The 55,204-nt window shown below is 70.6% G+C and carries 54 protein-coding genes and 2 pseudogenes; 23 read left to right on the top strand and 33 right to left on the bottom strand.

Annotated features, from left to right (window positions below):
• Positions 1-55 precede the first annotated feature (55 nt).
• The 3 genes from ACZ3I4_RS21330 (at position 56) to ACZ3I4_RS21320 (ending at position 4,179) form a co-directional block, all read left to right on the top strand.
• A complete protein-coding gene (locus tag ACZ3I4_RS21330) occupies positions 56-2,098 on the top strand; it encodes a M91 family zinc metallopeptidase (protein ID WP_465383711.1) in 2,043 nt (680 codons plus the stop codon).
• Positions 2,099-2,101: 3 nt separating this feature from the next.
• Positions 2,102-2,656, top strand: a complete 555-nt coding sequence (locus ACZ3I4_RS21325) for a putative periplasmic lipoprotein (protein WP_465383710.1) — start codon at positions 2,102-2,104, stop codon at positions 2,654-2,656.
• Positions 2,657-2,763: 107 nt separating this feature from the next.
• Positions 2,764-4,179 carry a M1 family metallopeptidase gene (locus tag ACZ3I4_RS21320; RefSeq protein ID WP_465383709.1) on the top strand — a complete coding sequence of 472 codons (1,416 nt, stop codon included), beginning with the start codon at positions 2,764-2,766 and terminating at the stop codon, positions 4,177-4,179.
• A 5-nt stretch (positions 4,180-4,184) separates the two neighbouring features.
• Here ACZ3I4_RS21320 and ACZ3I4_RS21315 read toward each other — a convergent pair whose 3' ends face one another.
• A complete protein-coding gene (locus ACZ3I4_RS21315) occupies positions 4,185-4,559 on the bottom strand; it encodes a GNAT family N-acetyltransferase (RefSeq protein WP_465383708.1) in 375 nt (124 codons plus the stop codon).
• A 5-nt stretch (positions 4,560-4,564) separates the two neighbouring features.
• On the opposite strand from ACZ3I4_RS21315, the pseudogene tnpA reads away from it, so the two are divergent.
• Positions 4,565-4,795: pseudogene (gene tnpA, locus ACZ3I4_RS21310) on the top strand (IS200/IS605 family transposase); the annotation flags it as partial.
• Between the two features lie 51 nt (positions 4,796-4,846).
• Here tnpA and ACZ3I4_RS21305 read toward each other — a convergent pair.
• The 4 genes from ACZ3I4_RS21305 to wrbA form a co-directional block, all read right to left on the bottom strand.
• On the bottom strand, positions 4,847-4,984 hold the full coding sequence (locus tag ACZ3I4_RS21305; protein WP_465383707.1) for a hypothetical protein: 138 nt from the start codon (positions 4,982-4,984) through the stop codon (positions 4,847-4,849).
• 34 nt (positions 4,985-5,018) lie between these two features.
• Positions 5,019-5,408 carry a hypothetical protein gene (locus tag ACZ3I4_RS21300; protein WP_465383706.1) on the bottom strand — a complete coding sequence of 130 codons (390 nt, stop codon included), beginning with the start codon at positions 5,406-5,408 and terminating at the stop codon, positions 5,019-5,021.
• A gap of 143 nt (positions 5,409-5,551) precedes the next feature.
• Positions 5,552-6,934 (bottom strand): MFS transporter, encoded by a 1,383-nt coding sequence (locus ACZ3I4_RS21295; RefSeq protein ID WP_465383705.1) that lies wholly within the window; start codon positions 6,932-6,934, stop codon positions 5,552-5,554.
• 24 nt (positions 6,935-6,958) lie between these two features.
• A complete protein-coding gene (gene wrbA, locus ACZ3I4_RS21290; protein WP_465383704.1) occupies positions 6,959-7,576 on the bottom strand; it encodes an NAD(P)H:quinone oxidoreductase in 618 nt (205 codons plus the stop codon).
• Positions 7,577-7,655: 79 nt separating this feature from the next.
• On the opposite strand from wrbA, the gene ACZ3I4_RS21285 reads away from it, so the two are divergent.
• Complete coding sequence (locus ACZ3I4_RS21285) at positions 7,656-8,096, top strand: MarR family winged helix-turn-helix transcriptional regulator (protein WP_465383703.1); 441 nt, start codon at positions 7,656-7,658, stop codon at positions 8,094-8,096.
• Between the two features lie 14 nt (positions 8,097-8,110).
• Here the strand turns inward: ACZ3I4_RS21285 and ACZ3I4_RS21280 are convergent, their stop codons facing one another.
• The 3 genes from ACZ3I4_RS21280 to ACZ3I4_RS21270 all read right to left on the bottom strand — a co-directional run bounded on the left by ACZ3I4_RS21280 (position 8,111) and on the right by ACZ3I4_RS21270 (position 10,785).
• Positions 8,111-8,770, bottom strand: a complete 660-nt coding sequence (locus tag ACZ3I4_RS21280) for a hypothetical protein (RefSeq protein WP_465383702.1) — start codon at positions 8,768-8,770, stop codon at positions 8,111-8,113.
• Between the two features lie 87 nt (positions 8,771-8,857).
• Entirely contained in the window at positions 8,858-9,511 is a 654-nt protein-coding gene (locus ACZ3I4_RS21275) for a response regulator (RefSeq protein ID WP_465383701.1), read from the bottom strand.
• Positions 9,499-10,785 (bottom strand): sensor histidine kinase, encoded by a 1,287-nt coding sequence (locus tag ACZ3I4_RS21270; RefSeq protein ID WP_465383700.1) that lies wholly within the window; start codon positions 10,783-10,785, stop codon positions 9,499-9,501. The genes ACZ3I4_RS21275 and ACZ3I4_RS21270 overlap by 13 nt, the downstream gene beginning before the upstream one ends.
• 205 nt (positions 10,786-10,990) lie before the next feature.
• Between ACZ3I4_RS21270 and ACZ3I4_RS21265 the strand changes: the two genes are divergently transcribed.
• Complete coding sequence (locus tag ACZ3I4_RS21265) at positions 10,991-11,848, top strand: CPBP family glutamic-type intramembrane protease (RefSeq protein WP_465383699.1); 858 nt, start codon at positions 10,991-10,993, stop codon at positions 11,846-11,848.
• 10 nt (positions 11,849-11,858) lie between these two features.
• Here ACZ3I4_RS21265 and ACZ3I4_RS21260 read toward each other — a convergent pair whose 3' ends face one another.
• Positions 11,859-12,851: a radical SAM protein gene (locus ACZ3I4_RS21260; RefSeq protein WP_465383698.1), complete on the bottom strand. Its 993-nt coding sequence runs from the start codon at positions 12,849-12,851 to the stop codon at positions 11,859-11,861.
• A gap of 110 nt (positions 12,852-12,961) precedes the next feature.
• On the bottom strand, positions 12,962-14,134 hold the full coding sequence (locus ACZ3I4_RS21255) for an erythromycin esterase family protein (protein ID WP_465383697.1): 1,173 nt from the start codon (positions 14,132-14,134) through the stop codon (positions 12,962-12,964).
• A gap of 90 nt (positions 14,135-14,224) precedes the next feature.
• On the opposite strand from ACZ3I4_RS21255, the gene ACZ3I4_RS21250 reads away from it, so the two are divergent.
• A complete protein-coding gene (locus tag ACZ3I4_RS21250) occupies positions 14,225-14,914 on the top strand; it encodes a TioE family transcriptional regulator (protein WP_465383696.1) in 690 nt (229 codons plus the stop codon).
• Here ACZ3I4_RS21250 and ACZ3I4_RS21245 read toward each other — a convergent pair.
• The 3 genes from ACZ3I4_RS21245 to ACZ3I4_RS21235 form a co-directional block, all read right to left on the bottom strand.
• Positions 14,911-16,074: a hypothetical protein gene (locus tag ACZ3I4_RS21245; RefSeq protein WP_465383695.1), complete on the bottom strand. Its 1,164-nt coding sequence runs from the start codon at positions 16,072-16,074 to the stop codon at positions 14,911-14,913. The two genes, ACZ3I4_RS21250 and ACZ3I4_RS21245, sit on opposite strands and share 4 nt — an antisense overlap.
• 42 nt (positions 16,075-16,116) lie before the next feature.
• Positions 16,117-17,709 carry a methyl-accepting chemotaxis protein gene (locus tag ACZ3I4_RS21240; protein WP_465383694.1) on the bottom strand — a complete coding sequence of 531 codons (1,593 nt, stop codon included), beginning with the start codon at positions 17,707-17,709 and terminating at the stop codon, positions 16,117-16,119.
• 81 nt (positions 17,710-17,790) lie between these two features.
• Positions 17,791-18,324, bottom strand: coding sequence for a GNAT family N-acetyltransferase (locus tag ACZ3I4_RS21235; protein WP_465383693.1), 534 nt, complete (start codon positions 18,322-18,324; stop codon positions 17,791-17,793).
• 134 nt (positions 18,325-18,458) lie between these two features.
• On the opposite strand from ACZ3I4_RS21235, the gene ACZ3I4_RS21230 reads away from it, so the two are divergent.
• Positions 18,459-23,153 carry an AAA domain-containing protein gene (locus ACZ3I4_RS21230; protein WP_465383692.1) on the top strand — a complete coding sequence of 1,565 codons (4,695 nt, stop codon included), beginning with the start codon at positions 18,459-18,461 and terminating at the stop codon, positions 23,151-23,153.
• On the opposite strand, the gene ACZ3I4_RS21225 is transcribed toward ACZ3I4_RS21230, so the two are convergent.
• Positions 23,147-25,033, bottom strand: a complete 1,887-nt coding sequence (locus ACZ3I4_RS21225; RefSeq protein WP_465383691.1) for a polysaccharide biosynthesis protein — start codon at positions 25,031-25,033, stop codon at positions 23,147-23,149. The genes ACZ3I4_RS21230 and ACZ3I4_RS21225 overlap by 7 nt on opposite strands.
• A gap of 213 nt (positions 25,034-25,246) precedes the next feature.
• Between ACZ3I4_RS21225 and ACZ3I4_RS21220 the strand changes: the two genes are divergently transcribed.
• Genes ACZ3I4_RS21220 through ACZ3I4_RS21175 form a run of 10 tightly spaced genes read left to right on the top strand, consistent with a single transcriptional unit; the run spans position 25,247 to position 35,190 of the window.
• Positions 25,247-26,674 carry a tyrosine-protein kinase domain-containing protein gene (locus ACZ3I4_RS21220; RefSeq protein WP_465383690.1) on the top strand — a complete coding sequence of 476 codons (1,428 nt, stop codon included), beginning with the start codon at positions 25,247-25,249 and terminating at the stop codon, positions 26,672-26,674.
• A gap of 41 nt (positions 26,675-26,715) precedes the next feature.
• The gene (locus tag ACZ3I4_RS21215) at positions 26,716-27,471 is read left to right on the top strand and encodes a TylF/MycF/NovP-related O-methyltransferase (RefSeq protein WP_465383689.1); all 756 of its coding nucleotides are present in this window, start codon (positions 26,716-26,718) and stop codon (positions 27,469-27,471) included.
• Position 27,472: 1 nt separating this feature from the next.
• Positions 27,473-28,300, top strand: coding sequence for a transketolase (locus ACZ3I4_RS21210; protein WP_465383688.1), 828 nt, complete (start codon positions 27,473-27,475; stop codon positions 28,298-28,300).
• Positions 28,297-29,280, top strand: a complete 984-nt coding sequence (locus ACZ3I4_RS21205; protein WP_465383687.1) for a transketolase family protein — start codon at positions 28,297-28,299, stop codon at positions 29,278-29,280. The genes ACZ3I4_RS21210 and ACZ3I4_RS21205 overlap by 4 nt, the downstream gene beginning before the upstream one ends.
• The gene (locus ACZ3I4_RS21200; RefSeq protein ID WP_465383686.1) at positions 29,222-30,337 is read left to right on the top strand and encodes a DegT/DnrJ/EryC1/StrS family aminotransferase; all 1,116 of its coding nucleotides are present in this window, start codon (positions 29,222-29,224) and stop codon (positions 30,335-30,337) included. Before ACZ3I4_RS21205 ends, ACZ3I4_RS21200 begins: the two co-directional genes overlap by 59 nt.
• On the top strand, positions 30,334-31,404 hold the full coding sequence (locus ACZ3I4_RS21195; RefSeq protein WP_465383685.1) for a glycosyltransferase family 2 protein: 1,071 nt from the start codon (positions 30,334-30,336) through the stop codon (positions 31,402-31,404). The genes ACZ3I4_RS21200 and ACZ3I4_RS21195 overlap by 4 nt, the downstream gene beginning before the upstream one ends.
• Entirely contained in the window at positions 31,397-32,044 is a 648-nt protein-coding gene (locus tag ACZ3I4_RS21190) for a GNAT family N-acetyltransferase (protein WP_465383684.1), read from the top strand. Before ACZ3I4_RS21195 ends, ACZ3I4_RS21190 begins: the two co-directional genes overlap by 8 nt.
• Positions 32,041-32,712 carry a sugar transferase gene (locus tag ACZ3I4_RS21185; RefSeq protein ID WP_465383683.1) on the top strand — a complete coding sequence of 224 codons (672 nt, stop codon included), beginning with the start codon at positions 32,041-32,043 and terminating at the stop codon, positions 32,710-32,712. Before ACZ3I4_RS21190 ends, ACZ3I4_RS21185 begins: the two co-directional genes overlap by 4 nt.
• Positions 32,705-33,988: a lipopolysaccharide biosynthesis protein gene (locus ACZ3I4_RS21180; RefSeq protein WP_465383682.1), complete on the top strand. Its 1,284-nt coding sequence runs from the start codon at positions 32,705-32,707 to the stop codon at positions 33,986-33,988. The genes ACZ3I4_RS21185 and ACZ3I4_RS21180 overlap by 8 nt, the downstream gene beginning before the upstream one ends.
• Entirely contained in the window at positions 33,985-35,190 is a 1,206-nt protein-coding gene (locus ACZ3I4_RS21175) for an O-antigen ligase family protein (RefSeq protein ID WP_465383681.1), read from the top strand. Before ACZ3I4_RS21180 ends, ACZ3I4_RS21175 begins: the two co-directional genes overlap by 4 nt.
• Positions 35,191-35,211: 21 nt before the next feature.
• On the opposite strand, the gene ACZ3I4_RS21170 is transcribed toward ACZ3I4_RS21175, so the two are convergent.
• The 3 genes from ACZ3I4_RS21170 to ACZ3I4_RS21160 are packed head-to-tail and all read right to left on the bottom strand — an operon-like array spanning position 35,212 to position 37,168.
• Positions 35,212-35,943 carry a hypothetical protein gene (locus tag ACZ3I4_RS21170; RefSeq protein ID WP_465383680.1) on the bottom strand — a complete coding sequence of 244 codons (732 nt, stop codon included), beginning with the start codon at positions 35,941-35,943 and terminating at the stop codon, positions 35,212-35,214.
• A gap of 8 nt (positions 35,944-35,951) precedes the next feature.
• Positions 35,952-36,317 carry a hypothetical protein gene (locus ACZ3I4_RS21165; protein WP_465383679.1) on the bottom strand — a complete coding sequence of 122 codons (366 nt, stop codon included), beginning with the start codon at positions 36,315-36,317 and terminating at the stop codon, positions 35,952-35,954.
• A gap of 32 nt (positions 36,318-36,349) precedes the next feature.
• Positions 36,350-37,168 (bottom strand): LacI family DNA-binding transcriptional regulator, encoded by an 819-nt coding sequence (locus ACZ3I4_RS21160; protein WP_465383813.1) that lies wholly within the window; start codon positions 37,166-37,168, stop codon positions 36,350-36,352.
• A gap of 50 nt (positions 37,169-37,218) precedes the next feature.
• Here ACZ3I4_RS21160 and ACZ3I4_RS21155 point away from each other — a divergent pair, with 50 nt between their 5' ends.
• Positions 37,219-38,394, top strand: a complete 1,176-nt coding sequence (locus ACZ3I4_RS21155; RefSeq protein ID WP_465383678.1) for an ROK family transcriptional regulator — start codon at positions 37,219-37,221, stop codon at positions 38,392-38,394.
• A gap of 571 nt (positions 38,395-38,965) precedes the next feature.
• Here the strand turns inward: ACZ3I4_RS21155 and ACZ3I4_RS21150 are convergent.
• The 4 genes from ACZ3I4_RS21150 to ACZ3I4_RS21135 are packed head-to-tail and all read right to left on the bottom strand — an operon-like array spanning position 38,966 to position 44,434.
• Entirely contained in the window at positions 38,966-41,368 is a 2,403-nt protein-coding gene (locus ACZ3I4_RS21150; RefSeq protein WP_465383677.1) for a glycoside hydrolase family 2 protein, read from the bottom strand.
• A 14-nt stretch (positions 41,369-41,382) separates the two neighbouring features.
• Positions 41,383-42,204: a carbohydrate ABC transporter permease gene (locus tag ACZ3I4_RS21145; RefSeq protein ID WP_465383676.1), complete on the bottom strand. Its 822-nt coding sequence runs from the start codon at positions 42,202-42,204 to the stop codon at positions 41,383-41,385.
• Positions 42,201-43,121 carry a carbohydrate ABC transporter permease gene (locus ACZ3I4_RS21140; RefSeq protein WP_465383675.1) on the bottom strand — a complete coding sequence of 307 codons (921 nt, stop codon included), beginning with the start codon at positions 43,119-43,121 and terminating at the stop codon, positions 42,201-42,203. Before ACZ3I4_RS21140 ends, ACZ3I4_RS21145 begins: the two co-directional genes overlap by 4 nt.
• On the bottom strand, positions 43,118-44,434 hold the full coding sequence (locus ACZ3I4_RS21135; protein WP_465383674.1) for an ABC transporter substrate-binding protein: 1,317 nt from the start codon (positions 44,432-44,434) through the stop codon (positions 43,118-43,120). The genes ACZ3I4_RS21140 and ACZ3I4_RS21135 overlap by 4 nt, the downstream gene beginning before the upstream one ends.
• A gap of 220 nt (positions 44,435-44,654) precedes the next feature.
• On the opposite strand from ACZ3I4_RS21135, the gene ACZ3I4_RS21130 reads away from it, so the two are divergent.
• Entirely contained in the window at positions 44,655-45,659 is a 1,005-nt protein-coding gene (locus tag ACZ3I4_RS21130; protein WP_465383673.1) for a glycosyl hydrolase, read from the top strand.
• A gap of 1 nt (position 45,660) precedes the next feature.
• On the opposite strand, the gene ACZ3I4_RS21125 is transcribed toward ACZ3I4_RS21130, so the two are convergent.
• Genes ACZ3I4_RS21125 through ACZ3I4_RS21115 form a run of 3 tightly spaced genes read right to left on the bottom strand, consistent with a single transcriptional unit; the run spans position 45,661 to position 47,446 of the window.
• Positions 45,661-46,569, bottom strand: coding sequence for a serine hydrolase (locus tag ACZ3I4_RS21125; protein ID WP_465383672.1), 909 nt, complete (start codon positions 46,567-46,569; stop codon positions 45,661-45,663).
• Positions 46,566-47,039 (bottom strand): hypothetical protein, encoded by a 474-nt coding sequence (locus ACZ3I4_RS21120; RefSeq protein WP_465383671.1) that lies wholly within the window; start codon positions 47,037-47,039, stop codon positions 46,566-46,568. Before ACZ3I4_RS21120 ends, ACZ3I4_RS21125 begins: the two co-directional genes overlap by 4 nt.
• Before the next feature lie 11 nt (positions 47,040-47,050).
• Positions 47,051-47,446 carry a LysR family transcriptional regulator gene (locus ACZ3I4_RS21115; RefSeq protein ID WP_465383670.1) on the bottom strand — a complete coding sequence of 132 codons (396 nt, stop codon included), beginning with the start codon at positions 47,444-47,446 and terminating at the stop codon, positions 47,051-47,053.
• Positions 47,447-47,528: 82 nt separating this feature from the next.
• On the opposite strand from ACZ3I4_RS21115, the gene bla reads away from it, so the two are divergent.
• Positions 47,529-48,452: a class A beta-lactamase gene (bla, locus tag ACZ3I4_RS21110; protein ID WP_465383669.1), complete on the top strand. Its 924-nt coding sequence runs from the start codon at positions 47,529-47,531 to the stop codon at positions 48,450-48,452.
• Positions 48,453-48,510: 58 nt separating this feature from the next.
• Here the strand turns inward: bla and ACZ3I4_RS21105 are convergent, their stop codons facing one another.
• The 4 genes from ACZ3I4_RS21105 to ACZ3I4_RS21090 all read right to left on the bottom strand — a co-directional run bounded on the left by ACZ3I4_RS21105 (position 48,511) and on the right by ACZ3I4_RS21090 (position 50,756).
• A complete protein-coding gene (locus ACZ3I4_RS21105; protein ID WP_465383668.1) occupies positions 48,511-48,912 on the bottom strand; it encodes a hypothetical protein in 402 nt (133 codons plus the stop codon).
• 115 nt (positions 48,913-49,027) lie between these two features.
• Positions 49,028-49,294: a hypothetical protein gene (locus ACZ3I4_RS21100; RefSeq protein WP_465383667.1), complete on the bottom strand. Its 267-nt coding sequence runs from the start codon at positions 49,292-49,294 to the stop codon at positions 49,028-49,030.
• Positions 49,295-49,461: 167 nt separating this feature from the next.
• Entirely contained in the window at positions 49,462-49,950 is a 489-nt protein-coding gene (locus ACZ3I4_RS21095) for a GNAT family N-acetyltransferase (RefSeq protein WP_465383666.1), read from the bottom strand.
• Positions 49,951-50,171: 221 nt separating this feature from the next.
• On the bottom strand, positions 50,172-50,756 hold the full coding sequence (locus ACZ3I4_RS21090; RefSeq protein WP_465383665.1) for a TetR/AcrR family transcriptional regulator: 585 nt from the start codon (positions 50,754-50,756) through the stop codon (positions 50,172-50,174).
• A gap of 145 nt (positions 50,757-50,901) precedes the next feature.
• On the opposite strand from ACZ3I4_RS21090, the gene ACZ3I4_RS21085 reads away from it, so the two are divergent.
• Positions 50,902-51,735 (top strand): NAD(P)H-binding protein, encoded by an 834-nt coding sequence (locus ACZ3I4_RS21085; RefSeq protein ID WP_465383664.1) that lies wholly within the window; start codon positions 50,902-50,904, stop codon positions 51,733-51,735.
• A 28-nt stretch (positions 51,736-51,763) separates the two neighbouring features.
• On the opposite strand, the gene ACZ3I4_RS21080 is transcribed toward ACZ3I4_RS21085, so the two are convergent.
• Positions 51,764-52,246 (bottom strand): TetR/AcrR family transcriptional regulator C-terminal domain-containing protein, encoded by a 483-nt coding sequence (locus tag ACZ3I4_RS21080; RefSeq protein ID WP_465383663.1) that lies wholly within the window; start codon positions 52,244-52,246, stop codon positions 51,764-51,766.
• On the opposite strand from ACZ3I4_RS21080, the gene ACZ3I4_RS21075 reads away from it, so the two are divergent.
• Positions 52,142-52,420, top strand: coding sequence for a nuclear transport factor 2 family protein (locus ACZ3I4_RS21075; RefSeq protein ID WP_465383662.1), 279 nt, complete (start codon positions 52,142-52,144; stop codon positions 52,418-52,420). The genes ACZ3I4_RS21080 and ACZ3I4_RS21075 overlap by 105 nt on opposite strands.
• 101 nt (positions 52,421-52,521) lie before the next feature.
• Here the strand turns inward: ACZ3I4_RS21075 and ACZ3I4_RS21070 are convergent, their stop codons facing one another.
• From ACZ3I4_RS21070 to ACZ3I4_RS21055, 4 genes and pseudogenes are all read right to left on the bottom strand, one after another.
• Complete coding sequence (locus tag ACZ3I4_RS21070; protein ID WP_465383661.1) at positions 52,522-53,505, bottom strand: zinc-binding dehydrogenase; 984 nt, start codon at positions 53,503-53,505, stop codon at positions 52,522-52,524.
• Between the two features lie 33 nt (positions 53,506-53,538).
• Complete coding sequence (locus tag ACZ3I4_RS21065; protein ID WP_465383660.1) at positions 53,539-53,964, bottom strand: MarR family winged helix-turn-helix transcriptional regulator; 426 nt, start codon at positions 53,962-53,964, stop codon at positions 53,539-53,541.
• A gap of 57 nt (positions 53,965-54,021) precedes the next feature.
• A pseudogene (gene lgt / locus ACZ3I4_RS21060) lies at positions 54,022-54,807 on the bottom strand (prolipoprotein diacylglyceryl transferase); the annotation flags it as partial.
• Positions 54,804-55,202 carry a carboxymuconolactone decarboxylase family protein gene (locus tag ACZ3I4_RS21055; protein WP_465383659.1) on the bottom strand — a complete coding sequence of 133 codons (399 nt, stop codon included), beginning with the start codon at positions 55,200-55,202 and terminating at the stop codon, positions 54,804-54,806. The gene ACZ3I4_RS21055 and the pseudogene lgt, both read right to left, overlap by 4 nt.
• Positions 55,203-55,204: the final 2 nt, after the last annotated feature.

Genomic DNA, 55,204 nt, shown 5'->3' with positions numbered 1-55,204 from the left:
CCGACCGTGAGGCCGCCGAGCGTCAGCGCCGGGCGTCCGGCGGGCCGAGGGCGATATGACGCAGCCCGACCCGTTCACGATGGACAACATCTGGGACCTCGACGCCGAGCCCCAGGCGCTGCATCAGGCCGCCCGGCAGTGGTCAACCTTCGTCACCGCGGCCGGTGGGCATCGCGACGCGGTCGACAAGGCCGCGGCCCCGCTGGTCGGCGACGCCTGGAGCGGGGACGCCGCCGACACCTACCACGATCATCTGAACAAGCTCAGCGGGACCGTCACCGACCTGGTGGACAACGCGACCACGTGCGCGACGAACCTGGCCGCGGCCGGTGACGCGCTGATCGAGGCTCAGCACGCGCTCAACGACAGTCTGGGCCGGGTCGGGGTGCCGACCGGGCAGAGCGGGTCCAGCATCACCTTTCAGTACCGCACCGCCGACGACGTCGCCCGGGTCAACACCGCGATCGCCGAGGCCGGTGACATCCGCGCCGGCCTGGACGCGGAACTGCGCCGCTACACGACCGCCATCGACAGCGCGGGCACCGACGTACGTTCCCTGGTCTCGGCGTGGCGGGACGTGGCCGAAGGCAACACCGACGGCTGGAGTCTGCCGGCCGAGGCCCGGTCCACCTCGTGGATCTACGACGGCGAGTCGGTCGTGCTCAACACCGGCCCGGGCAACGATGCCGTCACCGTGTCGGTCGACCCGCGCACCGGCGAGCAGATCGTCACGGTCAACGGCGAAACCGTGACGTTCCCGCCCGGCTACACCGTGACCATCCGGGCCGGCGAGGGCAACGACACCGTCGATGTGGCCCCGGGCACCCGGGTGAACCTGACCCTGCTCGGCGGCGAGGGCGACGACACGCTGCGCGGTGGCGACGGCACCGACCGGATCCTCGGCCTCGACGGCCGCGACACCCTCGAGGGCCGCGGCGGCGAGGATCTGATCACCGCGGGCGCGTCCCGCGGGCAACTGCCCGGCGAGGACCAGAGGCAGCCGATCGTCGAGCAGGTCGACGGCGGCGCGGGCAACGACCGCCTGTACGGGGGCCTCGGCAACAACCGGATCATCGGAGGCACCGGCAACGACCTCGTCGAAGGCGGCGCGGGCCAGGACACCCTCGACGGCGGTGAGGGCAACGACACCGTCCGCGGCGGGTCCGGCACCGACAACATCTTCGGCCGGGGCGGCGCCGACACCCTCGACGGTGGGGAAGGCCGCGACTACGTCGACGGGGGCGCGGGCGACGACAAGCTCACCGGCGGGCTCGGCGACGACACCCTGTACGGGCTGTCCGGCCGCGACTCCCTCGAGGGGGGCTCGGGCCGCGACTACCTGGAGGGCGGCACCGGCGACGACCCTCTGCAGGGCGGGGCCGGCAACGACATGCTCTCCGGTGGCCGCGACAACGACGTCCTCGGCGGCGGCACCGGCGACGACGTCATCTACACCGGCGCCGGCCGCGACGCGGTCGACGGCGGTAACGGCAACGACACCGCCTATCTGCAGACCGGCGAGGACCACAGCAGCGGCGCCGAGAAGGCGATCAACATCCAGATCTCCGACCAGGCGCAGTACATCAAGATCACTGGGTCGCCGGAGTTCGTCGAACGCGTCCAGGCGGACCTCGACATGCTGCGCTCCTCCCCCAACGGCCAGCAGATGCTCGGCTCGCTGCAACAGGCCCACGACGACAGCGGCAACTGGTTCTACGACGGCAACGGCCTGACCATCAAGGAACTGGCCGACGAGAACGGCAAGGCGACCTCGGAGTCCGGCTGGTTCGGCAAGGAGTCCTACGAGTTCGCCTACAACCCGTCGTTCGACACCCTGCACGACGGGCCGCCGGTCACGATTCTCTACCACGAGCTGGCCCACGTGTACGACTACTCCCACGACACCCTCGCCGACGGCGACTACACCGGATCGGACAATCCCGGAGTGCCCAACCGCGAACGCGCCGCCGCCGGCCTGCCCATCGACCACGACGACAACCCCGGCACCCCGGACCGGATCGACCCCGAGCACCCGTACGAGCTGACCGAAAACGGCCTGCGCGAAGAACTCGGCGCACCGCACCGGCCGAGGTACTGACCCATGCGCCGAACTATCGCCGGCCTGACCGCCCTCGCTCTCGTGCTGGCCGGGTGCAGCAGCAACGACGAGCCGTCCACGCCGAAAGCGAACCTGAAGGCCACGCTGACCCGCACCGGCACTCAACTGTCGTGGCAATGGACCCTGACCAACGACGACAGCAACCCGATCGTCATCCTCGACGGCCCGGTCACCGGCACCACCGACCTGCCGCAGCTGTGGATCACCCCCGGCGACGACGACACGGTGCAGGTGGCCTACCGCTTCCTCGCCCCACCCGACGGCGTCGATGTCGCCCAGCCGGTCACGCAGACCGGCCACACCATCGCCGCCGGCTCCTCGGCGTCGGGCACCGCCCAGGTCATCCTGCCGCTCGCCGTACGCCACCCCTACGCCGGCGCCTTCGACCCACCGCTGGCGCTGCCGGGCGACAATCCGGAGATCCGGTTCTGCGTCGGCGTGGTCAGCGGCAGCGATGTCACCCCGCAACCCAGCGGGGCGTACGCCCACCTGAGTTCGGCGGTCGACAAGCAACGCGTCATCTGCGCCCCACAGTGAGCCGGGCGGGTTAACCGCACCTTCGCCGCGCGGTTACCTCGGTCGTGCCCGTCCGTCCCGCTTGCCAGCATCAACTCGACGACATTCGTCCGTTGAGGAGAATCGCGATGCGACGCAAATTTATCTGCGCGGTGCTGATCGCCGGCTTGGTCATCACACCCGGCGGTCCGGCGGCTGCGGCGCCGGCACGTGACTACCGGCCGGGTTCCGCGGGGCTGGGCGACGCCTGGTATCCGCTGGAGGGCAACGGCGGCTACGACGTTTCCCACTACGACCTCGGCCTCTCGTACGATCCGGGCAGCGGCCGCCTCGACGGCACCGCCCGGATCAGCGCCGTCGCCACCCAGAACCTGTCCCGTTTCGACCTCGACCTGCAACAGCTCACGGTCACCGCGGTGTCGGTCAACGGACGCCCGGCCCTGTTCCGGCGCGACGGGCAGGAACTCGTGATCACTCCCCGTCGAGGGCTCCCGGCCCGGTCCCGGTTCGTGGTGCAGGTGACCTATGGCGGTGTGCCGCAGCCGCTGGGCGGGCCGACGCCGTACGGCTTCGTCCGCACCGCCGACGGTATGGTCACCCTGAGCGTGCAGGACGGCGCCTCCACCTGGTTCCCCGGCAACGATCACCCGTCGGACAAGGCGACGTTCCGCTTCACGGTCACCGTGCCGCGCGGGCTGGACGTGGTGGCCAACGGGCGCCCGGTGTCGACGCGTACCGACGGGGCACGAACCACCCACGTTTGGGCCGAGAGCGCGCCGATGGCGACCTACCTGGCCACCGTCGATGTCGGGCGCTGGCGGGTCCGGCAGGGCAAGACCCCGGGTGGGATACCGGAATATGTGGCGGTGGACCCCGCTCTGGGCACGGGCGCCGCCGACCCGATGCCACAATTCTGGGACCGTACGGCCGAGGTGGCCGACCTGTGGTCGCAGGTCTTCGGCCCGTACCCGTTCGATTCGACCGGGGCGATCGTGGTGCTGGCCCGGCACGACGGCGTTCAGGTCCCGTTCTCCGCGGAGACCCAGACCCGGCCGGTCTACTCGGCGGCCGACAGTGATCAGATCATCGCGCACGAGCTGGCCCACCAGTGGTTCGGCGACAGCGTCGGCATCACCCGCTGGAACGAGGTGTGGCTGAGCGAGGGCTTCGCCGTCTTCGCCACCTGGTACTTCGACGAGCTGCGCGGCGGCGCCACCGTCCACGACCAGGCCCGCCAGGTGTACCGGGACCACCCGGACGGCGACGCTTTCTGGGCCATCCCGCTCACCGGCCCGGCGCAGCCCACCGACGCGGCCGGCGAGCGGATCTACTTCGGCGGCGCCATGGTGTTGCAGATGCTGCGCGAGGAGCTGGGCGACGCGACGTTCTTCGCGGTGCTTCGAGCGTGGACGCGCGACCACCGCCACGGCACGGCCACCACCGCCCAGTTCATCGACACCGCGACCCGCGTCTCCGGGCGGGAACTCGGCCGCTTCTTTCACACCTGGATGTATTCGACGTCGCGGCCTGCCTTGGCGCCGTAGGGCCTTCAGAAGACGTGGCCGAGCAGGTCGATCTCGCCGCTCGGCCAGACCGACCCGTTCAGCGGCCGGACCATCATCGCGTGCGGCGTCACAGCCTGGCCCAGGCCGATCGTGTGATGGTCGTTGATCTTCACCCAGGTCAGGGGGTTGTCCACCCGCACAAAACCGTGGCGGCGATAGAGGCCGTCCTCGTCGGCGAACAGGATGACGAAGTCCATCCCGCAGGCGGTCGCGTAGGCCGTGACCTCATCCAGCAACCGGCCCGCCAGTCCCTGCCCACGACGGTCCTCGCGAACACAGAGGTCAACCACCCCGAACGTACGCAGCACCCGCTCGCCGACCCGAATCACCCGAAGCTCGACCCCGACCTGCGCGGGCACCGCCGAACCACGTCCACCTGCTCGTCAACTTCCCGCCCAAAGTCGCCCTCGCGAAGCTGGTCAACAGCCTCAAAGGCGTGTCGTCGCGGCGGATGCGGCAAGAGTTCCCCGACCTCGTGCAGCACTACTACCGGGCCAACAAGCTGTGGTCCGGTTCGTACTTCGCAGGCTCCGCCGGCGGGGCACCGCCGAGTGTGGTGCGCCAGTACATCGAGCAGCAGAACCACCCGGCTTAAGGCACTGCCCGGGCCTTGGCGGCCCTCCCAACGCGGGCCTTCACCCCCGGCCTAAAGGCCGGAGCACTGGCCCGCATTCCGGTAGCTGCGCTCCGGATAGCCGGGGAAACACTCCCCGAGCAGGCCCTGCAGAGACACGTGCAGTTGCGGGCCGACCTCGGCCTCGGGCAGCCGCTTCAGATCTGTCACGCGTCGACCCTATCGAAGCGGGCCGGACCGCGAATCAGTCGCGGCTCTCCGCGTCGTCACCGGACCACCGTGTGAGTTGCCCGTCGATCTCCTGCTGATCGAGCTCACGTTCCCGGGCGTCGAGCTGCATCTCTCTCTGCTGATGGAGATGGTCCCGCTCGGCGGCGAGGGCGTCGCGTTGGTCCCGGACATCGTCCTGAAGGTCAGCCGCCGTTTCGCGCTTACTCAGCAGGTCATCGCGTTGGTCGACGGCCGTTCTGCGCTCGTTCAGCAGGTCCTCGCGATGATCCTGCTCATCGTCGCGCCGGTCGCGAGCACCTTTTTCGTCGCTGCGCAGCGACGTGAGCTCATCCATCATCTCGGCCGACGCGGCCATCTCAGCATCCATCTCGCGCTGTTGCCGGTCTCGCTCGGAAGATGCCACGTCCTGCATTGTCCCACCGACCTGCTCCCCCGCCGATCCCAATACGGTCTCGCGTCACCTTGCTTTCGTGCCGGCGCAATATGGGTCTAATACGCAAACGGTTGCTTGTCCTCCGCTCGCAGTGGCGGCGGGCGCGGGTGCGATCACCGCGAATGGTGCGTAGCCGTTCGGCTCGGCAACAGCAGGCTGACTACGACAATGGCCAGGGCGACCGCACCGGTCAGGTAGAACACCAGCTCGTATCCGGAGGCCAGCGCCTCGTGAGCAGCGGTCCGCGCGGCGGCCGCAGTCGCGTAGACAGCCAGGGCGATCGACCCGCCGACCTGACTGGCGGTGCCGGCCAGGCCGGCGACGACGCCGGCATCACCCGGGGGGACGTCGGCGGTCGCCGAAGCCATCAGGGTCGGGAACACCAGCCCGATGCCGACGGCGACGAGCAACGTCGGCCCGAGCAGGTCGGCGGCGTAGTGACTGCCGGCGTCGGCCTGCGCGAGCCAGCCGAAGCCGGCCACGAAGCATGCGCAGCCGACCCAGATGAGCCGGCGGGCGCCGATCTGCAGGCGCCGGCCGGCGGCGAACCGGGCCACCGCGACGAACATGACCGCGGCGGGAGTCTGCCCAAGCCCGGCCTCGAGGGCGCTGTAGCCGAGCACGTTCTGCATGAGCAACGAGGAGAAGAACCACATCGCGATGGCGACGCCGCCGAACAGCAGCAGCATCGCGTTGCCGGCGGCCACGCCACGGTTCTTGAACAGCCGCAGCGGCATCAGCGGGGCCGCCGCGAACCGCTTTTCCACCAGGAGGAACACCGCCAGCAGAAGCGCACCGGCCAGAAACGCGGCGAGCACCTGCGGGGATCCCCACGCATGGTCGGCGGTCAGCATGACCCCGTAGACGACCGACGCCAGACCGGCCGTGCCGGTCACCGCGCCGACCAGGTCCAGCGATTCGCGCCGGGCGGCGCGCCCCGCGGTCAGCGACGTCATGGCCACCGCGACCAGCACCACGCCGATCGGCACGTTGATCAGAAACACCCAACGCCACGAGAGTTCGGTGGTCAGCACACCACCGGCGACCGCGCCGACCATGCCTCCGAGGCCGCCCGAGGCGGACCACGCGCCGAATGCCCGGGCCCGCTGCGGTCCCCCGGGAAAGCAGGTGTTGATCACCGCGAGCGTGGCCGGGGCCAGCATCGCCGCACCCAGACCTTGCGCGGCCCGGGCCCCGACCAGGACCTCCGGCGTGGAGGCCAGGCCGGCGGCCAGGCTCGCCAGCGAGAACAGGCCCAGCCCGGCGGCCAGCATGCGGCGGTGGCCGAACAGGTCCGCCGCGCGGCCGCCCAGCAGCATGAACCCGGCGAAGGCCAGCACGTAACCGTTGACCACCCAGGCCGGCCCGGTGCCGGTGAATCCGAGATCGCGCTGCACCGACGGCAGCGCGACGTTGACGATCGACACGTCCAGGATGACCATGAACTGGCAGGCGCACGCCAACGCGAGGACCAGCCAGAGCTTGATATTCGTCATGATCCCTCCTTCGCCGGCCACGGTTCAGACGGCCTGAGGGGCGTAGCCGTGGAGCCGGAGACTGAACTGGGCCAGTCGCCGCCCCTGATAGCGGGCGGCTTGCAAGGCGGCGTCGTCGGCGCCTTGGCCACCGGTCGCGACGGCGCCGTACGGGTTGCCGCCGGCCGCGTGCACCGCCGGGTCGGTGAAGCCAGGCGGGATGATCACCGCGCCCCAGTGGTAGAAGACGTTGCTCAGCGCCAGGATCGTGGCTTCGCTTCCGCCGTGCCGGTGATAGGCCGAGGTGAAGGCGGTCGCCGGCTTGTCGGCCAGCACGCCGTCACGCCACAGGCCGCCCGCCTGGTCGATGAACTGCTTGAGTTGCGCGGCCGGCGTGCCGAACCGGGTCGGGGTGCCCAGGGCGTACGCGTCGGCCCAGGCCAGGTCGTCGAGCGTGGCCACCGGCACCGACGCGGTCGCGTCGGCGTGACGACGCCACCTCGGGTTCTGGTCGATGGCGTCGGCCGGGGCCAGTTCGGCCACCCGCCGCAACCGGACCTCGGCCGCGGCTGTCGCCGAGCCCGCGCCCTCGGCGACGGCCTGGGCCAGCGCATGCACCGTGCCCGTCGAGCTGTAGTAGATGACCGCGACCTTCACCGTCATGCCGGATCCCCCCGTTGCTAGAATTAGTTACGCGCATAACAGTTATGCGCGTAACGATCCCGTTGTCAAGGAGGGTTCCATGGATCCCGAGTACGCCGGCGCCCTCAACCAGGCCATCCGGCTCCTCAGCCTGCGGCACCGCACCCGGGCGGCCCAGCTGCTCGGGCCGCTCGGCCTGCACCCCGGCCAGGAGGCCCTGCTGCTGGAACTCGACCGGACCGGCCCGCGCATTCAAGCCCAGCTCAGCGAGGCGCTCGGCTGCGAACCACCCAGCGTCACGCTGATGACCCGCAAGCTGGAGGCCTCCGGCCACATCGAACGCACACCCGACCCGGCCGACAAACGTGCCATCGTCGTCGCGCTCACCGAGAGCGGCAGGGCACTGGCCGGGCGGATCCGGCAGCTCTGGGTCACCCTCGCGGAGGAGACCGTACGGGGCCTGCCCGCCGAGCTGCTCGAGCAACTGCCCGCCACCCTGCACACCATGTCCACAAACGTCACCGGCAAGCCGCCCGCGTGACCGGCTCGCGCAGGCTAGGTCGCCTTGACCGCCGGAGGCTGGGTCTTATAGGCAAGGGCGAGCCCGACGACGAACAGCCCGGTGGTGACCTGCCAGAACAGGGCTGGGTTTTCGCGGCCGTCGACAGCCAGCGCCGAACCGAGGGCGAAGGCCGCCACAAGCAGGGTCACCGCCCAGGTCGCGTAGAACTGCGTGGTGTGCGGGCGGGGCGCGGGATCGTCCGAGGTGCTCACGCCGGGGTTACCGGCCACCCATTGCGCCGCGACCGCCAGGGGGACGCCCGGTATGCGCAGGTCGCCGGTGTGGGAGCGGTCCGGCGTCTGATCGGGCAGGCCTTCGCCGCGCAGGAAAGCCGATATCGCGAGGGCCCCGGTCATGACCAGGTAGGGCTCGTAGCCGGCCCCGGGCAGATCGACGAGGCCGGCCACCACCCAGGTGACGAGGGCGATAACGATCGGTATCGGTGACAAGGGTGCGTATCGCATCCACCGAAGTACGGCCTTGGCGGCGGCTGGGTCCATCGGCAGACGCAGCGAGGGCTTGCGCTGGAAACGCAAGCGGCCCACGGGCACCTCGACCCATTCCGGGTCAGCGGCTCCGGTCGTGACGGCCAGCGGCGGGATGACCAGATCGGGCACCATCGCGGCCGGGATGACCAGATCGGTTCGTTCCATGACCACCCCGTACGAGAAAGGATCTCCAGGGTATTAGCCGGATGCCAGGGGGCGCGCCCTCCGTTCGGCCCGGCCCCATGGGCCGGCTCATCGCCTGGGTTGTCCTCCGAGGTAGGCGAGCACCGCGCTGACCCGCCGGTGACTGCCGTCGTCGGGAGGCAGGTGCAGCTTGGCGAAAATGTTGCTGACATGTTTGTGTACCGCGCGTTCGGTGACGTACAGCCGGGTCGCGATCGTGCTGTTGGTGTGCCCCTCGGCCATGAGAGCCAGCACTTCGCGCTCCCGGGGGCTGAGCTCGTCCAGCCGGCTCGACCGGCGGTCCGCGACCAGCCGGGAGATGACCAACGGGTCGACGGCGGTGCCACCGGCGGCGACCCGCCGCATCGCGTCGAGGAAGTCGTCGACGCGCGACACCCGGTCCTTGAGCAGGTAGCCGACGCCGCCTTGACCGTCCCCGAGCAGCTCGGCGGCGTACGCGCGCTCCACGTACTGGGAGAGCACCAGTACCGGCAGGTCCGGATGGGCCTGGCGAGCGGCGCGCACGGCACGAAGGCCCTCGTCGGCGAAGGTGGGAGGCAGCCGGATATCGACCAGGGCGATGTCCGGCCGGTAGCGGTCCACCGCGGCGAGGAAATCGTCCACCCGGTCGACGGCGGCCACCACCTCGAAGCCGGCGGTGGCCAGCAGCAGCCCCAGCCCCTCTTGCAACAGCACGTTGTCTTCAGCGATCACGACGCGCACGGCAGCTCCACCCGTAACGTCGTCGGTCCTCCGGACGGGCTCCGCAAGGTCATCCTTCCGTCGAGGGCGGCGGCCCGGTCCGTCATACCGGTCAGTCCCGTACCGGCCGACGGGTCGGCCCCGCCACAGCCGTTGTCGCTGACCTCCACCACCAGCCGGTCGCCGCCCTGATCGAGGCTCAGCGTGATCTCGGTGGCGCCGCTGTGCTTGACGACGTTGGTCAGCGCCTCCGCCACCACGAAGTACGCGGCGCTCTCCACCGCGGCCGGTGGCCGTACCAGCGCACCGATCGACGCTCGCACCGGCACGGGCGAATCGGCGGCGAGGGTCCGTACGGCTTCGGCCAGTCCACGGTCGGCCAGGATCGGCGGGTAGATGTTGCGGACCACCTCGCGGAGCGTGGACAGGGCGTGCTCGACGCCCGCGTGGGCCCGCTCGACGAGCTCGTCGGCGGCGTCCGGGTCGGCGTGGCGCTGCCGCTGCGCGAGGCCCAGTTTGATCGCCACCGCGACCAGGCGAGCCTGGATGCCGTCGTGCAGATCCCGCTCGATGCGGCGCAGCTCCAGCGCGTGGGCATCGAGGGCTGCCGCACGCGTGCTCGACAATTGCTCGACGCGCGCGGTCAGGCGGTCGTGGGCCGACGGCGTCAGCAGAGCCCGGTACACCCGGGCCTGCGCCGCCGCCACAACCGGTCCGCCCGCGATCAACAGTGCCGCCGAGCCGACGGCGACGGGCAGGGGCACGGCCAGCGCCCGGGCCCAGCTGTCGATCGGGACGAAGAAGTCGATCGGCGTACCGTCCGGTACCCACCACAGCATCGTGACGAAGGGCGCCAGGATCGCGCACACCCACAGAGCCAGCCAGCACACGGCAAGCGGGGCGGCGGTCAGGGCGTGCAGCACCAGCCACAGCAGATCCCGCGCCGCCGCGGGGTCACGGGTCAGCGTACGCAGCTGCGCGAACGACGAACCGGACGGCTCGAGGTCGCGGCGCGCCACCACATCGCCCAGCAGCTGCCCCGCCCGGCGTTGTTCCCCGGCGGCCAGCGACCGGCCGCCCCGTACGACGCGCGCCAGCAGCGGCACCCCGACCAACACCGGACAGAGGGCGGCGGCCACCGCCAGGAGCAGCAGCGCGCCGGCCGCAGCGACGCCGGTGACACCACCACGTAGCAGGTAGGCCGTTGCCCGTCCCGCGCGGCGGATGGTCCCCGCAAGGTCGTCGTCGGCCGCTACCACGCCGGCTTGCAGTCCGACAGCTGAACTCTTCGCCATGACACCAATTTCAGCGCGGACGGAGCCCGAGCACAGTAGTGCCAGTGGGTGTCTTCAGGTGTAGCTGGCACCACCCTGCTTAGGCCTGACCGTGACACCGCGCCGGCACCTGCCCTGCTCCTACCGTGATTTCGCACGGCCGGCGGGACGACGACTCCTCGCCCCGGGCCTACGTGCGGCACAACACCTGATGATCGGGGGACGGATGACCACCATGATGGACGCCCGCGCGGTGAGCTCTGCGGAGCGCCTGCGAAGGCGGGGCCTGACGGCCTTCCTGCTGATCTCGTTCGGCGCCGCCTGGGGCTGGGAGGCGATGGCGCACTTCGTGGTGGGCTGGTCGCTGGTGAACCCGCTGGTGCAGTTGCCGGCCGGGTTCGCGCCGGCGGTCGCCGCGCTGGTAGTCCGGCGCTGGGTCACCCGTGAGGGTTTCGCCGACGCCGGCTCACGTCTGCGGCTACGCGCCGCCTGGCGGTACTACCTGGTGGCATGGATGGGCCCGCTAGCCGTCGTCGCCGCGGTGATTGCCCTCGCCGCGGCGACCGGGCGGTGGAACCCTGCCGTACGCCCGGTGGCGGACCTGGTTCCCGGCGTGCCCGTCTGGACGGTGCCGTTGCTGCTCTGCGTAATCGCCGTCCTCGCCACCGTGCTCTTCTGGGGAGAGGAGTTCGGCTGGACCGGCTATTTGCTGTTACGCATCTGCCCGGGTCGTCCGCGCCGCGCCGCGCTGGCCGCCGGGCTGATCGCTGCGGTGTGGCACTACCCCCTCGCGCTGCTGGGCTACGCCGAGTTCGGACATCTCGCCATCGGCCTGATCGGATGGACGGCGTGGATCGTGTGCCAGGAGATCATCCTGGCCTGGCTGCGGGCCCGGAGCCGCAGCATCTGGCCGGCCGCCCTGGCCCACGCCGGCAACAACTTGGTGCTGGTTCCCCTGACCACCGCGATGCTCCTCGGTCCCGGCGGCTTCGGCGAGGACGGCATTCAGTTGCTTGTGGTGCTGGTGCTGGCCGCGGCGGCAGCCGCTCCGTTCTTGCGAACCGGCGCGGACGGGTTGAAGTAAGCGCGTCCGGTCAGAAGGTGTGCCGGTAGAGGGAGCAGCCCCGGCACACGTCCGGTGGGTCGGCGCTGTCGAGGCGGCGGCGGAATTCGCGGTAGGCCGGGCCGTGCCAGATCTGCGGGAAGGCGGTCTCGGTCAGGTTGCCCAGGGAGATCCGGTCGTCGCCCATCACCATGCAGCAGGGCTGGACGACGCCGGTGCTGGTGATGTACGCCGCGTCCCATGGCCAGGTGCAGTTGCCGCCGCCCGTGTCGGCCAGCGACGGTAGCCGTAATTGCAGCCCCACTCCGGCGGCGGTCCGGGCCGCTTCGGTGAACACGGATCGAACCCGTTTCTGATCCTCGCCGGTCCACAGCGCCTGGTCCTGCGTGAAGGCCCGGATCCCGTCGTACAGGCCGGCCGGGTCGGTGTCGTCGAAACTGTGCGACAAATTCTGCACGCGCAGCTCGTTGACGCCGGTCTCGCTCAGCAGCCGGATCAGCGCGGGCAGCTCGCCGACGTTGTCGCGCATCGCCACGAACACGACCCGGATCCACGGGGTGGCGCTGCCGGCGCGTTCCTTGGCCTGCGCGAGACCGGCCAGGTTGCCCACCACGGTGTCGAACCGGGCACCTTCGCGGATCGCCTCGTAGACCGCGGAAGTCGCGCCGTCCAGCGACACGTGCAACCAGTCGACTCCGCTGGCGACCAGTTCGTCAGCACGACGCTGGTTCAGCAGGGTCGCGTTGGAGTTGAAACCGACCCGGATGTCACGGCCGACCGCCGCCGAGATCATTTCCGGCAGGTACGGCGAGAGCAGCGGCTCGCCGAGACCCTGCAGCGTCAACCGGCGTACGGGGACATCCTCGAGGAGACGATGGAAGAGCTCGAGAGGCATGGCACCGGCCAGCTTGTTCACTGGTGGCCGATAGCTGACCAGGCACATGGTGCAGCGCAGGTTGCAGGCAGAAGTGATCTCCAACTGCAGGTGCTGCGGCAGCGGCGGATCCTCAACAGTGATGGACACGGGCACTCACATTCCGATCAGCGCAAGAAAGGCTCAGTACCTGCGTCATCGCCGAAACGGCCGGAAGCCGCACGCCGCGGATCCCCTCGGACAGCCATCTCAAACGGCCGTCAGCCCGCCGAACCCCACCCGCCGAAGGAAGCCTGCTTGAGGAAGACGAGCCCGTCGATCAAATCGAGGTGGGCCGGGTCCAGCGGGAAGTAGGCGAAATCGTGGGAAAGGCGCGGGGCCGGCTTCGTGACGGCCCCGGCCAGGCGACGGGCGTCGATCAGGCTGCGGTCCCACGGGAGCGTGGACAGCAGGCCCTCGACGGTGTCCGGGGGTGGGGTGTCACCGCCGGCCGTGCCGAAGGCTGAGGCCAGAAAGGCGTACCGGTCGCCCAGGTGGGTCGCGGTGATCGCCCCCGCGCTCCACCACTCCAGCTGCTGGTCGCCGAGCGGCATGAGGCTTCGGTTCCGCTGCAGGTGCAGGTTGGAGGCGAAGACCAGGGCCGGGCCGCATTCGGCGATCGCCCGCAGGTTGGCGGCCATCATCGCGTCCCGCAGGCCCGACAGCCGGGAGATCCGGGCCGGGGACGTGTCGGCCATCCAGTGGTGGTAGCGCAGCAGGCCGACGGCGGTGCGCCCGTACAGGGCCGCCCGCTCTCTGTCCGGCACGCTCAGCCGCGGCGCCTGCGTGTCGAGCAGGGCCATCAGGTCGTCGGCGATCAGCCGTAGTCGCTGGGCCTCGGCGGACCGGCCGATCGACTGGGCCGGGTCCATGACCGTGGCTTCGTTCGTCCACCGGTCGTCGGGGCCGAGCAGGGTGTCGAGCGTTTCCAGGGCGTACGGCAGCGGGCCGTCGAGAAGGGAGTAGAGCGCGGTGAGCGCCTGGCGCGGACTGGCCGCCCAGTACTCCAGCGGCCCGTCGAAGCCGTGGAACCGCAGCTTGTCGTCATGGTCCTCGTTGTACGCGCGCATCCAGCGTACGAGGTCGCGGTTGGCCTGGAAGGTGCCGAAGCTGTGACTGAACCCGCGTTCCATGACGTCGTCGAGCGTGCCCACCCCGGTCGTGAGGTAGTCGTCGACCACGAGTCCCCTCAGACAGTCGCTCTCGACGGCGAACGACCGGTAGCCCTCGTGTTCGACCAGATGCCGGAAGATCTCGTTGCGCGCCTCGCCCAGTTCGGCCACGAAATGCCGGGCCTCGCCCAGTCCGAGCAACACCGGCCGGCCGGGAAGCGACCTGAGGAACGCCGAGATGCCCGCGCCGTCGAGCGGCCAGGCCGTATCCGTGATATCCATTCCCTCAACGGTATCGTTGAACCGACGGTGGAAACTTTTCCCGGTTTTCGCCGTCGTCTGCGCGTCAAACCTTCAATCGGTGGTGCATGCATGAGGCCGGTGGACCTGGCACGCGAGCACGGGCTGTCCACCCAGGCGATCAGGAACTACGAGGACGCCGGCATCCTGCCCGCCGCCGGCCGCAGCGCCCACGGCTACCGCAGTTACACGTTGCTGCACGCGCAGGCCCTGCGCGCGTTCCTCGCGCTCGTTCCCGGGCACGGCCACCGCACGGCCACGTCGATCATGCAGGCGGTCAACCGGGGCGCCACCGACGACGCGCTGCAGATCATCGACGAGAGCCACGGCCAGCTCCTCGAGGATCGCCGGACCCTGCAGGCCGTCGAGGCCGCGCTGCGCGATCTGGCGCCCGTGCCCCAGGAACGCGACGACACCTTCATCGGCCCGCTGGCCCGGCGGCTCGGCATCCGCCCGGCCACCCTGCGCAAGTGGGAGAACGCCGGACTGGTGCAGCCACGCCGGGACCCGCAGACGGGTTATCGGGTGTACACCGCGGCCGACGTACGGGACGTCCGGCTGGTTCACCAGCTGCGGCGGGGCGGCTACCTGCTCGAACAGATCACCCCGCTGATCGCTCAGGTCCGCTCGGCCGGAGGTGTCGCCCCGCTGGAATCGACCCTGCGCGACTGGCAGGCCCGCCTGTCCGCCCGGGGCCGCGCCATGCTCAAGGGCGCCACCGACCTGGACGCGTACCTGCGCGCCCGCGAACCTCGTCCTTAACGCCGCCGGCGTCGGCCGATCAGCGCCAGCGCCGCGCCGATGGCCACCAGCAGCCCGCCGCCGACCGCGAGCGCCACCACCGGCGCGCCGGTGATCGGGAGGCCTCCGCCGGAACCGCCGTCGTCACCCGCGCCGGTGCCGTCGCCGGCCGGGCCGGTCACGCCGGTCGTCGTGGTGGCGGCCGTCGCGGCGAACAGCTGGGCGACCCGGCCCGGGGCCGTCGCGACAGCGGGTGCGACCACGCGATAGTCGCGAGTGCCGGCGAACGGCGCTTCGAGCGTGTACGTGCCGTCCTTGCGGGCCTTCGTCGTCGCGACCGTCCGCCACCCGGCCGTGGTTCCGGCGCGTTCCTGCAGCCGCAGCTCGCGGCCCGCGTCGTCTTCGTCCAAGGTCGGGCACGGGCCCCGGTCGCACAGCCGGTTGAGCTTGATCGCCCGGCCGGTCACCCGGACCGTGCCGCCGATCGTGGCCTGCCGCGGGATCGTCGCGGTCAGCCGGTTGCCCTGCACCGACACCTTGGCGTCCGTGTAGCCGTACCAGCCGTTCGGCGCGGTGCGCAGGCCGACGTCGACCGGGCCCGGGCGCGGCGGCACGACGAACGACGTCGCGGTGGTCGGCGGGGCCAGCTGGTCGTACTCGTTGAACTCGAACAGCGAGGCGATCGGGATGTAGCGCAACGGGCCCGGGGTGTCCAGCGGGTCGCCCGGGTTCGGGTCGGTGCGGGTGCCCGGCCGCCAGGTCATCAGGATCGACCCGTCCTCGCGCGGCACCACGCTGACGATGCGGGCCGCCGGGTCCGGGTCGGTGTCGAAGACCGGCGAGAACGCCGGCTCGCTGATCTCGGCGCCGTCCGCGTCGACCGCCACGACCCGTACGCGGAAGTCGGTGTCATGCAGGTCCGGCCACAGCAGCGCACGGTCGGGCTGGTCGGCCTCGACCAGCTTGGGCGCCACGTTCGCGGCGCCGCCGTCGCCCGCGCGCACGAGCGTCAGCCGGTTGCGCGTCGCGCCGGTCTCGTCCCAGGTGATCGCCACGTCGGTGTGCGCGGCGGAGGTCCAGGCCACCCGCACGTCCGACGGCGCGGGCACCACGGGGGCGAGCGCGGCGGGCAGCCCGGCGGCAGGGGTCAGGGCCAGCACGGCGGCGAGGTTCGCGATCACGCGCGGAGCCTAACGCCCGGCCCGCAGGCCGGCGAAACGGGCTCAGATCCGGAACTGGCCGACCAGCGCCTGCAGGCCTTGGCTGAGCCGGGACAGCTCCTGCGTCGCGTGCTGGATGTCGATGACGCCGCTGGTCGTGGTCCGCGCGCCCGACGAGATGGTGGCGATGTTCGCCGCGATGTCGGCCGAGCTGGTCGTCGAGTCGCTGATGTGGCCGCTGATCTCGTCGGTGGTGGCGGTCTGGGCCTGGACGGCCGCGCTGATGGTGGACTGGAAGCCGGCCAGTCGTCCGGCGGTCGCGACGATCTCGCCGATCGACTCGGCCGCCGTCGTGGTGTCCTGCTGAATGTCCCGCACCTTCGCCGTGATGTCCTCGGTGGCCGTCTCGGCCTGCTGGGCCAGTTCCTTGACCTCACCGGCCACGACCGCGAACCCCTTGCCGGATTCGCCGGCCCGGGAGGCCTCGATGGTGGCGTTGAGGGCGAGCAGGTTGGTCTGCTGGGCGATCGCGCTGATGGCCTTGACGGTGTCGCCGATCTGCTGGCTCGAGGCGGTCAACCGGCCGATCACGTTCTGGGTCGCCCGGGCCGCCCGCATGGTCTGGTCGCAGACGCGGCCCGCCTCGGCGGCGGCGCCCTTGATGGTCTGCAGCGAGCCGCCCATCGAGGAGGTGTTGGCCGCGACCGTACGGACATTGGCCGCGACCTCGTCCGCGGCCAGCACGACCTCGCCGGACTGCCGGGACGTCGCCTTGGCGTCCACCATGATCTGGATCGCGGTGACGGTGAGCTGTTCGCTGGCGTGCCCGACCGCGGTGGCCGAGTCGCGGATCTCGCGTACGGTCGCGGCGATCTTGTCGACGAACGTGTTGAAGGACCGGCTGACGTCGGTGAACTGGTCGTGGCCGGTGGTCTCCAGCCGCCGCGTCAGGTCGCCCTCCCCCTCGGCGATGTCCGCGAGGCGCTCCTGCAGCGCGCCGAGCGGCCGGATGATCGACAGGGCCATCAGGAAGGCGAGCACCACCGAGATGATCAGCGTCGAGATGCCCACCAGGGTGGCGACGTGACTGGTCCGGTTGGCCGTGTCCTCCGCCCGCTGGTGCGCGACGGCCTCCTGCTCGCGGGCGGCGGCGAGCAACCGGTCGACACCGCCGGCGATCACGGCGTACAGGTCGAGCCCGGGACCGGCCACCATGTCGTTGGCCTTGTCAATCCGGGCGGGACGGCCCGTCCGGTAGCCGGCGATCACCTCGTCATCCAGCTGCCGGAACCTCTGGAACGCGGCCCGGATCGTCGCCACGTCCGCCCGCTCGGGGGCGGTCAGTGACAGCGCCGCCGTCTCGTCCAGCTCCTTGTCGAAGCTGTCCATCGCGGCGAGGAAGGCGGCCCGTTCGGGCGCCGTGTCGGCCGTGGCGCCCGCCGCCCCGCGGACGATGTTGAAGGCGTAGCCGGCCTGCCACCCGCTCACGTCGGTGACGCGGTACCTGAGTTGCTGCGCGGCGTCGAGCCGGGCCTGCGACCGGGCCAGAGCCGCGGCCGTCGCCCGGGTGCTGTTCGCCGACCACTCGGCGGAAACCCACATGGTCACCACGCACAGGGCCAGGAGAAGAAAACCCACCACCAGGCGCGTGGTCACGCGCATTCGCCGAAGCAGTCTCACATCGATCCCCGGCACCGATGCTATCCGGACGCGCCGCCGCAGGACCCGGATACGAGATCAGGGCTGCAGAATTTGATCCCACAGGATGACGTCGTGCCACACGCCGTCGAGCAGAATGTGTTCCCGGGTCACGCCACACGGCCGGAACCCGTTGCGGCGCAGGACGGTCTGCGAGGCCAGGTTGTCGAATCGGGTGCTGGCCTCGGCGCGGTGCAGACCGAGCTCCCCGGTCGCCACCTTGAGGATCTCGGCCACGGCCCGGGTCGCGTGTCCCTGATTCTGGAAGACCGTGCCGATCCAGTAGCCGACGGAGGCGTTGCGCAGGTACGGCTGCGGCAAGATCGTCCCGAGTGTGACCTGACCGGCCACCACTCCGCCGGCGAGGATCACGGCGGGCCAGGTCGTGCCGGCGCGGTGGCCCTCCAGCAGTTGCTCGATCCGCGCCTCCTGCCCCTCGACGGTGAGGAAGCCGGCGGGTTGCCGGGGTTCCCACGGGGCGAAGGCCTCCGCGTCGCGGATGCGATGTTCCGCGATGGCCGCGGCGTCCGCGACCTCGATCAGCCGGATGGTGGTCGGCGGGTTCGGCCCCACGGCAATCCCCCTTGTCTCCGCGCTGGACGCGTGCGGCGCCTGGATCCTAGCGAGCCTGTCCGGGGTGCGCCCGGGCGGCGGAGAACCGGGCGAATCGGCAGCGCGCCCGCGTCGGACTTGGTGCAATCGGGAACATGCGGGACGACGGGCACCTCCGGACCGCGCTGCGGCTCTGGCGCGACAGCCTCGTCGACCTGGGCAGCAACTGCCGGCTGCTGGAGGTGGGCGCCGCCCGCGGCTCCCTGGTGGAGATCACCAGCCCGGCGCCGGAAGATCTGCTCCGCGTCCTCCGGGAGCAAGGTGCGTGCGCCTTCGGCAGTGTGGTGCCCGAACACGCCGGCGAGGGCGCCGAGCGGCTGACCGCCGCCGTGCTGCGGCGCCTGCACCGCACCGCGGAACTCGAACATCTCGATCGCGGCGTCTCCGTGCTGCACGTTGCCGCGGGTGTGCTCCACTGGCGCGACGAGCAGGGTACGGGATATGCCAGCCCGGCCGTGCTGGTTCCGGTGACTCTGGAGCTGCCCGTCCGTCCGGGTGAGCAAGCGGTGATCCGGTGGCGCGACGACGACGCCGTGGTCAATCCCGCGCTCGTCGTCCGGCTGCGTGAGCTCGGCGTGGACCTGACGACGATCGACTCGGCGGCGCAGGACGACGTGCCCCACATGTGGGCCTCGATAGCGTCCGCGGTCGCCGGACGGGACGGATGGCATCTCGCCCCGGCCGCGTTGCTTTCCTGCTTCACGTTCCACAACGAGGCGCTGCACCGCGACCTGCTCGACAACGAGGCCCGGATCCTGGCGCACCCCGTCGTCAGGGCACTCGCCGTGACCGGCGCCCAGATGCGGAGCGACGTTTTCGATTTCACCCCGATCGCGCCGGCCGACGTCGACCGGCTCGCGCCGTGCGAGGAGGCGCCTCTCGTCCTGGACGCCGATGCCGTGCAGCGAACCTGCATCGCCGCCGCGACGGCCGGGCACAGCTTCGTGATGGACGGCCCGCCGGGCACCGGGAAGTCGCAAACCATCGCCAACATGATCGCCGGCCTGCTGGCGGCCGGTAAGCGGGTCCTTTTCGTCTCGGAGAAGGCCGCGGCGCTGGATGTGGTGCGCAGCCGATTGGCCGGCGCCGGCCTGGACCCGTACCTGCTGGAGTTGCACAGCCATCAGGCCGGCCGCAAGGAGGTGGCGGTGGCCCTGGGCGCGGCCTGGGAGCTGAGCGCGGTACCGCCCGGTCCGGCCCGAGCCGGGTCGCCGGCCGGCGACCGCCAACGGCTACGCGACATCGAGGAGCAGCTCACCGCCTACGCCACCGCGGTCAACGAGGTACGGGAGCCCTTCGGTGAACGACTGCACGACGTGGCCGGTGGCTGCGCACCGGTCGCCGGCATCTCGGACGGCCCGCCCCCGGCGCTCGATCCGGCCTCGCTCACCGCGTCCTCGATGCTCCGGATCGGCGACGCGGCCGACCGGCTGGCCCGGACGTGGCGGGCGGCGCGCGCGGAGGCCTTCGTCTGGCGGCACGTCACCGACCCGGCGCCCCTGGAGGCCGTGCTCGGCGGCGCCCAGGTCACCCTCGAGCGGCTGGCCGTGGCGTCACGGCGCAACGCCGTGGTGGCGGACGCCTTCGGTCTGGGACATCCGGCTCGGGCCGGTGTTCTCGCCGAGCTGATCGGCCACGCTGCGCGAAGACCGGCCGAGGTGCGCGACGGATGGCTGACCGCGGCCACGCTGCGACCGGTCGAGGAGGCGCTGACGGATCTGCGCCGCCGGCTGGCCGTGCTGAGACAGGCCGAGGAGGCGGTCCGGGAGCGCGCCGGTGTGCCGTCGTCCGCCCTGCCGGCCGACATCGACGTGCCTGACCTGCCCGGCGAACTAGCGACGCTCACCGCCGCAGCGGCGGAGGATCTGGCCCGGCGATACGCCGAGGACGCCGGCGAATGGGCACGACGGCAAGAAGACCTGGACCGGATCACCGACCGGCTCGGCCTGCCACCGGTGGTCTCCTTCGCCGACCTCTGCGGGGTGGCCTCGATCGTGGAGCTGGGCGGCCGGCCACACCCGCCCGAACAGTTCTGGTTCGGCCCCGGCGTTCTGGCCACTGTGTCGATCGGGGCCGCGACGTTACGGCGCTGCCTGGAGACGATGGCGGCCACGGAGATGCGCGCACGCGCTTACTTCACCGAGGCTGTCCTCACCCTGCCGCTCGAGCAGATCTCGTCGCGTGTCGTGGACAGCCGGAGAGGTTTGCGCCGATTTTCCGCCACGGGTCGCCGGGACCGGCGCACGGTCGCCGCCTTCGTGGTCCCGGGCGCCGATGTGCGAGGGGCGATGGCACGGCTCGACACTGCGGTGGCGTGGCAGCGGGCCCGGTGGGATCTGGCCGCGGCGGAACGGTCCTACGCCATGGCGCTCGGCCGTTACTGGCAAGGGCTGGCTACCGACTTCGCCGCGCTGCACGAGGCCGTTCAGCTGGCTGCGGAAGCGGTACGCCGGTCACCGCCGGGGTTGCTTCCGGCCGTCGCGCGATACGTCGCCATGGCGCCCATCGACTCCGAGGCCATTCGCCTGGTGTCCGACGTGCGGGCCGCCTTCGAGCGCTGGCAGCCGTTGCACCCGGAGCCGGCGGCGGGCACGATCGCCGACGCGGTTGCCTGGTTACGGGCCTGGGTGCCGCCGTTGTCCTCGGCCGCGCGGGCGGCGCGCTCGTTCAGCACCGCGATCGGGCGGGAGATCGACCTGGCCGAGGCCGGGCGTCTGGTCCGGCTCCGGCGGGCGGTCGCCGAGGCCGAGGAGCAGATCACCGCGGACGGGGAGCGGCAGGCGTTACTGGCCGGCCCCGGCCGGGCGCTCACCGAGGTGGATGAACAAACCCTGGCCGAGGCGATCGCTTGGGCCTCGGCGGTGCGCCGGTCGGTCACCGGATCGGATCGGCCGCTCACCGGCGAGCAAGTGGCGGCGCTGCACGCCGCCCAGCCGGACGAAACGCTGCCCGGCCTGGCAAGCGCGTGGGAACGCGATAGCGAGGTGATCGTCGCGGCCTTCGGCCCGGCCCGCCGGCCGGAGATCGCCGGCGATCTGGCCGACTACGAGCGGGCCGCGAGTCTGCTTGGCGCTCTGCGGGCCGACGTCACCGGGCCGGACGAGTGGTTCGATCATATGGCGGCCCGCGAGGAGCTCGACGGATTCGGGCTTGGACCGGTCATTGACTTCTGCGCCGGGCGGAACCTGCCCGGCGAGGCGATCGGTCCGATCCTGCGGCACGCGGTCAACCGGGCGTGGGCCGAGCATGTCCTGCGCACCGACTCCAGGATCCGGCCGGTGCCCGGGGCCGAGCGCGACGAGCTGGTAGCGGAGTTCCGCCGCCTGGACCGGCGTCGTGTCGGTGCCGCGCCGGCCCAGATCCGCGCCCGGATCTCGGCGCGCCGCCCGGCCGTCTCGCCCGGCACGCGCCTGATCGCCCGCGAAGCCGCGAAGGCAGCCGGCCACCTGCCGGTCCGCGAATTGATCGCGCGGGCCGCTGATGCGGTTCAGGCCTTGAAGCCGTGCTTTCTGATGTCGCCGCTGGCCGTCAGTCAATATCTGCCGCCGGACGTGCGCTTCGACGTCGTCATCTTCGACGAGGCGTCCCAGATAACGCCCGCCGAGGCAATCCCGTGCGTCTACCGCGCCGATGCCTTCATCGCCGTCGGCGACGACCGGCAGCTGCCGCCGACGTCCTTCTTCCGGCAGGGATCGGCGGTTCCGGACGGAGCAACGGCCGCGACGGACGTTCAGGATTTCCAGTCGGTGCTGGAGCTGGCCAAGGCTTGCGGGGCATTCCGGCAGCTCAGCCTCCTCTGGCACTACCGCAGCCGGCACGAGGCGCTCATCGCGTTCGCTAACCATGCCTTCTATCAGGGGCGTCTGGTGACGTTCCCGAGCGCGGCCGGCACGGGCCCGGACACCGGGATCGAGCTGTTCCGGGTTCCGGGCGTCTACCGGCGCAGCACCGGACGAAAGAATCCGATCGAGGCCGAGCGGGTGGCCGAGCGGGTCGTGCACCACTTCGCCACGCGGCCCGGCCGGAGCCTCGGTGTGGTGACATTCTCGGTCGCGCAGGCCGAAGCGGTCCAGCAGGCGGTCGATCGTGCGCTGGGTCCGGATACGACCCGGCACCCGTTCGGTGAAGGTGCGCGTCTGCACGGTTTCTTCGTCAAGAGCCTGGAATCCGTGCAGGGCGACGAGCGCGACGTGATGATCTTCTCCGTCGGGTACGGCTACGACGAGGCGGGGCGCATCAGCACGAACTTCGGGCCGCTCAACCGGTCGAACGGACGGCGCCGGCTGAACGTGGCCATCACCCGGGCCCGGGAACGCATCGAGATCGTCAGCTCGATCCGGGCGCGTGACATCCCACCGTCGGACAACGAGGGCGTCCGGCTGCTGGCCGACTACCTCGACTACGCCGAGCGCGGCGGGCGGGTACCGGCGCCGGACGGCCAGGACGTCCGCGAGCCGGCCGGGCCGTTCGAGGAGGCCTTGGCCGCCACGATCGCGTCGTGGGGCTACGAGGTGCACCATGACCTGGGTGCGTCGTCCTGGCGCGTTGATCTCGCGGTGCGGCACCCCGAGCACGACGAGGAGGTCTACGCGCTCGGCGTGCAGAGCGACGGAGCGGGCTATCGCGCCTCGGCGGCGGCCCGCGACCGTGACCGGCTCCGTGACGAGCTGCTGGAAGGGCTCGGGTGGCGGCTGCACCGCGTGTGGTCGGCGGCCTGGCACCGGGACCGGGCGGGCGAGGAGCAGCGGCTCCGCGCGGCGATCGAGGAGGCGGTCAGCCGCGGTCAATAGTCCAGCAGGCCCCCCGCTGCCCGGGTTGAGGCCCTCCGCGAGATGAGACCCGGGCGCCGGGCCACGGATCCGTGCCGAGGCAGATCCGGCACGCTGTGGCACAGGGCGTCCAGCTGAGCGATCACCACCTCGGGGTCGGCGTCGGCGTCCAGGCGCCGGACCCGTTCCGGGTCGAGCGGGGGAACTTCCACGTGCGCGATCAGCGGGTGACGTGGGCGCTGGTCCACTTCGCCGAGGCCGAACAGTTCCTCGTGCCGTTTCTCGCCGGGCCGCAGACCGGTGTAGACGATCTCGACCGGTTTCGGGGCGAGATCCGCCATCTGCCGGGCCACCTCGTCGATCCGGACCGGCTTGCCCATCTCGAGCACCAGGGCCTCGCCGTCGCTGCCGATGGCCGCCGCCTGGATGACGAGCTGCACCGCCTCCTGGATCGTCATGAAGTATCGGGTGACGTCCGGATCGGTGACGGTGATCGGTCCACCGTTGGAGATTTGCGCGCTGAAAGTGGTGAAGACGGAGCCTCGGCTGCCGAGGACGTTGCCGAACCGGACGCTCAGGAAGGTGCCCCGCCGGTGCCGCGCGATGTGGGCGGTGACCCGCTCGGTGATCCGCTTGGACAGGCCGAGGACACTGACCGGGTTGGCGGCCTTGTCGGTGGAGATGTTGACGAAGCGCTCGACGGTGTCCGCGGCGTCGAGCACGGCGAGCGTGCCCCAGACGTTGGTCTTCACCGCCTCGCCCGGGTAGCGCTGCAACAGCGGCAGGTGCTTGAGCGCCGCGGCGTGGAAGACCACCTGTGGCCGGCGCCGGCGGAAAAGGGCACGGACCCGCGCGGTGTCCCGCAGATCGGTGAGGATCACCGACGGGTCGTCGAGCGACGCCATCGGGTCGATCGAGAGCTGCACAGCCTGCAGCGCCGTCTCGTCGCGGTCCAGCATCATCAGTTCGGCCGGGCCGAACCGGTGGATCTGCCGGCAGAGCTCGGATCCGATCGAGCCGCCGGCGCCGGTGACCAGCACCCGCTTGCCGGTCAGGTAGCCCGCGATGGCGTCCAGGTCGGTGTCGATCTGATGCCGGCCCAGCAAGTCGGTGACGTCGACGTCGCGGATGTCGCGTACGCCGACCGGGTGATCCGTCAGTTCGCTGACGGTCGGTACGACCTTGAACTCGGCGCCCGCGGCCAGCGCCCGCTCCCGCACGTCGCGGATCAGCTCGGCCTCGGCGTTGGCGACCGCGAAGATCACCGTGTCGGCCCCGGTGCGGGCGAGCGCGGCTGCGACATCCGTCCGCCGGCCGATGACCGGCACCCCGTCGACGTGCAGGTTGCGTTTGGCGGGGTCGTCGTCGAGCAGGCCGACCGGCAGATAGCGTCCGGCCGGGTCATGCAGCATCGAGCGCACCAGCAGGATGCCGGCGGCGCCCGCTCCGAAGAGCAGCACGGGCGACGCCAGCCTCAGGTCCGGCCGGTTCCGGCGGATCAGGCGCAGCCGGCGAACGCCGCGCGCCGCCACCATCAGAACCACGGCGACCGTGCCGCCGAGCGGCGGCGCCACGGCCGGCACCAGTTGATCGGCGAACGTGATGTCGAGCGCGAGCAGAAGCAGAGCCGTGATCGCGACGGTGTCACCGACCGCGCGGATCTCGTCGAAGCTGGCGAGCGGGTACCGGCCGCGGTAGAGGTGGCGGGCATGGCCGACGGCCGCATGCAGGGCCACGGCGAGCACGATCGCCGCCACCGTACCGCCGGCCCGGCTGCGGTCCAGATCGAATCCGTACCGGGTCAGAACGGCCGCGACAAGGCCGACGGCCCAGGCGGCGCCGTCGGCGGCAAAAGGGATGACCCGGCAGTAGAACCACCTGGCGGCTCGCAAATTTCTCATTGGCAACATTGACAACTCCAGCCCCGAAATGGATTTGGGCGAGCCGGTCGATCTACACACAGATTATCAGCCCGCGCCATTTGGAGCGGATTCCTCAAAATGCAGTGCGGAGCGAAAGGCGCGGCCTATCGTGAATCTCAGCCGCTGCACCGGGAGGCCTCGATGGGGCTACGGGATTATCTCCGTGTTGTGCGGCGGCACTGGTGGTTGCCGGTGGTCTCCCTGATGCTGGCGCTGGCCGTCGCCTTCGTCGTCAATGTCCGCACGCCGCCGGTGTACGCGTCCGCCGTGACCTTCTTCTTCGCCACCCCGAGCGACGCCTCGGCCGATCTCCTGCCGGCCAGCATGTTCTCGCAGAGCCGGCTCAAGTCGTACGCGGCGCTGCTCAACAGTGACCGGATCACCGTGCCACTGTCCCGGACGCCGGGTCTGGGGCTGACCGCCCGCGAGGTCGGCGAGCGCATCACCGCCGAGACCGTCGCGGACACCGTCATGCTGCGCGTCAGCGTGGAGGACCGGTCCCGGGAGCGGGCTCAGCTGCTGGCAACGGCGCTGGTGGACCAATTTCGTACGGTGATCGGGTCGCTGGAGACCAACACCAAGAGCGGTCAGCCCTCGGTACGGGTCGAGGTTGTCGAGGGACCGCGCCTGGAGGACGACCCGGTGGCGCCCCGCCCGCTGGACAACCTGGCCCTGGCCGCCATGGTCGGCCTGCTCGTCGGGGCCGCGTCGGTGGTGGCGCGGGAAGTGACCGACTCGACCGTACGGACTGTGGATGCCCTGCAGGAACTGGTGTCCGCCCCGGTTCTCGCGCGGGTGCCGACCGACGCGGAGGCGCCCGCCCGATCCGGTCCGTTCGTGTCCGACACCAACTCCCCGCGTGCGGAGGCGCTGCGGCAGCTGCGGACCAGCCTGCAGTACGCCGACCCGGATCACCCCGTGCGGACCATCGCGGTGACCAGCGCGGTGCCCGGGGAGGGCCGCTCGGCGACCGCCTGCAGCCTGGCGCTGCTGTTCGCCGAGGCGGGCCGGCGGGTGCTGATCGTCGACGCCGAGTTACGCCGTTCCCGGCTGGCCTCGTTCCTGGGCCGCAGCAACGCCGCGGGCCTGAGCACCGTGCTGGTCGGCGCCGCTTCGGTGGAGCAGGCTCTGCAACCGTGGGGTGCCGGGCTGTGGCTGCTGTCGACCGGGCAGAGCCCGCCCAATCCCAGCGAATTGCTCAGTTCGCCACGGATGATCGAACTCGTCCACGAATTGCGGGGACGGTTCGATATCGTGATCTTCGACTGCCCGCCACTGCTCGCGGTAACCGATGCCGCGGTGATCGCGGCGTGCACCGACGGCGCGCTTCTCGTGGTGCGGGCACGAAAGACGAAAAACGCACAGGCAACCGCCGCCGCCCGCGCATTGCGCGCCGTCGACGCGCGCATTATCGGATGCGTTCTGAATATGGTTCCGAGTAAGAACGGAGACTCTTTTCCCCAGTTCGGGCGGTACGCCGGCGACCGCCCGGCGCCGGACGCGGCGCAGACCGGTGCGGCCCCCACCGAGCCGGCCGGCCGCGCACGGTGGTGGCGGCGATCCTGCACGCACCTGCCGGTTGCGGCCTGGATCGCCGGTGTTCCCGGCTCGGCGGTGTGACCCCCGTGGACGTCCAATGCCGCAACGAGAAGGAGCCCATCGTGGCGCAGACACCGACGAGCGCACCCGGCGGCCTGCAGACCGAGGCCGAGCGCCGGGTTCCGGGCGCCATCGCGGAGGTCTTCGAGGGCAGTGCGGATGACCTCCCGACCCGGCTGGCCACCATGTTCCGGTACGCCCGCCGCGCGCAGGTCACCCGCTTCGCCGCGCTGTACGAGCTTTTCAAACTGGCCTTGCCGGTGAAGGGGTCGATCGTCGAGTGCGGCGTGTTCCGGGGCGCCAGTTTCATGACCTTCGCCCAGCTCAGCGCCGCGCTCGAGCCCACCAATCTGACCCGGCGGATCTACGGTTTCGACTCCTTCGCCGGTTTTCCGGCAGTCGGGGCCGAGGACCGGCCCGGCAGCACGGGCGCCGCGGCCGGTGATCTCGCTGCGAACAGCTACGAGGAGTTGTCCCGGCTCATCGAGATCTACGACACCGACCGCTTCCTCGGGCACATTCCCAAGGCGCGGCTCATCCGCGGCGACGTCACCACCACCATCCCGCAGTTCGTGGCGGAGAACCCGCACCTCGTCGTGAGCCTGCTCTTCCTCGATCTCGACCTCTACGAGCCGACGCTGACGGCGCTGCGGCACTTCCTGCCCCGCCTGCCGAAGGGAGCCATCGTCGCTTTCGACCAGCTGGACAACCCGCTGTGGCCCGGCGAGACGTCCGCGGCCCTCGACGAGGTCGGCCTGAACCGGCTGGAGCTACGCCGGTTCGACTTCGATCCGTACGTGAGTTATGCGGTCATGTGACATGGCCTCGCCGGACCTCACCGCCTCGTCGCGCCTCGCGCGCGCTGTCCGCGCGGACATCCTCCGCATGACCAACGTGGGACGCAGTTCGCACGTGGGCTCCGGGTTGTCGTGCGCCGACGTCCTGGCCGTGCTCTATACGTCGATCCTGCAAGTGGACCCGGCCGACCCCGAGTGGCCGGACCGGGACCGGTTCATCATGAGCAAGGGCCATGCCGGCGCGGCACTGTACGCGGTACTGGCGGAGTCCGGTTTCTTCGCGCCGGCCATGCTGGACGAGCATTACCAGAACGGCTCGTTCCTCTCCGGCCACGTGAGTCACGTCGGCGTGCCGGGTGTCGAGATCTCCACCGGTTCGCTCGGCCACGGGCTGTCCATCGGCGCCGGCCTCGCCTGGCGGGCGCGGGCCTGCGGGCAGGACTGGCTGACCTATGTGCTGCTCGGAGACGGTGAGTGCGACGAGGGCAGCATCTGGGAAGCGGCCATGTTCGCCAACCACCACGACCTGGCCGGCCTGGTGGCGGTGGTCGACTACAACAAGCTGCAGTCGATGGGGCCGACCGAGGAGACGCTGCGGCTCGAGCCGTTCGCGGCCAAGTGGCAGGCGTTCGGCTGGGACACGATCGAGGTCGACGGTCACGACCATGCCGAGCTCGCCGCCGCACTCGCCATACCGCGTCCCGCCGGTCGTGGGCGGCCCCGCTGCGTCATCGCCCACACGGTCAAGGGCAAGGGCGTCTCGTTCATGGAGAACGAAGTCCTCTGGCACTACCGGCATCCGGACGAGGCTGAGCTGGTGCTGGCGCTCGACGAGGTGCACCGGCGATGAGGACCCAGTTCTTCACCGCGCTCACGGCCGCCGCCCGCCGCGACCCGAACATCATGCTCATCACCGCGGACATCGGCTTCCGGGTGGTCGAGCCCTTTCTGGAGGCGTGCCCCGGCCAGTTCCTCAACGTCGGCGTGGCCGAGCAGAACATGGCCGGGGTCGCCACCGGCATCGCGCTCGGCGGCGCCCGGGTGTTCACCTACTCGATCGCGAACTTCCCGACTCTGCGCTGCCTGGAACAGATCCGCAACGACATCGCCTACCACCACGCCGACGTCACTGTGGTCGCGGTGGGCGGCGGCATGGCGTACGGCGCGCTGGGCATGTCCCACCACGCCACCGAGGACCTGGCGATCATGCGGGCCATCCCGAACATCGCGGTCGCGGCGCCCGGCGACCCGGTGGAGGCCGAGGCGGTGATGGCCGACCTGATCACCAACGGCGGCCCGGCGTACCTGCGGCTCGGCAAGGACGGCGAGCCCGCCGTCCACCCCGGGCCGCTGCAACTGATGCGCGGCGAGTCGGTTCCGGTGCGCGATGCCGGCGGCGCGGTGGCGCTGTTCACCACGGGCGCGATGCTCGACGTGGCCTGCCGTACGGCCGACCTGCTGGACGAGGCGGGGCTGGCGGTGGACGTCCGCTCGTTCCCGTGGCTCAGCCCGCTCGACGTGGTGGCGGTCCGGGAGGCGGCGGCACGGTACGCCGCGATCGTCACCGTCGAAGAGCACTCCATCGTCGGCGGCTTGGGCAGCACCGTCGCGGAGACGCTGGCCGAACTGCCGTACTCGGCGCCGCTCATCCGCATCGGGCTGCCGAACCGGACGTTCTCCCTCGTCGGCGACCAGAACTATCTGCGTGCGGCGCACGGCCTCGAACCGCTTGCGATCAGCCGGCACGTGCTCGATCAATTGGAGGCAAACCGTGAACTGGCGAGTGAAGTTCGTCGACTATCCCGAGCAGTGGCGCCGCCAGCGCGGTGAGCTGCTCCCGATCATCGAGGACACCATTGCCCGCGGCGACCTGATGCTGCGGCACCAGCTGAGCGACTTCGAGCAGAACCTGGCCCGTTTCACCGGCTCGGCCCGCGCCGTCGGGGTGAGCAACTGCACGGACGGGCTACGGTTGCTGGCCCACGCGCTGGACATCGGTCCCGGCGACGAGATCGTGACCGTCGCGCACACTTTCGTCGCCACGATGTCGCCGTTCGTGCTGCGTGGCGCCGTACCCGTGCTGGCCGACATCGGCGCCGACCACCTGATGGACACCGACCAGCTCGCCGACCTGGTCACCGAACGAACCAAGGTCATCATTCCGGTGCACCTCAACGGGCGTACGGTCGACATGGACGCGGTGCGCAAGGCGGCCGACTCCGTCGATGCGGTGGTGCTCGAAGACGCGGCCCAGGCGCTCGGCGCGACCTTCGACGGCCGCACCGCCGGCACCTTCGGGCTCGCCAGCACCTACTCGTTCTATCCGGCCAAGATGCTCGGCGCGCTGGGAGACGGCGGCGCCGTGCTCACCGACGACCAGGCGCTGGCCGACCGGTTGCTGGCGTTGCGCGACCACGGCCGGGTGGCCAAGGCCGAACTGGACGGCTGGGGCTACAACTGCCGCCTGGACAACCTGCAGGCGGCGATACTGGACTGGCGGCTGGGCCGGTTGCCCGACGGGATCGAGCGCCGTCGCGAGCTGGCCCGCCGGTACGACGAGCGGCTGCGCGACGTGCCCGGGCTGGAGCTGCCGGTCGGCCCGGACGCGGACAGCCGCCGGCACGACGTCTACCAGAACTATCCGGTCACCACCGACGAGCGGGACCGGCTGGCGGAACACCTGCGCGCGGACGGCATCGAGACGCTGATCTCCTGGCCGATACCGCTGCACCGGCAGAAAGGCCTCGGTCTGGAGCACTGGCGGCTGCCGAACACCGAACGGCTCTGCCGCCGGGTCGTCTCGCTGCCGATGTACCCGGAGCTCGAGGACCAGCACGTCGATTACGTCGCGGACAGCATCCGCCGGTTCTTCGGGATGTCGTCATGACCGAGCTGCCCTTCCTCAGCGTCGTGATTCCGTGCTGGAACGAGGCCCGGTTCGTCACGGCTTTCCTCGACTCGGTGCTGGCCAACGACTACCCGCGGGATCGGCGGGAGATCCTGCTCGTGGACGGGATGAGCGACGACGGCACGCGCGAGATCGTGCAGCGGTACATGCTGCGCGACCAGGGCCTGCAGATGATCGACAATCCGGGCCGCAGCAAGCCGGTCGCCCTCAACCGCGCGATCCGGCAGGCCCGGGGCGACGTGATCATCCGACTCGACGTGCACGCCGTCTACGGGCGCGATTACCTGCGCAAGTGCGTGGAAGCGCTGCTGGCACACCCCGACGCGGACAACGTGGGCGGCATCCGCAAGTCGCTGCCGCGCGACGACACGTTGCTCGGCCGGGCCATCTCGCTGTCCACCACCCATCCGGTCGGCGCCGGCAATGCCAAGTACCGGGTCGGCACCGCCGAGCCCGAGTGGGTGGACACAGTCTTCGGCGGCTGCTGGCGCCGCGAGGTGTTCGACTGGGTCGGCCTGTTCGACGAGAAGCTGACCCGCGCCCAGGACCGCGAGTTCAACCAGCGGCTGCGCGCCGCCGGCGGGAAGATCCTGCTGCTGCCGGACATCGAATGCACCTACTACGCGCGCAGCGACTGGCGGCACTTCGGCGGCTGGATCTTCGAGGCCGGGTACTGGCCGTTCCGGGCGAGCAGGCTGGTCGGCCGGTGGATCGGCGGGTGGCGCAACTTCGCGCCGCTTGGCTTCGTGCTGGGTCTCGGCGCCGCCGCCGCGCTGGCGCCCCGGTCGGCGGTGGCCCGTCGCGTCGCCGCCGCAACCCTGGCCGCGTACGGCGGCACAGTGCTCTCCGCGTCCGCGCAACTGGCCTGGCGGGCGCGCGATCCCGGGCTGCTGGCCGCGATGCCGGTCGCGTTCACCGCCACGCACGTGATCTACGGCGTCGGCTCGATCTGGGGCATCGTCGATCCCCGGCCCACCAGCCGCCCGGCCCAGCCCGGCGCCACCGGAACGGCGCCGGCCGAGCTGATCGGTCGCGGCGATGGCTGAGCCGGAGGTGCGGATCAGCACGCCGCCGTTGAGCAACCGGCAGATCGCCGCGGTGGCCCGGATGCACCGCAGCGGCGTGCGTGAGGGCTTCCTGTCCTCCCTGGGCGAGCCGGTGCTGCGCCTGCTCTACCGGCACCTCGCCGGGAGCCGGCACTGCGCGATCTTCGTGGCCGAGTCGCCGGACGGCACGCCCGTCGGGTACATCTGCGGCTCCCGGGACACCTCGGCGCTGTTCCGGGAGTTCCTGCGCGCCCGCTGGCCGGTGGCGCTGCGGGTGATGGTGCCCCGGCTGCTGAGCCCATCCCGGATCCGCCGCGCGATCGAAACGTTGCGCTACCCCGCCACTGCGGACCCGGGGCTGCCCAAAGCCGAGATCATCAACCTCGTGGTGGAGCCGGACTGGCGCGGCCGGGGCGTCGCCGACCTCCTGCTGGCGCGGCTCCTGCAGTGGTTCGGCGAGCAGGGCGAGACCTCGGTCAAGGCGATCAGCGGCGACCAGCTGGAGCGGGCGCACCGCTTCTACGAGAAGTCCGGCGCCCGGCTGCACGGCCGCACCTCGCTGCACCGGGGCGTGGGCTCGCGGGTCTACCTCTACTCGGTCGCCGTCCCGGTGGCCCCGCCGGTCAAGGAGCGATCATGAGCCGGCCGGGCGTCGGGTACGAGCTGGCGAAGCGGGCGATGGACATCGGCGTCTCGGCGGCCGTGCTCGCGGCGGCGGCGCCGGCGGCCGCCGTCATCGCCTGGCGGATCCGGCGGGACGGCGGGCCGGCGCTCTATCGGGGGCCGCGGGCCGGCCGGGGCGGCGCGACGTTCAACGTGCTCAAGTTCCGCACCATGGTCGTCGACGCGGCCCGGCTGGGCGGGGACTCGACGTCCAACGCCGACCCCCGGGTGAACGGCACCGGACGGTTCCTGCGCCGGTGGAAGCTGGACGAGTTGCCGCAGTTCCTCAACGTGCTGCGCGGCGACATGAGTTTGGTGGGCCCCCGGCCGCAGGTGCTGTGGGACGTGGAGCGGTACACCGAACAGGAACGACACCTGCTCGACGTCCGGCCCGGCATCACCGACTGGGCGTCGATCCGCTATCGCAACGAGGGAGAGATCCTGGCGAGCCGGCCGGACCCGGACCTCGCGTACGACGAACTCATCCGGCCCGGGAAGATCGAACTCGGGCTCGCGTACGTGCGGCACCGGAGCATGGCCGTGGACCTGCGGATCCTCAAGCTGACCGCGCTCGCCGTGCTGGGCCACCCCCGCACCGACGAAATGCTGGACCGCATGGTCCGCACCGCCGGGGCCCATGTCTGAGACAGCCGGCCGGCTGCGCCTGCTGTTGCGAGCCGTGCCGGCGGCGGTACGGCGTGACTACGCCGAGACGGCCGCCGTGCAGTGGTCCACGCTCGCCATCCACCTGATGCTCTTCCATCTGGTGGCCCAGCGGAGCGGCGCGGCAGGCTTCGCGTATTACCAGATCGCGCGCAGTGTCGTGGCCGGCCTGCAGCCGCTGGCGCTGGCCGGCCTCGGCACCGCCGTGCAACGCCACCTGCCCTGCGCCGGCCTTGCCGGGACCGCGCTGGCCCGGCGGGCCTTCGGCGCCCAGCTGATCCTGCTGGCGGCCGTCGCGTCGGCCGTGCTCGCGCCGGCCGGCTCGGTGGCGAAGCTGCTCGGGCTCAGCGGCGGCGTCGCCGCGGTGGCCGCCATCGTGGTCCTGCTGGCCGGCAACTGCCTGTGCACCATGGCGGTGGCCGTGCTCCGCGGCACCGGCCAGGCCCGGTCGGCCAACGTCACCTCGCTCACCGGGTTCGCCGTCGTGCCGGTGGCCGCCTTCCTGCCCCCGTCGGGGGTGGACACCTTCGTTGTCCGGTACGGCTGCGGCATGGCCGCGGTGGGACTGTGCGCCGCCGCCTTGGCCCGGTCGTCACCGGCCGTACGCAACGAACCGCAGCCCACGCTGCCCACGCTGCTGCGGTACGGCCTGCGGCGCCTGCCCGGCGACCTGGCCCTGCCCGCGCTGTTCGCGTTTCCCGCCGTCGCCGTCGCCCACGCACGGCCCGGCGGACCGGAAGCGGGCTACGCCGGCTTCGCGACCTCGGCCGTGACCATGGTCTGCGTGTTCTTCGGCATGCTGTCGCCCGTCCTGCTGCCCCGCCTGAGCGCGCACTTCCACCGCGGCGACGGTGGACCCGATCTGCGCCGGGCCCTGGTGGCCCTGCCGGTCGCCGCGGCCGGTCTCGCCGCGCTGTTCGCCGTGCTGATCGCCCTGCTCGCGCCGATGCTGGTGGACCGGTTCCTGGGCGCCGAGTTCGCGCCGGCCGTCACGGTCCTTCGCCTGGGTCTGCTGGCCGCGCCGCCGCTGGCCATGTTCTATGCGATCCGGCCGACCTTGGACGCGCTGCAGGAGGCACCCGTGACGGCCGGACTGCCGGTCGGCTGCCTCGCCGTCCAGGTGTTGCTGACCCTCATGCTCGCGTCCGCGCTCGACGTTGCCGTCGCCGCAATGCTGGCTTTCGCGGCGGCCGCCGGAACACTCGGCCTCGTCTCCTGGTTCGCGGTGCGGCAGGAGACTTCGAAGCGGACGCCGTGACAGTTGCCGCCGGCGCGAAGGTGCGCCAACCTGGTCTCGTCGTCACCGTCGCCTTCATCGGGGTGCTGGCCGGCCACTTCACCCTGAGCAGGGTAGGCCTCGACGTCCCGCTGTTCGACGATCTGCGGGTTCCGCTCTTCGCCGCGCTGCTGATGAGCTTCGCCCTGGAATTCGGGCAGGCTCCCGCTCGCCGGCACACCGGCAGCCGGTGCCTGCTGACCTTCCTGGCCTTCCTCGGTTATCAGGCGCTCTCGGCGGCCTGGGCCCCACCGTCCGCGGCGAAGGGCGCCGCGCTCGGCGACCTGGCGGCGATCGCCGTGCTGGTGTTCGTCTACGTCTCGCTGGCCGAATGGGACCGCGACCGGGTGGTCACCGTGACGCTCGGCTGCTTCTACGCCACCGCGAGCATCTACTTCCTCGCGGCGGCGTCCGGCCTCAGCGCCTCCTCCACCGAACGGTGGGCCGCCCCCGGCGGCGGACCCAACGTCTTCGTCCGGATCATGGTGCTCGGGATGCTGGCCGCCGCCTACTTCTACATCCGCAGCGGACGCCGGCTCGTCTGGCTGCTCGGCATCCCGGCGTTCCTCACCGGCGCGGTCGCCTCCGGGTCCCGCGGCGGCCTCGCGGCGCTGGTCATCACCGTGCTGCTGGCCTCCCCGGCCCTGCTGCCGGGCATACGGTCGCACGGCGGCCTCAAGCCGGTTCTGCTGGTGGCCGGTCTGCTGGGAACAGGCTGGCTGCTCGCCGGTGACACGATCATCGCCTTCGTCGAGGAACGCTTCGTCGCGTCGACCTTCCAGCAGGGTTACACCTCCAACCGGGACATCCTCTTCCGGGCGGCCCTCAACATGTTCCTGCAACGGCCCTTCACCGGCGGCGGCATCACCAGCTTCTCCGTGCTGGCCAACCTGGGCATCGGCGAGAAATATGCGCACAACCTGCTGCTGGCGGTGGCCTCCGAAGGTGGAGTGATCGGCGTACTCCTCCTGCTCGCCGTCTTCTACCAACTACGCCGTACGTATGCCCGGACGCCCCGGGCGGACCGTTCGCTGGAATGCCGTACGGTCGCCTACTGCGGCATCTTCGTGGGCGTCGCCGGCATGTTCTCCGGCGACTACTACGACGCCCGGCTGATGTGGATCTTGCTGATCCTGGCGGCCGTCCGTCCGTCGCTGAAGCAAGACGCCTGCCCCGTTCGGTGATCCGGAACCGGCGCTCCGAGCTCACAACGTGGCTGCGGCGTTCTCCTCGAACCGGCCGTTGAGCTCGTCGGCGCGGTTGCGGTCGATCAGGTCGCCGGCGTCCTGCTCCCAGCCGCGCGGAAGCTCGACCGAGACGGCGTGGCGGGCCGCCCAGGACGCGGTGGCGTAGGCCGACCCGTCCGCCGCCTGGATCTTGGCGAGCGTCGCGGTCTGGAACTGCACCGGATGCCCGGCTTCGGCGGCCGCGGTCATGTGCTGGTACATCGCCTCGTATTCGGGCCGGGTCTGCACCGGCTCGTCGCCGTCCCAGCGGGCGCTCAGGGAGTTGTTGGCCCAGACGCCGTACGGGCCCATGGTGTCCTTCTGGTGTTCCATCAGGGCGATGGTGGTGGCCGGGCTGACCTTCACCGCGCCGCCTTCGATGGTCTGCCAGGGGTTGTACGCCACCGACGACGTGATGCCCAGCGGGGTGAGAATCCGGTCGTGGGCAGCCATCGCCCACTTCAAGGCGTCCTGATCGGCGGTGTCGGTGTAGCCGACAGCGAGCGCCTTGCCCCGGTTGGCCGCCACCCCGAACTGCTTGACGCACGGCTCCGCGTACAGCGTGCAGGTGGCCGAGACGGTCACCTCGGCCCAGCGCGGCCGCTCCTCGAGCACGCCGGCCAGCGCGGTCAGCAACTGCTCGTAGGCGGCGAGGAAGTCGTCGTGCCACCACTGCGGGACGGTGTGCTCGCTGTCGTCCTCCGGATCCATCCACTTGGTCAGCGGACCGTCACCGAGCCCCAGCGCCCAGGCCGGCGACTCTCCCCGGCGACCAGGCGAAGCTTCAGGAACGGATAGCGCTCCTCGGGGGCGACGCCTTCCGCCCGGTCCAACAGGGCCTTCGCCTCTTCGCTGAACTCCGTGCCCGACGTGGGCTGCGCGACGTTCCAGGGCAGCCGCAGCACCAGCCCGTGCAACCGCTTCTGGTTGCCCGGGCGCACCAGATGATCCTCGCGCGCCAGCAGCCCGGCCACCCGCCCCCGCGGCGGCCCCACGACGGCCGACGCCGCAGCCGACGCCGCACCCAGTCCGGCGGCCGCGAGCGGCAGGCCCGCGGCGAACACGAGCACTTCTCGACGACGCATGCCCGGCACGTTACCAGTCCACTACGGACGGTTCAGCGGGTGCTTTCGCGGACCACGAGGTGGGCCGCCGGGGCCTGGTAGACCGCCGGCTCCACGCCGGCCATCGCGTCCAGCAGGGCGCGGGCCGCCAGCTCGCCGACGCGGCTCACATCGTGGCTCATCGCCGACAGCGGCGGCACGGCCAGCTGGCACAGCGCGGAGTCGTCCCACGCAATGACCGAGACGCCGGCCGGCACCGCCACACCCTGCTCGCGCAGATCGTCCAGGACACCCAGGGCCATCAGGTCGTTGTCGCACACGATGGCGGTCGGGGCGCCGGTCAGGATCTTCGCGGTGGCCGCGCGGCCCGACTCGTACGAGTAATCGCCCTCGGCATGCAGCAGCCGCACGCCCCGCGTCTCCGCCTCGGCCGCCGCGCCCTCCCGGCGCAGCTGCGTGTGCGCGAACGACATCGGGCCGCTGATGTGGCCGATCACCTCGTGGCCCCCGCCGGCCAGGAACCGGATCGCCTCGCGGGCGAAACCGGCGTCGTCGGTCCACACCGTGGGCAGGCCCGACGCCGTCGACGGGGCGCCCAGCACGACCGCGGGCAGGCCCAGCCGATGCACCACATCAACCCGGTCGTCATCGGGTGACAGGTCGACCAGCACGACCCCGTCGACCTGCTCGCCGGCCGCCCAGCGTTCGTACGTCGCCTTCTCGGCCGCGCGGTCGGTGACCACCTTGACCAGCACCGACACACCGGCCGGGGTGAGCACGCGCTCCAGCCCCTCGAGGAACTCGTGGTAGTACGGTTCCTCACCCAGCACTCGGGAGGCCCGCGCCAGCACGAGGCCGACCCGCCGCTGCACCTGTGTCAAGGATTTCCTCCGGTTTCGTCCCCAGGCGATACCGTACCGCCATGGCTCGTCGAGAAACGCCAGCAGCCGGACCGGGAAGTCGCGCCCTGATCGTGGACGTGGTCCGCTCGGCCACCACCATCAGCCGGGTGGAGCTGGCCGAGCTGACCGGCCTGACCCAGCCGTCGATCTCCAACATCGTGCGTGACCTGATCGCCGACGGAGTCATCCACGAGACCGGGTCGGCCGGCTCGGCCCGGGGCAAGCCGCGCCGGTTGCTCGCGATCAACCCGGCCACCCGGTTCGGGCTCGGCTTCCAGCTCGGCCCCGACTCGATCACCTGTGTCGCCATCGACCTCACCGGCGGGGTGATCGGCCGCGAGGTGGTCCCGCTGAGTGACGCCGGCCTGCCCGATCAGCTCGCCGCCCGGTTCGACGACTTCATCGACGGCCTCGACCTGCCCCGCGACCGCGTCGAAGGGCTGGCCGTGGTGGCCCCGACCGCCCGGCCGGGTCTCGAGTCGGCCGGGCGCGACCTGAGCGGGATCCCCGCCGTGCTGGGCGAGCGGCTGAGGGTTCCGGTGCTGGTCGAGAACGACGCCGCGGCGGCCGGGCTGGGCGAGTTCTGGAGCCGCCGGGTCACCCGCGACCAGTCGTTCGGCTGCGTCTATCTGGGTTCCGGCATCGGCGCCGGGCTGGTCTTCGCCGGTTCCCTGTTCCGCGGGGCGAGCTTCGACGCGGGCGAGCTCGGGCACGTGTCCATCGACTACGACGGCCGGCCCTGCCCGTGCGGCAACCGGGGCTGTGTGGAGCGGTACGCCTCGATGGCGGCCATCGTCGACGCCGCCCGGGCCCGCCCCGGTCTGGCCGGACGGCTGGAGCTGGACGGAACGGTCGTCGCCGCGTACGACGCGATCGCCCGCGCCGCGGTCAGCGGGGACGACGACGCGTTCGCGGTCGTCGACGAGGCCGCGGCCCGGCTCAGCACGGCCGTGACCTCGATGGTCAACCTGCTCGACCTGGGCCGCATCGTGCTGACCGGCCCGGGCGTCGCGATCGCCGGCTCGATCTACGCCCGCCGGCTGCGCACCGAGCTGGCCCGGGTCGCGCACGCCCGCTACCGCCACGAAGTCGTCGTCGACCTGTCGGCACAGCCGCGCGACGCCGCCGCCATCGGGGCCGCGGCCCTGGTCGTGCAGGCCTCCATCGCTCCCGGCCACACCGCCGGCGTCCACTGACTCGGACCGCTCGGCCGGGCTTGCTGTCCCGACGTTCCGGTACGCCTTCGCTTCATGACGTTGCGGTCGCGCGATGGTCAGCGTGTAGCAGCCGACTGCGTCAAGGTGAACGACTGCGGCCCGATGACACCGGTGACATCCGTGGTGAGTGGCAGCGGGGCGACCGACACCTGTCAGCGGAACCACAGCGCGTAGAGCATCCTAGGAAGATAGGAAGTCAGTCTGACCAGGAACTATGCCGCCTCGATGATCAAGCTGGCGGCGAACCGCGGCTCGTACGGCACGCCGGCCCGGCCGTCGGTTATCGGGCCGGCCCGGCACCAGGCATCACCGACCGCCGTACGGACCGGCCCGACGCGTCGTCGGTGGTCGCTCGTGGCGGTCGGCGGCACTGCCGTTTCACGCGGGCCCGGCCAGTGGCCCGGTGTGCGCCGGCCGCCGTTCTTCAGACGGCGATCGACCAGGTAGCCGTCGGTCCCGGCAGCGCCCGGGACCTGGCCGTTTTCCTGCTGGACATGGCCGGGCTACTGCATCACGACCGCGACGGCGTGGGCCGCCCCGATCAACCGTCTCAGAGCACCGCCGAGAGGCTGGTCAGCACCCACGGGGCCTTGACCGACGCGGGGTCGAGGTCGACGGGCGCGCGGACGTGGAAGACGACCGACTCGCCGGCCAGCAACGTGACGAACCCCTTGTCGGTCACGGCCTGCGGGTGGATGCGGTCGGGCTGGAGCAGGACGTCGCGGGCCAGGCCGACCGCCTGCACCCGTACGTCGAGCCCGCCGGAAACGGTGCGGACGTCGATGGTCAGACCCGGATCGTCGTGCCGGAACCCGGTGTCCTCGACCGCGAACCACAGCGCGCGAACGTCGCCGAACCGGCTGACCAGCAGTTCGCCGGCCGGGTCGCCGAACCCGGCCACCGCCTCCGGAATGTCGACGAGCATCACCGACCGCGGGGCCACGCTGACCCACCGGGTGACCGTAGCGAGTACCGCGCCGCCGGTGTCCTGACGTTCGAGGAGCAGCGGCCCGGTCCACTCGGTGGGGTGGTCGTTGAGCACGGCCACCACGAGTCCGCCGTCGCGCGGTTGCACGGTCAGCGCGCGGTCGGCGTAGATCTCCGGCAGGGCGAAGTACAGCGGCTTGTAGCGGCCGGCGCCGTCGATCGCCGACCACGACGTGACCGGCCACAAGTCGTTGAGCTGCCACAGGATCGAGCCGCCGGTGTGCGGCCAGTACGAGCGCCAGTGCTCCACGCCGGTGCGGATCGCCCGCACCTGGTTGAGCTGGGTCAGGTAATGCCACGCCTCGGTGGATTCGGGCTGGGCCGGGCCGAAGTGCGGCGCCAGCCCGCGGGCCAGCTTGCCGTTGCCGTCCTCGGCCTTCTGGTGGTGCAGCACGCCGGGCGAATCGGGAAGCAGCGGGTCGTCGGAGACCGCCTCGCGCAGGGTGGTCCACGCCGGGGGCGCCTGCCAGCCGAATTCGGCGACGAACCGGGGCGCCGAGTCGCGGTAGTTGAGGTAGTCCTCCCGGTTCCACACCTCCCAGGAGTGGAACGTTCCATGGTCGGGGTCGTTGGGCTGGTGCTCCCAGCTGCCCGACCACGGGCTGCCCGCCTGATAGGGCCGGCTCGGGTCCAGTTCGGCGACGATGCCCGGCAAGGTCTCCAGGTAGTACTTCGCACCCCAGCTGTGGTCGTCGTTCCAGCCCATCGCCTTGTGCAGCCACAGGTTCTCGTTGTTGCCGCTCCACGTGATCAGGCTCGGGTGCGGCGCCAGGCGGGCGACGTTCTCGCGGGCCTCGGCCGCCACCTCCGAGAACAGCGGCTCCTCCTCGGGGTAGTCGGCGCAGGCGAACAGGAAGTCCTGCCACACCATCAGGCCGAGCTCGTCGCAGACCTCGTAGAAGGCCCGGTCCTCGTAGATGCCGCCGCCCCAGATCCGGATCAGGTTGAGGCCGGCGTCGGCCGCCTCGCGCAGCCGGCGTTCGTAGCGCTGCCGGTTCATCCGGGACGGGAAGATGTCGTCCGGGATCCAGTTGACGCCGCGCATCTGCACCGGCGATCCGTTGATCTGGAAGACGAATCCGCCGCCGGTCCGGTCGAGCGTGACGGTCCGGAAGCCGGTGCGGCGCTGCCAGCGGTCGAGCACCTCGTCGCCGTCGAGCAGCTCGACGGTCAGCTCGTAGAGCGTGGCTTCGCCGTAGCCGCGGGGGTTCCACGGCAGCACCGGGCCGACGTCGATCTTGTCGCTCGAAGAGGAGGTGGAGGAGACCGAGCCCGGCAGCTCCAGCGTGGCGATCTCCCGCTCGTCCAGCAGCACGCGGGCCCGCAGATCCCGTGACCGGGTGCGCTCCACGTCGATGCTCAGGTCGAGCCGGCCCGCGCCGTCGAAGGTCGCCAGCGGCCGGACCGCGGCGAGCCGGGCGGTGCTCCAGCCCTCGAGCCGTACGGGACGCCAGATGCCCGCGGTGACCAGCGTCGGACCCCAGTCCCAGCCGAACGAGCAGGCCATCTTGCGGATGAAGTTGAACGGCTCCGGGTAGGCGTTGTCGCGCGGCCCGAGCAGATCGGCGACCCGTTCGGCCTCCCGGTACGCCGATGCGAAGTCCACGACCAGCCGCTGCGGGCCGCCGGCGAGCAGCGCCGTGACGTCGTACCGGTAGCTGCGGTGCATGTTGCGCGACGAGCCGAGCGGGACGCCGCCGAGCTCGACCGTCGCCACCGTGTCCAGGCCCTCGAACACCAGGTCGACGCGCTCGTGTCCGGGCCCGTCCCACGCCAGGTCCCGGCTGTACTGCCAGTCGGCACGCCCGACCCAGGCGACCGCCTTCTCGTTGTCGTCGAGGAACGGGTCGGGCAGCCGGCCGCCGGCCATCAGGTCGGTGTGGACGCATCCGGGCACCGACGCGGTCAGCGAATGGGAGTCACCCTCCAGAGTCCAGGCGCCGCCGAGGTCCTGTGCGTGCAGCATGCGCACGTCCTTTCTCATTTGGTAGCTCCGGCGGTCACGCCGTTGTAAATGAAGCGCTGCAGCAGCAGGAAGATCACGACGGTCGGGAGGATGACGATCATCGTGCAGGCGGCGATCGTCTCCCATTGCGCGCCGTACGGGCCCTTGAAGCGGAACAGCGCGGTCGAGATGACATTCAGGTCGGGCGAGCGCAGGTACAGGAAGGGGATGTAGAACTCGTTGTAGATGGCAATGCCCTTGATGATCACCACAGTGGCGATCGCCGGTTTCATCAGCGGCAGGATCACTCTGCGGTAGACGGTGAACCGGTTGGCGCCGTCGATCACCGCGGCCTCGTCCAGGCTCTTCGGAATCGACTGCATGAACTGGATGAAGATGTAGATCGACACGATGTCGGTGCCCAGGAACAGCACGATCGCCGACCCGAGTGTGTTGACCAGATCCATCGACTTGACGATCTGATAGGTGGCGACCTGGGTGGTGACGCCGGGCACGAGCGCGGCGACCAGGAAGAGCCCCAGTACGAGGCGCTTGAAACGGAAGGTGAAACGACTGATCGCGTACGCCGCCAGGGTGCCCACGGCGATGGTTCCGGCCAGCGAGATCACCAGGATGATCGTGGTGTTCACGAATCCCTGCAGCATCTTCCCGCCGGTCCAGGCGATGGCGAAGTTGTCGAAGTTGAGCCAGTCCCGCGGCGGGGTCAGCGGTCCGGTGGTGTTGTACTCCGAGTGCGTCTTGAACGACGCGAAGAGCACCACCACCAGGGGTACGAGGACCACCGCGGAGGCGAGCACGAGAGAGGCGTACTTTCCGCCGGTGGCAAGTCTTCTCACGAGAGGGTCACCTCCTCGTCGGGCAGCACCCGGCGCTGGATCCAGGTGAGGAGCAGGACAGCGAGCAGCAGCACGACCGCCATGGCCGAGGCCAGGCCGATCTGCCGGAACTGGAACGCGGTCTGGTAGGCCTGCACGACGAACGTGCGGGTGCCGTTGGCGCCGCCGGTCATGATGAACGGGATCTCGAAGGCGGCCAGGCTGCCCGAGACCGCCAGGATGAAGGACAGGCTGATGATGCGGCGGATTCCGGGCGCGATGATGTGCCGGAACTGGTGCCACCGGTTCGCGCCGTCGATCTCCGCGGCCTCGTAGATCTCGCCCGGGATCGACTGGATCGCCCCGAGGAACAGCACGAAGTTCAGGCCGGTGAACCGCCACACCGACGTGCCGGCGAGGGAGAAGTTGGCGATGTCCGGGTTGCCGAGCCAGAGCTGCGTCTGATCACCCAGCCCGAGGAACCGCATCAACGTGTCCAGGGTGCCGTCGGGCTGGAACAGATAGAGGAAGACGAACCCGACGGCCACCCCGTTGAGCAGGTACGGGAAAAACAGGATGCCCTTGAACAGGTTGCGGAACCGGGCGCTGAACGACAGCACGGTGGCGAAGTAGAGCGCGACGGCGATCTGGGCGAACGAGGCGACGAGGTAGTAAAGGCTGATCAGGAAGACCCGCCAGTACTGTTCGTCGGTGAGGACCCGCACGTAGTTGTCCAGCCCGGCCGGCTCCATCGTGACGTCCAGGCCGTCCCAGGTGTGGAAGCTGTACCAGATCATGTTGCCGACCGGGACGTACGTGAACGTGATGAGCAGGATCAGCGCGGGCGCAAGGTACAGCCACGGGCTCGACCACAACCGGCGGCGGCGCCGGGGCGGTGCGGCCGCGGTGACCCGCGGCCGCTCCATGGTGGTGGTCACTTCATCACCTGTGACTGGGCGGCGTCCCACCGCTTGTTCAGGCCGGCGAAGTACGAGTCCTTGTCACCCTTGCCCGCGCCGCGCGCGATGTCGATCAGCTTCTGGCGGTAGATCTCACCCTTCAGGTCGATCTCCGACTGCTTGATGATCTCGTCTTCCCGGCCGGCGTTGGTGGTCGCGGCGGGGATCTCCAGCAGTTCGACGCCGGTGCTGGTGAACTGCTGCAGGCCGGCGGGCAGCGGCTGGTCGATGGCCGGCGGGATGGCCTGCTGGTCGGCCGCCCAGGTGGACTCGTTGACGAACCAGTCCAGCCAGGCCTTGGCGGTGGCCTTGTTTCCGGAGTTCTTGCTGACCGCGCCCATCTTGTCGCCGTCGATGGTGGCGTGGAACTTGCCGCCGGTCTGGTACGGGAACGGCCAGAAGCCGATGTCGTCCGGGTTGGCGCCCGCGGCCTTGGCCGCGTCCTGCATCTGCGGGACGGCCCACGAGCCGAGCAGCATCGAGGCGATCTTGCCGGTGGCCAGGGCCGGCTTGGAGCTTTCCCAGTTGGTCGTCAGCGGGTCCTTCTCGCTGAGCTTGGCGTGCACGATGTCGTAGAGCAGCCCGTCGGTGAGGTACTGGATCTTGCCGGGCTGCCACGGGCTCGGATCGGTGGGGAACTTGTCGTTGATCTGCGGGTCGGCGAAGACGGACCGGTGGTTGTTCCACTCGCCCACCGGCCAGCCGTCCTTGTAGTTGGTGTAGTACGGCGTGGCGTCCGTCTTGCCGGCGACGGCCTTGAGCCCGGCCAGGAACTCCTCCGGCGTCTTCGGCGGCGCGGTGATCCCGGCCTGCGCCCAGATGCGCTTGTTGATGACGAAGCCCTTGGCGATGCCGCCCAGAGACAGCCCGTACACCTGGCCCTCGTACGTCGCCGGGGTGGTGAACCGGTATTTGGCCTCGAGCTCGGGGCCGGCGCCGAGCGGCTCGAAGAACTGGCTGTACTGGTCGATCGCGACGGTGTTCGGGATCAGCAGCACGTCGCCGTAGTCGCCGCCGCTGAGCTGGGTGGTGACGTCGTTGTCGTAGTTCGTGACGCCCTGGAAGGTCACCTTGGTGCCCGGGTACTTGGCCTCGAACTTCTTCGCGTACGCCGGAAGCGCCGTGTCGACCAGGTCGGTCCGGTTGGTCAGGACCGTAATGGTGCCCTTGATGTCGCCGGAGAAGTCGCCGCTCGAGCCGGTGTCGTCGCTGCCGGCCCCGCCGGTGCAACCCGTGACCAGGGCGAGCGCGGCGACCGCGCCGGTACCGAGAAAGCGCCGTCTATTGATCATGCTGGGATCCGTCCGGTGGGGGTTGGTGGGGGCCCAGCATGGGACGGCCGTTACGACGGTGTCAATATTAGATTACTAATTTATTTTGACCGGTCGGCAAGTTTGACCTGGTCGCGACGCATGCAGGGTTTCTTAAATTACTAATGTAAGTCTTGACATCCTGAGAACGCGGGCCCGACCATGGAGCCTCATCCCCCTCCGTGAAGGAGATCGACCCCCCATGAAAGTTCCCCGTCTGCCCGCCGCCGTGCTCACGGCGACGCTCGTCGCCTCGGCCGCGGTGGTCGCCTCGATCTCGATGACCGGCACCGCGAGCGCGTTCGCCGCCACGCCGAAGACCACGGTGATCAACTACCTGAAGTCGATCACCGGTAACCACGTCGTCAGCGGCCAGCACAACAAGGAACCGGCCACCTCCCCCGGCCAGTACACCCAGCAGGTCCACGACATCACCGGACAGTGGCCGGGGCTGTGGGGCGGCGACATGATGTTCACGTCCAACGACATCGCCAACCGGCAGAGCGTCATCAACCAGGCCAAGACCGAGTGGGCCAACGGCTCGCTGGTCGCGCTCACCTGGCACGCCTGCTCCCCCACGGTCGGCGCCACCTGCAACTTCGACGGCGGCGTCAAGACCGGCATCAGCGCCACCCAGTTCCAGCAGATCGTCACCGGCGGCACGGCGCTCAACAACACCTGGCGCAGCCGGATGGCCGCCGTCGTCCCCTATCTCAAGCAGCTCAAGGACGCCGGCATCCCCGTACTGTGGCGGCCCTTCCACGAGATGAACGAGAGCTGGAACTGGTGGGGGAACCGGCCCGGCGTCAACGGCGGGGCGAAGCTCTATCAGCAGATGCGCGACTACTTCGACAGCCAGGGCCTGGACAACCTCATCTGGGTGTGGAACGTGCAGGACAACCCGGCCGGAGGCTGGGCCGCCTACTACCCCGGCAGCAACTACGTCGACGTCGTCACCCTCGACGCGTGGTACAAGAACTACCCGTCGAGCGGTGACTACTCGCAGATCCAGTCCATCGCCGGCAGCAAGCCGATCGCGATCGCCGAGATGGGCAAGGTGCCCACCGCGGCCCTGCTCGACAGCCAGCCCAAGTGGGCCTGGTTCATGCTCTGGTCGGAGCAGCTGAAGGGCAGCAACACCAACGCCGAGATCCAGGCGTCGTACTTCCAGCCCCGGGTCTACAACCAGGGCGAGATCAAGTTCTGACTCAGGCCGATGCGCGGAGGTGGTCGTGCAGGGCCCGGGCCACCTCCCCCATCACCGCCTCAGCGGCCGGCTGGATCGCGGCCGGCACGGCCGACTCGGTGAGCGCCGCCACGGCGAACACTCCGCCGTCCTCGTGCTCGACCACACCGACCTCATGCCGCAGGTTGAGCAGGGTGCCGGTCTTGGACGACCATCTGGCGGCGTCGGCGCTGAAGTCGGGCGTCAGGCGGTGGCGGACGACGTTGTCACCCATCAGCGACCGGGTCCGCGCGGCGGCGCCGGCCGCGATCCGCGAGGGAATCCACAGCGCCTGCAGCAGGTCGACGAACGCCCGGGCGGTGCCGGTGTTGGCCCGGCTCACGTCTAGCTGAGGCACGGCGTGCCCGCGGCCCGGCGTACGTGAGCCGATCGCGAGCGCATGCGCGAGGTGCACCTCGTGCGGCTCGAACAGTTCCGCCGGCGTCTCTTCGAGATCGCGCAGCACGTGCCGGACGGCGATCCCGGAGATCCCCGCCCTGCGCAGTTCGTCGTTCACCTCGCCCGGCGACACCAGGCCGAACAGCGCGTCGGCGGCGGTGTTGTCGCTGACCGACGTGCTCAGATACAGCAGGTCGTCCACGGCGATCCGGACGGGATGACGGAACTTGCTCAGCCCCGTCGGGCCGGGCGTGGCGATGCGGCCCGGCTCGACCTCGAGCATCATCGTGCCGTCGAGGCGGCCGTCCTCCACGCGGGCCAGCACGGCCGTCGCAAGCGGAATCTTGACCAGCGAGGCGATCGGATACACCAGGTCGGGTTCGATGCCGATCTCGGTCCCGCTCGCCAGGTCCCGCACGAGGAACGATCCGGTCAGACCGGCGGCGGCCAGACGATGACGCAGGGTCTTGACGACCCGCTCGGCGGTGGTCATCGCGGCTCCCCCGGGCCGCACGCCAGGCAGCGTCCGACCTCGGCGCGGAGCGGGCCCCGGAGCTGGTCGGAGTCGCTGCCGGCCCCGGCGGAGACCTCGTAGCCGCGGGCGACCGGGTCCCCGGCGATCGGACGCCAGTGGAGCTCCAGCTCGTCGGCCTGGGCCGCGGAGCACAACAACAAATTTCCCGTACGGACCAGATCGGACACTGCCGCGGTCAGGGTCACCGCGACCGTTGTCTGCGCGGGCGCCAGCGCGGCGCGGTGCCCGATCTGGATCAGCCGATCCCTGACGTGCGCAACATCGTCCTCGGGCTCGATCCAGATCCGCCGCGACGACCGTTGCGCCCGCCCCGGCCTGAGGGTCGAGATGTGCAGCGCCCGCGGGCCCTCATCACGGGCCGAGGCCACCCCGAGCGGAGTCACCCAGGTCGCCTCGTCGGGTGGGACGGCGACCAGCGCGGCCCGCACCCGGCCGGACCTCAGCAGGTCCAGGCGGCCCGACGGCCGGCCGGCCGGAAATCCAGGATCGTGCCCTGCTCGCGCGCGGCCGCGTCCAGCAGCGCGAGCGGCCGTACGCCGCAGCTCTCGGGCACCGCAAGCGTCAGCGGCCGGAGCTTCGCCTTCTCGACGTCGTCCTCCAGCGCTTCCGCCAGCTGCACCAGCCGTTTCGCCGACGGCAACATGTCCCGTCCGAACGCGGTCAGCACAGCCCCGCGCGCCGCACGGTCGAAAAGCCTCGCGCCGAACCGCTTCTCCAGCGCGGCGATGCGCCGGCTGGCCACGGGCTGCGGTACGCCGGCGGCCGCGGCGCCGAGCGTGAAACTCCCCCGCTGACCGACCTGCACGAACACCTGGCACGCTCCGATCAGGTCCACGACCTCATGCTATGCCGTAATCGCATGGGAACCACCGTGAGCGTCTTTGACCGCATGAGAGCAGGCCAGCAAGCTCGAACCCATGATTCCCGCTACCCCGCGGCGCTCTGCCGTGCCGGCCATGCTCTTCGTCCTCGTCGCTGCCCTGCTGGGAGGATGCGGGGAACCCCAAGGGTCACCCGGCCCGTCCGGCGCCGCGTCGATGTCGCCGGCCGCGGTTCCGGTCGCCGACCACCGCCGGTTCAGCGACCTTGAAGCCCGCTTCGCTGCCCGGCTGGGCGTCTACGCGATCGACACCGGAACCGGGCGTACGGTCACCCACCGCGCGGACGAGCGTTTCGCGCACGCGTCGACGTTCAAGGCGCTGCTGGCCGGCGTGCTGCTCGACCGCCTGACCGATGCCGACCTGCGGCGCGTCGTCCGATACACCGAGGCCGACCTGCTGGAATGGGCGCCGGTCACGTCGAAGCACGTGGCCACGGGAATGACCGTCGACGCGCTCATCGCCGCGGCCGTGCAGTACAGCGACAACACCGCGGCCAACTTGCTGCTCGAGGAGGCCGGTGGACCGAGGGGCCTGCAACGGGAACTCCGGAAGGTCGGCGACCGGGTCGCCAACACCAGCCGCACGGAACCGACCTTGAACGAAGCCACACCCGGCGACGTACGCGACACCAGCACGCCGCGTCAGTTGGGCCGGGACCTGCGTACGTACGCTCTCGGCAAGGTTTTGTCTCCGGCCCGCCGTCAGAAGCTGACCGGCCTGCTGGTGGGCAACACCACCGGTGGCCCGTACATCCGGGCGGGGGTCCCCGCCGGCTGGAAGGCCGGCGACAAAACCGGAAGCGGCGGCTACGGCACCCGCAACGACATCGCGATTGTCTGGCCGCCGGCCGGCAAGCCCCTCATCATCGCCATCCAGTCGGACCGCGGCGTGCCCGAGGCCCCCTCGGACGACGCCCTGCTCGCCGAGGCAACCAGGGCCGTCATCTCCACGCTGCGCTGATCCGTCCGGCCGCCCATCCAGACCTGTCGTGGGCACTCAAGCGCCTCCATGCCGCCGGTCAGATCCGGCTCGATGCCCGCGGCGGGAAGGCGGCCAACGCGAAGCCCGCCAGCAGAACGGCGAGGAAGGCCGCCACCCCGATGACGAAGCCGCGCTCCTCCCCGTCGGGGGCCAAGGCCACGCCGGTGACGACTACGGCGGCCGAGGCGAGCAGCATGGCCAGGCAGGCCAACCGCTGAACGCGGGACTCCGGCCACCGGCACACGGCGGCGGCAGTCACGGCGGCGCCCAGCGCGCCGGCAAGGCCGGTCATCAGCAGGGGCACCCCGACTGCCGGCGCGTCCTGGCGCAACCCGTTCACCCCGTACAAGGCCAGCAGGCCGAAGACCAGCACAGCCAAGGCGTATCGGATGACACCACGCCGGTAGGCGCCGACCAGGCGGCCTTCTCGGTCGGGCATCGGTTGTCCTTCCGCGTCTACGGCTGCGGTGGGCACATGTCGCCCGCGACACTGCGGCAGCATACGCCCGCAGGCCCGGGCACCGGTGCGAGCCGAGAAGACGACCGAAGCCGCTTCACCGGCGATCGGTGGGACGCAGCAGCACCGCATACAGATCACGGGAACCGGGCTCGTGGACGTTTCCGTCGGCATCGCGTCCGAGCGGAACCCACTCCCCGGCCGATGGCAAATACCAGACCTCCTCCACATCGGCCAGCGGTGAACACCCATCCCCTCCGGTTTCGTCTTGCCCAACGACAACGACGGCTTCGCCGGGAAGGTCGTCCAGAATGGTGCGTAATTCCGCGACAGTGATCGTCCCGAGGGTGAGCATCGGATCCACCCGGGCATTGTGGTCCCGTACGTAAGTGTTGTCCTCGGGCACGCTGCCTCCGCTCGCCGCGATGTCACCATGACGTGTCGCTCTGTGACGATAGATGCCGAGTGGCTTCGGACGCCGGAACGGGGCCCTGGCGCAAAGTGGGAATGGAGGTTGGCAGTTGTCAAGGCCTACTCGAGGAGAACGAAGATGAACTCCTCGACCTCGTCCTCAGGTTTGGGAGTCCGGGCCTCCTGCGCATGGTCCCGATGGAAGCCGCATTTTTGGAGCACGCGGATCGAGCCGGCGTTGTGGGCGGCGACGTGCGCGTACAGCGGCCGGTCCTGAACAGTGTCAACGAACTGGTCCAGTGCTCGTGTGGCGACGCCACGCCCCCAATACTCACGTCCGATCCAGTAGCCAACCAGCCTCCGGTCGTCGACCTGCCAGCTGTTGACACCGCCGGCGACGACGCCGTCGGCCATAATCGTCCGCGCGACAACGGCATCATCAAGCAGGATCTTCGCCCAATGGGCGTCGAACCGGGCTCGGTCACGTGAGGGAAACGCAGCCATCGCGGCTGCCTGCGGATCTGCCTGGTGCTGATAAAGGACGTCAAGATCGCTGACTTCGACGGCCCTGAGGCACACCCCGTCTGCTTCGGCCGGGTGTCTGGTCACTCTCGATGCTCCCGCCGAATTCTCCGCGGACCCGGACCCGAGCCCGTGATCTCTACGCACAACCCACCGACGCCGACGAGCCAAGCTGACACCATCGTTCTTCTTGAAGAGTCAGGACGCGAGCAATACCCGACCGACGACCACACCCGGCTTGCCGCATGTCCGGCACGTGCGGGCCGATGCGGTCCGCAGGGGTGGTGGACGACGGCACCGTCGGGGGGCTATCTCAGGCCGTCGAGCAGGAGAGCGCAGATGACGTCGAGCTCGTGCTCGATGCCCGGCTCCGTCCAGGCGGCGGCCAGGCCGGGGTGGTGGAAGCGGGTAGTGGCGGTGAAAACGGCATGGGCGGTCTCGGCCGGGTCGGCCCGCCGGAACGAGCCGTCGGCCATGCCGTGGGTGAGGATGACTTCCAACTGACCCAGGAGGTCGGCCACGTGGTCGATCGCCGCGACGCTGTTTTCGGTGACCAGGGACTTGTAGGCGGCGAAGAGCTCCGGATCGTCGTGAGCCTTCGCCTGCTTCGAGGCCAGCAGGGCAGCCAGCCAGGTGCGCAGCCGCCGCGGTGGCGGGATCTTCGTGTCGTTCGCGATGGCCGCCAGGGCATCACGGTCGCGGTTCAGCCAGCGCCGGGAGACGGCTTCGCGCAGCGCGGCCTTGGAGGGGAAGTGTTTGTAGACGGCGGCATGGCTGACGCCGAGCTCCTTGCCCACATCGACGACCGTCGCCTTGTCCGGCCCGTAACGGCGCAAGACGTCCTCGGTGGCGGACAGGATCGACTCCGCATCCAGCGGGCCGCTTGCCCGCATCAGACGGTGCGGTTCGGCGAGGCGAGCATCGTCTGAGCGTACCGGTTCGCAGCGGAGCCCCTCCGACGTCCTTACAAGTTTCAGTTTATGTAGTCTGTAACCACGAGCCGCCCGTACGAGCGGCCCCTGACGGAAAGAGACCAGCGTGACCATTTTGGTGACCGGCGCCCGCGGGCATGTAGGAGCTGCGGTACTGGACGAGTTGGTGGCCGCCGGGGCGCCGGTCCGCGCGTCCAGCCGTGCCCCACGTCCGGGCGAGTTCCCGCGGGATGTCGACGTGGTGCGGGCGGACCTGACCGATCCGACGACGTGGCGGGATGCTCTGACCGGCGTACGCAAAATCTTTCTCTATGCCCACCCGGAGACGGCGGCGGAGTTCGCGGCGGCGGCCCGCAGTGCCGGCGTTGAGCATGTGGTCCTGCTGTCGTCCTACACAGTGATGGCTCCGGACGCCGCCTCCAATCCGATCGCGCTGCGGCACATCGCGGCGGAGCGGGCGCTGACCGACGCCGGTTTCGCCCGGACCTTCGTACGGCCGGGCTACTTCGCCACGAACTCGTTGCGCTGGCAGTCGATCCGCACTGACCGCGTGCTGCGGACCGCCTTCCCGGACGCGACGACCGCGCCGGTCCACGAACGCGACATCGCCGCGGTGGCTGCTCGAGCGTTGCTGGACGACGCGAAGGACGCCGCCTATCCGGTGCTGGGACCGGGCCCGGTGACCATTCGGGCCCAGGTCGCCGCGATCGCCGAGGCGGTCGGTGAGCCCGTACGGCTGCAGGAGGTGGACGTCGACACCTACCGCGCCGACCTGCTGACCCAGCTCCCGGAGCCGCTGGTCGACCTCTTGATCCGGGCCGGCGGCAGCGTGCATCAGTTGCCGGCGGAGGTGGCCACGGACGTCGTGCCGGAGATCCTGGGGCGCCCCGCCCTGACCTTCGCCGAGTGGGCGCGCGACCACGCCGCCGACTTCCGCTGAGGACCGCATACGGGAGACGGCGGCGGGGTCAGGCAGGGCACGTGGCGAGCCCGGCCAATATGCAGGCCAGGCCCCGTTCGAACCGTTCATCGGCATCCGGGTCGACGGCCTCGTGCACCATTCGCCTCAGCCGCGGGTAGCTGCCGCTGTCGAGAGCCTGTTGCAGGTATGGGGCCACGGCGGCGCGCCATTGCTCTTCGCTCAGCCCGGTTCGCTGCCGGGTCCGCACCTCGGCCAGCTCTCGGGCGGCTGCGCCCAGTACGTACGCCAAGACGGTTTCCACGGCACTGCCGGCGGTGACCGGGTCATCCGCGTAGCCGGCCACCGCTTCCAGGGCACGCTCGTGATGGAGCAAGGCATGCGGCCCGATCGCGGGGCGTCCAGCCAGTTCCGTGCCCAGCCACGGGTGGGCTGTGAGCATGGCGCGCCGGTTGCGGGCCACGGCAGCGAGGTCGGCACGCCAATCACCGGCGACACCGCCCGGGTAAGGGCCAACATGCAGGCCATGCACCTGTGGAACGACGCCGGCAACTCCGCCGAGCTGCAGACCCACTTCGTGGCCGGCGGTGTCCTCCGAGCCGACGCCCAGCTGACCCCGGACGGCTGGCGGCTCAGCGAAATGACCATGCGCCCCGCCTGGCGTACCGGCGCCACCACCCGCATGTTCCTGCCCGCCCACCGGTGAACGACTGGTATCCACCATGGTCGTCGCCAGGTGGTCCGCCCTGTTTCTGCATCTGTCGAACGCGTGATCCTCGTAGGCGCGGGCCGGCCAGCCCGGCGGAGTCACGGGATGAGGACGAGTTTGCCTTCGACCTCGCGGTTCTCCAGGCGACGGTGCGCCTCGGCGGCCTGGTCGAGCGGCAGGGTGGTGACCTCCGGCTTGAGAGTTCCGGCCTGCAGCTGTTCGACCAGGGCGGTCATGTCGGCCCGGAAGCCGGCCGGGTTCTTGTCCACCGCTCGTTCCACCATGTGCACCGCCACGCGGGCGCCGGGCGTGAGTTTCGCTCGCAGGAGGGCGCCGACGGTGCGCGTCATCGCGCCGAGCTTGGAGTATCCGGCGCCGGCGGCGAAGCTGAAGCCGTACGACACGACCACGCCCGACCGTTTCGTGGCGCGGCGCGAACGGGCCAGCGACGGACCGCCCACCGGGTCGAAGGTGGCGGCGACGGGGGCCGGCACCGCGGCCGCGTCCGCTACCCAGGTGGCGCCGTTGGCCTCGACCCGGGCTCGCCGGGCCCGGCTGGAGGTGCCGTAGACCTCGACTCCGGCGGCGCGGGCGATCTGGCAGAACGCCGACCCGACACCGCCGGCCGCGCCGAGCACCAGCACCGCCTGGCCGGGGGCCGGCTTGGCCACGTGGTGAAACATCTGCCAGGCGGTGAGGTAGTTGAGCACGAGCGCGTCGAGTTCTTCGGCGGGATGCCCCTCGGCCATCGGCGCGGCCCGTCGCGCGGCCACCACCACGTGGGTGGCATAGCCGCCCGCGCCGACCAGGGCGCCGACCCGCTGGCCGACGGCGACATCGTCGACACCGGCTCCCACCTTCTCGACGTGGCCGACGACGTCGAAACCCAGCACGTCCGGCAAAGGCCCGGGGTTGAGCCCTTCACGGGTGGAGATGTCGTTGAAGGCCACCCCGGCCGCCTCCACCCTGATGAGGATCTGCCCGGGGCCGGGCTCGGGCACCGACATGGGCTCGACCTGAAGCACTTCGGGGCCGCCGGTGGCGGTCAGCCGTACATGTCTTGGACCTGCGTCACTGCTCATGCCTGAGAATATACATGAGTTTCTCAAGCAAAATTATGAGGGCCCGTCGAGCGCCTTGGCCAGCAAGCGTTGCAGGATCTGCTGTTCCTCATCGTCGAGATCAGCGAAGGGTGAGCGCTTCGCGACGATGGTGAGCAGGCGCCGGCGGATCTTCCGGCCCCCGGGCGTCAACACCAGCGTCCGTACGCGTCCGTCGCGTGGATGTGGGCGCCGCTCGGCGAAGCCGCGTTCCTCCAGCTGCGCGCTGAGCAGGGTGATGTTGGAAGGGTCGCAGTGCAGGAGGGCGGCCAGCTTGCGCAGCGACTGTGGCTCGTCCTCGGGATTCAGGACCCACAGCAGGTTTGCGGTCGGCCCGGTGAGCTCCAGCCGCTCGAGGCCCTCCTGCATGCGACCGGTGACCTGACCGGCGATGGCCGTCACCTGGTAGAGCAGCGACGCCGCGATTTCATTCACTGCCATGGACGAAGCTTACCGACGCTTTCTCCTGGAGTTTCTCCATGAGTCTCAGGCGCCACCAGCCGGGGCGGGGACCCGTACGGGCTGGGTGGTGAAGAAGTAGAACGCTGCGCCCAGGAACACCGCAGTCGCCGTGAACACGTTGATCCGTACGCCGAAAAAGGTGTTGGCCTCGTCGATGCGCAGCGTCTCTATCCAGACCCGACCGGCGGTGTAGCCCATCACGTAGAGGGCGAACGCCCGCCCGCGCCGGAACACGAACCGGCGGTCGGCTCCCCAGACCAGCGCGGCCACACCCAGGTTCCAGAGCGCCTCGTACGCGAAGGTGGGGTGATAGAGCCCGGGCAGCAGCTCCCCCGTGCGCATGTCGTGCACTTGCAGCCCCCACGGCAGCGTGGTGAGCCGGCCGTAGACCTCGTTGTTGAACCAGTTGCCGATTCGGCCGATCGCCTGCGCCACCGGCAGTCCGGGAGCGAGCGCGTCGGCGACGAGACCCAGCGACAGGCCGAGGCGCCGTACGGCGATCCAGGCGCCGAGCGCGCCGCCGGCGATGCCGCCCCAGATGCTCAAGCCGCCTTCCCAGATCGCCAAGGCGCGCAGCGGGTCACCGCCGGCGCCGAAGTAGTCCTGCGGCGAGGTGATCAGGTGATAGACGCGCGCGCCGAGAATGCCGGACGGCACCGCCCACACGGCGATGTCCAGGGAGGCCCCGGCCCCGACGCCGCGCGCCCGCAGTCGCCGTTCCATGATGAGCGTCGCCACGACGATTCCGGCCAGGATGCAGAGGGCGTAGGCCCGGATCGGCAGCGGGCCCAGATGCCACACAGAGGTTGCCGGGGAAGTCACTGCTCCGCGCCGGTCGAGCGCTGCACGGCCTCGGCCGCCAGCGAAGCGTACGGCTGCCCGACGTACGCGATGAGCAGCACCATCAGCTCGGTGAGCCCCTCGGTGTCGACCCCGTTGCGGCGGGCCACCGACAGGTAGGTCGTCAGCCGCTCATCGGTGACGCCCTGACTCACGAGCGCGGCGATCACGGCGATGCTCCGGTCGCGGTCGGTCAGCGCGGTGCCCTGCCAGCCGGGGCCGCCGGCCGCCTCGTACGCCTCGCGGGTGAAGACCGGGCCGACGCGCAGAGTCATGAGCCGTTCCGCCTCGTCGGCAGACACCCCGAAGTTGCGGGCGTAGACCTCGCGGCCGGCGGTTGCGCGCTCGCTCAGGTCGTACGGGGGAAGGGTCGGCATTT

The organism is Actinoplanes sp. NPDC021490 (assembly GCF_055562135.1).
Note: the sequence above shows the minus strand (reverse complement) of the source record. Positions and strands in the feature narration are given on the sequence as shown.

What these genes read in the sequence shown, in the direction of transcription:
- ACZ3I4_RS21125 (WP_465383672.1), bottom strand. Translation starts at nt 46,569, where the DNA reads ATGACCACCGCCGAGCGGGTCGTCAAGACCCTGCGTCATCGTCTGGCC.
- ACZ3I4_RS21325 (WP_465383710.1), top strand. Translation starts at nt 2,102, where the DNA reads ATGCGCCGAACTATCGCCGGCCTGACCGCCCTCGCTCTCGTGCTGGCC.
- ACZ3I4_RS21320 (WP_465383709.1), top strand. Translation starts at nt 2,764, where the DNA reads ATGCGACGCAAATTTATCTGCGCGGTGCTGATCGCCGGCTTGGTCATC.
- ACZ3I4_RS21130 (WP_465383673.1), top strand. Translation starts at nt 44,655, where the DNA reads ATGAAAGTTCCCCGTCTGCCCGCCGCCGTGCTCACGGCGACGCTCGTC.
- ACZ3I4_RS21230 (WP_465383692.1), top strand. Translation starts at nt 18,459, where the DNA reads ATGCGGGACGACGGGCACCTCCGGACCGCGCTGCGGCTCTGGCGCGAC.
- ACZ3I4_RS21205 (WP_465383687.1), top strand. Translation starts at nt 28,297, where the DNA reads ATGAGGACCCAGTTCTTCACCGCGCTCACGGCCGCCGCCCGCCGCGAC.
- ACZ3I4_RS21105 (WP_465383668.1), bottom strand. Translation starts at nt 48,912, where the DNA reads ATGCCCGACCGAGAAGGCCGCCTGGTCGGCGCCTACCGGCGTGGTGTC.
- ACZ3I4_RS21170 (WP_465383680.1), bottom strand. Translation starts at nt 35,943, where the DNA reads ATGGATCCGGAGGACGACAGCGAGCACACCGTCCCGCAGTGGTGGCAC.
- wrbA (WP_465383704.1), bottom strand. Translation starts at nt 7,576, where the DNA reads ATGACGGTGAAGGTCGCGGTCATCTACTACAGCTCGACGGGCACGGTG.
- ACZ3I4_RS21090 (WP_465383665.1), bottom strand. Translation starts at nt 50,756, where the DNA reads ATGCGGGCAAGCGGCCCGCTGGATGCGGAGTCGATCCTGTCCGCCACC.
- ACZ3I4_RS21065 (WP_465383660.1), bottom strand. Translation starts at nt 53,964, where the DNA reads ATGGCAGTGAATGAAATCGCGGCGTCGCTGCTCTACCAGGTGACGGCC.
- ACZ3I4_RS21285 (WP_465383703.1), top strand. Translation starts at nt 7,656, where the DNA reads ATGGATCCCGAGTACGCCGGCGCCCTCAACCAGGCCATCCGGCTCCTC.
- ACZ3I4_RS21165 (WP_465383679.1), bottom strand. Translation starts at nt 36,317, where the DNA reads ATGCGTCGTCGAGAAGTGCTCGTGTTCGCCGCGGGCCTGCCGCTCGCG.
- ACZ3I4_RS21155 (WP_465383678.1), top strand. Translation starts at nt 37,219, where the DNA reads ATGGCTCGTCGAGAAACGCCAGCAGCCGGACCGGGAAGTCGCGCCCTG.
- ACZ3I4_RS21185 (WP_465383683.1), top strand. Translation starts at nt 32,041, where the DNA reads ATGAGCCGGCCGGGCGTCGGGTACGAGCTGGCGAAGCGGGCGATGGAC.
- ACZ3I4_RS21070 (WP_465383661.1), bottom strand. Translation starts at nt 53,505, where the DNA reads ATGAGCAGTGACGCAGGTCCAAGACATGTACGGCTGACCGCCACCGGC.
- ACZ3I4_RS21195 (WP_465383685.1), top strand. Translation starts at nt 30,334, where the DNA reads ATGACCGAGCTGCCCTTCCTCAGCGTCGTGATTCCGTGCTGGAACGAG.
- ACZ3I4_RS21225 (WP_465383691.1), bottom strand. Translation starts at nt 25,033, where the DNA reads ATGAGAAATTTGCGAGCCGCCAGGTGGTTCTACTGCCGGGTCATCCCT.
- ACZ3I4_RS21270 (WP_465383700.1), bottom strand. Translation starts at nt 10,785, where the DNA reads ATGGCGAAGAGTTCAGCTGTCGGACTGCAAGCCGGCGTGGTAGCGGCC.
- ACZ3I4_RS21295 (WP_465383705.1), bottom strand. Translation starts at nt 6,934, where the DNA reads ATGACGAATATCAAGCTCTGGCTGGTCCTCGCGTTGGCGTGCGCCTGC.
- ACZ3I4_RS21250 (WP_465383696.1), top strand. Translation starts at nt 14,225, where the DNA reads ATGAGGCCGGTGGACCTGGCACGCGAGCACGGGCTGTCCACCCAGGCG.
- ACZ3I4_RS21055 (WP_465383659.1), bottom strand. Translation starts at nt 55,202, where the DNA reads ATGCCGACCCTTCCCCCGTACGACCTGAGCGAGCGCGCAACCGCCGGC.
- ACZ3I4_RS21180 (WP_465383682.1), top strand. Translation starts at nt 32,705, where the DNA reads ATGTCTGAGACAGCCGGCCGGCTGCGCCTGCTGTTGCGAGCCGTGCCG.
- ACZ3I4_RS21135 (WP_465383674.1), bottom strand. Translation starts at nt 44,434, where the DNA reads ATGATCAATAGACGGCGCTTTCTCGGTACCGGCGCGGTCGCCGCGCTC.
- ACZ3I4_RS21210 (WP_465383688.1), top strand. Translation starts at nt 27,473, where the DNA reads ATGGCCTCGCCGGACCTCACCGCCTCGTCGCGCCTCGCGCGCGCTGTC.
- ACZ3I4_RS21265 (WP_465383699.1), top strand. Translation starts at nt 10,991, where the DNA reads ATGACCACCATGATGGACGCCCGCGCGGTGAGCTCTGCGGAGCGCCTG.
- ACZ3I4_RS21280 (WP_465383702.1), bottom strand. Translation starts at nt 8,770, where the DNA reads ATGGAACGAACCGATCTGGTCATCCCGGCCGCGATGGTGCCCGATCTG.
- ACZ3I4_RS21150 (WP_465383677.1), bottom strand. Translation starts at nt 41,368, where the DNA reads ATGCTGCACGCACAGGACCTCGGCGGCGCCTGGACTCTGGAGGGTGAC.
- ACZ3I4_RS21255 (WP_465383697.1), bottom strand. Translation starts at nt 14,134, where the DNA reads ATGGATATCACGGATACGGCCTGGCCGCTCGACGGCGCGGGCATCTCG.
- ACZ3I4_RS21330 (WP_465383711.1), top strand. Translation starts at nt 56, where the DNA reads ATGACGCAGCCCGACCCGTTCACGATGGACAACATCTGGGACCTCGAC.
- ACZ3I4_RS21190 (WP_465383684.1), top strand. Translation starts at nt 31,397, where the DNA reads ATGGCTGAGCCGGAGGTGCGGATCAGCACGCCGCCGTTGAGCAACCGG.
- bla (WP_465383669.1), top strand. Translation starts at nt 47,529, where the DNA reads ATGATTCCCGCTACCCCGCGGCGCTCTGCCGTGCCGGCCATGCTCTTC.